This window comes from Lactobacillus sp. M0403 (genome assembly GCF_016101265.1).
Taxonomy (GTDB): domain Bacteria; phylum Bacillota; class Bacilli; order Lactobacillales; family Lactobacillaceae; genus Lactobacillus; species Lactobacillus apis.
This window is the reverse complement of the sequence record NZ_JACFQV010000008.1, coordinates 1-57,671: the sequence shown is the minus strand read 5'-3', so window position 1 is coordinate 57,671 and position 57,671 is coordinate 1. Positions and strand designations below refer to the sequence as shown.

The following is a 57,671-nucleotide window of genomic DNA, read 5'->3' as shown; positions in this document are numbered from 1 at the left end:
TGTATACTAACTTGCCGTCTTTAAAAATATCTTTTAGCAGTGGCTCAGCAGTATAGTCAGTTACGACTTTATTAATGTAGTTATATTGCGGGTGGAACATGTAAAGTGAATCAAATTTTCTTGGATCAACTCCAGCACGTGCAACCCAATCACCCTCATTTTTCTTAGCAGTATTAGCAGAAATACGCCAAACTTGCTTTTTACCAGGCGTAGAAACCTTAATCGCATTTGAAGATATTTTGAGCGTATCACGCATTTGGTGACTGTCGTCTTCAATTGATACTAGCTTGTAAACAGCACCGAGTGCAGGCTGATCATAAGCGGTAATGTACTTAGTACCGATTCCCCAAACGTCAATTTTGGCACCTTGCATTTTCAAACTAGTAATAGTTGTCTCGTCTAAATCGTTTGAAGCATAAATTTTTGCGTCCGTGTAGCCCGCATCATCTAGTTCATGACGAACCTGTTTTGAAATGTAGGCCATATCTCCAGAGTCAATTCGAACACCCTGGAAATTAATTTTGTCGCCCATTTCATTTGCTACTCGAATGGCATTAGGAACACCACTTCTGACTGTGTCATAGGTATCAACTAAGAAAACACAATCATGATGCGTTTCGGCGTAAGCCTTAAATGCTTCATATTCACTGCCAAAAGCTTCAACAAGTGAATGTGCATGCGTCCCAGAAACAGGAATACCAAACAGTTTCCCTGCACGGACATTACTAGTGGAGTCAAAACCGCCAATATATGCAGCTCTAGTTCCCCAAATTGCAGCGTCTGTTTCTTGTGCACGCCGCGTACCAAATTCCATTACGCCATCGCCTTGAACAGCCAATTTCACTCTTGCTGCCTTGGTGGCCAATAATGTTTGATAGTTGATAATATTTAAAATTGCTGTTTCAACCAATTGACATTGAGCAAGCGGTCCCTCTACTTGAAGAAGCGGCTCATTGGCAAAAACAATTTCACCTTCACTCATTGAACGCACTGTCAATTTCATTTTCAGATTGCGCAGGTAGTCAATAAAGTCATCATCATATCCTACTTCATTTTTTAGATACTCGAGATCACTTTCTTTGAATTTCAGATTATTTAAATATAGTATTACGTGTTCTAAGCCCGCAAAAACTGAATAGCCATTGCCAAATGGTTCTTCACGATAATATACTTCAAAAACAGCATTACGCTCGGAAATACCCTTTTTAAAGTAGGTATACATCATATTGATTTCGTACAAATCAGTATGCAGGGTTAAAGAATCATCTTGGTCTAGTTCTTGGTAAAACATTGTGTCCTCTTAACTTGATTACAATAAATTTTTTTGTTCTTAATTATAACCACTTATCCCAGTTTAAACAATTTAATGGACTGCTAGCAGTGTTTGATAAACTTTTTCAATACTTGCTAATTGTTGTGCCAGAGAAAAGTTAGCCGCAACATATTTCTTTTCACGCTCAGCCATTTGTCTAAGCTCAGCCGGTGGCATAGCGACAGCACTTTTCAAAGCGTTGGTAATTGAATCAACACTTCCGACTTCGGCAACAAAGCCGTGTTGTCCATCCGGAATCATCTTTTTAATATCGCCGACTGCTGTTGAAAGAAGTGGTAGCAAGTTGTCACTAGCCTCTAGCAAAACAAGCGGGAAACTCTCCGAATACGATGTTAAAACAGCCAGATCCATACGGCGATAAAGATGCTTCAATTGCTTATGTGTCATAAAGCCTTGAAAGTTTACCTGTGAGCCCAAATCCAATTTTTGTGTTAAGGTCCTCAAATTATCTAGCTGTGTACCATCACCAGCAAGATATAGATGAACATTTTGATTATCCAGCTTTTTTAAAGCCTTTAGCAGCAATTCTTGACCCTTAACTTTTTCAGCTCGCGCAACATTAACAATATTAAAATGAGGGTGTTCATACTTAGCTGGGATGTCGCTATCTTGATGGAAAAAAGTTCCGTTATAAATGACATGAACTTTCTTTCCATCAACATGAGCTTGTTCTGTGAGTAAATTAGCAAATTTCTGTGTTACCGCAAATACGCAATCTGCCGCCTTGATTGCCTTAACATTAGTTTTGGTAAAAGCTTTACCTGCTAATCCTCTTCCCTCAAAATCTAAATATGGATCAGAGTGAACCGTTACGCACCATTTAGCAGTAATTCGGCGTTTAATTAGCGCCATAAAAAGATTGGCACGCGCACCATGAGTGTGCACAATTTGATAATTGCCTTCGTTGATAAAAGTAGCTAAGCGCCTGAGCGCGGTCAAATCGTAGCGACTACTTGAGCCTAGTACATGACAATTTAACTTTGCCTCCCTTGCAGCTCGAGCTACCGGCCCTTCTGCTAAACATAATAAAGTAAAATCTTTACCTTGCAGCTTAGCTTCAGTTAATAAGTTAATAATGTGCGTTAACCCGCCACCAGATTCGAGGCCAGCATTAACATGCAAAACTTTCATGCTTATCTTCGGTCCTTTTTAGACTTATAAACTTCTACCATAAATTTAGGAATCTTTCCCATTCTTTTATAGCGTGATGGCTCTTTTAGCAAACGGTAAAACCATTCCAAGTGTGCTTTTTGCCAGACTTGAGGTGCCCGTTTAACCATTCCAGAAAAGACATCAAAACTGCCACCTACGCCCATCATCAAAGCAGGTAATAGGTTTTTACGCAAAATATCAAGCAGTTGTTCTTGTCGAGGTGATCCTAGGGCTGCAAAAACCAAATCTGGTTCAGCACGCTCAATTTGGTATGCAACTACTTCTAAATCATCTTTAAAGTAGCCGTCTTCTGCACCAACCAGCTGGATATCAGAATATTCACGCGCAATTTTAGTTTGAATTGCGTGTATTACCTTAGGTTTAGCCCCAATTAAGTAAACCCTTAGGCTACGTTCGTTAGCCAATTTCATTAGCCAAGAAAATAAATCATAGCCTGTTACTCGTTCTTTTAATGGTGTTCCCAGTATTTTAGCGGCTTTAACCACGCCAATTCCATCAGGAGTGACATAATCCGCATCATAATTCAAAATCTTCATAAATTCGGGATTTTCGTTCGCTGACATGACAATTTCTGGATTTGCAGTTACTACAAAGGTAGATTGGTGAGTATTAATCCGACCGATAAGTTCATTCTGAAATTGCTTGAAACTCTTATTATCAAAGTCAACGCCTAAAACGCTTACTTTACTCATGTTAGTTTCCTCCTGCGATTAATTTACCTTATTTTAGCAGACAATTTGGTATTTCGGACTATGTTTTACCTTTTCTATAAATATGATAATATTTAGTTGTCGAAGTAAGAGGAGTAACACTACAAATGAAAAAAGTTATCACTTATGGCACTTTTGATTTATTGCACTATGGTCATGTTCGCTTACTAAAGCGCGCTCGTGAGCTAGGTGACTACCTGATCGTCGGTCTTTCGACCGATGAATTCAATGAGCTGCAAAAACATAAAGAATCATACAACAATTACGCCGAACGAAAGTTTATTTTAGAAGCTATTCGTTACGTTGACGAAGTTATTCCAGAACAAGACTGGGACCAAAAAACCACCGACATACAAAAGTATGATATTGACACTTTTGTAATGGGTAATGACTGGGAAGGTAAATTTGATTTTCTCAAATCATATTGTGACGTCGTTTATTTGCCTCGTACACCTGGAATCTCTTCTACTAAAATCAAACAAGATTTAAAATAAAAAACTCTGAACTAAGCTAATGATATGCCCCCAAATTTGGGCGGCATATCATAATTAAAGCAGTTCAGAGTTTTTTTATTTAGAAAAAGTAAATTCGAAACGATCAGCTACATAGCTGGCCCTGGTATATTCAAAAGGTAATCCCGTGGAGAGCTCAGTTACTTGCAGACGTGTAATCAGCGCCTCGCCTTTTTTGGCATCAAGTAAACGGGCAGAATTTTCATTAGCAATCGCAGCAGAAATATGTTCTGTTACTCGACCTATTTTATAACCATTTTTTTCTAACGTTTGGTAGAGGTGCGATGAAATATCTGCCTTGGACATTTTCGCAATCAGGCTCTGTGGTATAGTTACAACCTCATAACAAATAGGCACATCATCGGCATAGCGAATACGCTCCATTCGCAAGACCTCTTGGTTAGGAGCCAAGTCGAGACGTTCAGTTTCTGACAATGAAGGCTTACCGATTCGATACGAAATTAGCTTACTTGACGGTGTTTGTCCGTTAGCATGAGTTATATCAGTAAATGACATGATACCAGACATTTTTTCTTGAACTTTTTGGTTAGCCACATAAGTGCCACTACCAATGCGCTGTTCAAGGATTCCTTCATCCTCAAGTGTCTTGATTGCTTGACGTAAAGTCATCCGCGAAACACCAAATTTTTGCGCCAATTGTCGTTCGGCTGGAATTCTACTGCCGACTTTGTATACGTGATTCTCAATTTCACGTTTTATTTGATTATGAATTTTGATGTACATTGGTTCTTCCAATTATCACACCTCCATGTATGACCATATTATATTCCAAATTGGTCTATTTTAGCCAAGCTAAATCAAATTAATTTTTTGGCGCTATTTTTTCTTGTTGGTCCACTTCATACCCAAAAGTTGCACACTAGCCCCTTGACTGCATTCAACAGCAATCGAGTCATCACTACTGGCAATCACACTGGCATGCATCTTGGCTGCATCTTTCACTGCCAAATCCGCCCCGTTAGAATTAAAAATCAGGTCATGACCTTCTAAAAACGCTTGATCACCAAGCGCTAAAAAGTATTGGTACTCAGCCCCGCCATTAAAAGTTACTCTGCGTGCCGAACACTTTGCCTTATCTTGAAAGTCAGCATGATTAACTACAATAGAATTAATCATTGTTATTTCTGTATCATTAACTGCGATCATTCGGTTAAGTTGGCTGTTTTGAATAATCACGTGCGGAGTTTTATCGAGATAGATTCCACCATTAAAATCCGAACCAATGATGTTAGCCCAGGTTTTATCAGTAATATACATAGAAGTATCATCATCGGATACGACTTTACTGTTCAACATATTCAGCCAAACTTCACCCTGAAGCAGCATTGAATTTGTAACGGAATTATTTAAATCAATTTCCGCATTTGTTTTTGTAAAAGTATCAATACTACCTTGAATACGAGAGTTGTTAATAATAGCCGTACCGTGACCCTCAAGTGCCAAAGTACCAAATTCTTCCGAAACATGTTCAATTGAAGAATCATTCATTTCTAAGCGAAAATCGGCGTTTGCAAAAATAGATAGTGAACCATTTAAAATCATGGTCGAATACAGTTCTAAGGTCACTTTACCGTTAGCAGCAATAGCTGCTGTATCGTTACCGTAACCCTTAATTATGCAATTGCGTAATGTTAAATAAGTGTTTGCTTCAGCGGGCACAAATAAGCTGTTTGAATCTGTATTAGTATTGATGCATAAATTCTCTAAGTTAACAAACTGACTATCAGCCGCAATGTTAACATAGCCAAGAATTGTCGTATCTTCTGGCAAACTACCAGTACCCTTAACTGTAATGTCTGAAAACAGGGTATCCTGTGGTAATTCATAAAAGCCCGGTTCTAGAAGTAATACATCATCTGCACGTAAATCTTTTAAAGCTTCGTGCCAGCCGATTTCACTACCTCCAGCCCCAACTTTAACTAGTCTCGACATAAAATTCCTTTCTTAGTTAAAAAGCAAACTAGCTATCATCCTACTCTTTTTCAGTGCCAAGTCATTGTTCTCGCATGAAAATTGTATTTTAAACAGTCAATAAAAGAAAGTAAAAAGGCAACTATCAAGAGCTGCCTTTAGTTTGTAATCTTAATTGGGTTAGCTGGATTCGAACCAGCGCATACTAGTACCAAAAACTAGTGCCTTACCACTTGGCTATAACCCACTGATAATGGAGGAGGGTGGATTCGAACCGCCGAACTCAGAGAGAGCGGTTTTACAGACCGCCGCGTTTAGCCACTTCGCTACTCCTCCGTTACGCACGTTAACTATCTTATCTAAAAACATGCGTAATTGCAAGCAAAAATTATGCTATTTTACTTCTTATATTCTTCAACGTATTTTGCAATTCGTTTTAGGCCTTCCTCAATCTCTGCCATGGCAACTGCATATGAGAAACGGATATAGCCTTCACCACCTTTTGCAAAGCATGAACCACTTGTAACAGCGACATGAGCTTTATCAACCAAGTCATAAATAAATTTGTTATCGTCTTGCTCTAGTCCTTCTGGAATTTTAGCAAAGATGTAGAAGGCACCTTCAGGTTTTGCACATTCAAAGCCAATTTCAGTTAAACCTTTATATAAAACGTCGCGCCGCTTTTGGAATTCTTCTTTCATTGGTTTGGAATCATCCATCCCATTTTTAAAAGCTTCTTCAGCCGCATCCTGCATTGGTGTAGGTTCAGTCGTTACGATTGTCTGGTGCACCTTAGCGATTTGTTCCAAAACGTCCTTTGGCGCACAAACAATTCCAATCCGGTATCCGGTCATTGCCCATGCCTTTGAGACACCATTCATCACAATAACTTGATCATGCAATGATTTCTCCATTGAAGCGTGTGGACCGTCGTAGCAAAGTTCACTATAAATTTCATCACACAAGGCAAAAATTGGCTTGTCACGAATCACATCAGCTAATGCATCAAGCTCATCTTGTGTATAAGTTACCCCTGTTGGATTAGTAGGATAGTTCATTACTAGCATCCGAACACGGTCACCATATTGATCAAGCACAGCCTGTAATTTTTCTGGTGTTAACTTGAAGCCATCATCAGAAGTATCAACTTTAACAATTTCTACTCCTTGATTAATGATATTGGCATCAGACATATAAAGTGGGAAAACAGGAGTAGGCACAACCATCACGTCGCCTTGGTTAAGACACGCTAAAACTGTGTCAAAAATTGATTCAGAAACACCAGTAGTAACCAAAACTTCAGTTTCTGGATCATACTTTTGACCATATTTTTCAGCCAAAAAGTTAGCTGCAGCTTTTCGCAAACCAATTGTTCCATTTGATGGGGCATAGTGCGAGTGATTATCAGTAACACTCTTGATAGCAGCTTGCTTGATGTGCTCTGGTGTGTCGAAATCAGGCTCACCCAAAGTGAACTTGATAACATCAGGAATCTTACTTGCGTAATCGGAAAACTTCAAAATTGGATTTGAAGGAAGATCTGCTAGACCTTTTTTAGTGTAATTAATTAAGTTAACCATATGTTTCACCCTAACTTCTGTTTTCTTGCTTTTTTTAAATTATACAGTTAACGAAATTATTTTTCTACCATATTTATTTAATTTGTTATTAATTTTTATAATAAAAAAGCAGTTCATAATTAAATGGACTGCCTTTATTTGGGTTGGGTGTTCGTAAGAACAATTGGGTTAGCTGGATTCGAACCAGCGCATACTAGTACCAAAAACTAGTGCCTTACCACTTGGCTATAACCCATTCCTTTGAGCTTTTACTTGTTCGCTCAACATTTAATAGTATAGAAAAATGTTGTTCGTAAGTCAAGAGGGAAAATTATTTTTTCATATCCGTAATTACCTTATTAACTCAGCTAAAACTACAGGTTTAATTCATAAGCATTTCTAGCACCGTTTTCAGTTTGATCAATATAAATAACCCCACGTTCTTCAAAGCCGGTAGCTTTAATTAGACCTTGCATTCTCTTATTAACAGCATGTGTATCGATTCTAAAATTATGTATTCCAAGCATCATTCCACGAGAAATTAAGTTGGACATAAAAATTTTTCCTAGATGCTGGCCACGGAACTTAGTCGAAATCGCAATGCGGTGAATTGTCGCATATTGATCAACATCATTGTTCCATTCACCTTCAATTTGCTCGTACGTCGGTTCAGGGGTCGTCATTAAAACAGCAATTCCTGCAATAGCGTGATCAACCATTAAACAATATGCACGTTCTTTTTCAATATCATCAGATAATATTGCTTCATTAGGCTTTCCTTCTTGCCACTGAGGAGTACCATCGTTTTTCATTAATTGCTTTGCTTCGTCAATTATCTTCATTATTTCTGGTAAATCGCTTTTTTGCGCTAATTTAATATAAGTTGGCATTTTCTAACCCTCACTTTATTCAAGATAATTAATTTTAGCATTTTTTTATTATTTGCTAACAAAAAAGATAGTCAAATTTCGACTATCTTCTTTACAAATTCATTATGGCTTAAAGCCAGTATTATACGTATTATTTTTTACAATATAAGTTGGAATACTGATAAAGTGCATTGAGCAAATATCATTATTATGGGAAAGGCTAAAACCATAATAGTTATAATCACCATCATGTAGAGAGCCCTGAGTATTAAATAGGTCGCCTGCATGTTCCCATTCTTGATAGTTGCTGCGATCATTTCGACCCTCTTCACCACTACCTGTATAGCCAAAAATCATTTGTTTCAAACCAAAATAAACGCTTTTCTTTAATTCTGTCATTGACATTATTCTATTAGGATTATAAAAACCTGCCATGTCTTCGACATAATTATCATCAAGATTTAGTCCATTGGACTTACATGCTTTAACTATCCCAGTAACGTAATGGCTATCCTTGATTGTTTTATTATTTTCAGTATATTGGATTGCTATGTCACGCGCTAGTTTTCGTGCACCAACGCTGTCTTGCCACAATTCAAGACCTAGTTGGCTTCTAGCCTGATTAATTAAGCGGAGTGAAAAAGTGGTTAAAGTATCAATTTGTTCTGGTGTTGGTTTAGCCAAGTCTACCATATTATGGTTATCTTCTTCATTTTCAGCTGCACTAATGCGACTAAAGCTATTAGTCCTCATCCCTTTAATTGAGGCATTGATAAAAGCCTGACTAGGATTGCCCTGATAAGCTTGTAACAGCTCTAGCTTGGTATATCCCGCTGGCATTTGTAGCTGTGCTTGAACATATTTTTCAGGACTCGGTTGTTTTATTACAGTTGCATCTTTGGCTAAAATCCAGTGAGAATTATTGCCAATCTTGTATGCTACACGCTTTTGCTTGCCAATTTTCTTTTTCGAACTATATGGATAACGATACTTTGGACTTGCATAAAAATTAGAGTGCTTGCCTTTAATCGTGTATAAGCGCACTTTTTTATTGCTTCTAGTTTTAACATAGCCTTTAACAGTAGCTGCTGCCACCTGATCTGACTCAGTCAATTCAAGTACTGGAACAGTTACTAAAAAAATAAGGTTAATCGCGACAAGGGCAAGTTTACTTTTCTTCATTTATCTTCCTCAAGAGTATTCTTTACCTAACGGCTCTTTATGGTTTATGTTTAATTCTAAAACTAATTATACGTTATTACCACTTTATTTCCTTCATCAACTTTTTACGTTTTTTACAATTACCAATTAAAAAGCTTACCTTTTACTACACATGGAATTCATATCGATCAGAAATAACATATTGCTGACCAGCATGAACTACCTGATGATTCTCATCTTCAACACAGACTTGCAAAAGTAGTAAGGGAAAACCAATCGATTTTTTTAAAAGCTTTGCTTCACTCAAGCTTGCTAAAGCTACGCTAATAATCATGTCACGTGAATTCAATTTATTGATTTGATATTTTTCACGCAATATTTGATACAAAGATTTATGTAAATCTTCGTCCTTTAACTTTTTAAAACGAGGTAAGGGAAAATAATTACATTCAAGCATAATCGGTTCTTCATTGACCAAATGGACTCGCTCAATAAACAATGCTCTACGGCTTTCAAGGACATCCTTTAATTCACTTGGTGTTTCTACTTCCTTGACCTTGACTACTTCAACACTAGCTTTAAAGCCCTCTTTTTCGGCTATTTCTGAAAAACTCTCTACGGCCGAAGAGCTAACAATGCGTTTAACTTTCTGCGGCTGCCGGACAAAAGTTCCAACCCCTTGAATCTTTTCGACCAACCCATCATCAGCTAAGCCTTTAATTGCTTTTCTTAAAGTAACACGACTAACATCAAACTGCTCACTTAAATCAAACTCATTTGGCAATTTACTATTAACTGGATATTCCCCACTAATGATTTTCTGTCTTATCTTCTCCATCACTTGAGAGTATAAAGAACCCGTTTCCTTCACTTAAAGTCACCACTACCTATATTAATATTCCACCTTGCCCATGTATCTTCTTACGTCTAATGAATGATCATGGACAGCAGCCAATTTAGCTCTATATTCACATAGAACAGTATAAAACAAAATCGGACTAAAGTACTCTGAAACTTTATCGTCAATTAAATCCAAACCAAGTTCTTTAGCATCAACAACTTCTACTTTTTGCGCATACTTTGCTAAAAAGCGTTCCGCACGCTCATCTAATACACGCGTTCTACCTAAACTTTTTAATAAAATATAAGGAAGATTCTTATCAGTAACTTCGAAAGGGCCATGGAAATATTCACCAGAATGAATTGAAGAAGAGTTTAACCATTGCATTTCCATTAATGAGCAGATAGAGAATCCATATGCATGTCCGAAGGATGGTCCACTTCCCAAAACATAAAACATTGTCTCATTTTGATAAACTTGTGCAAACTTCTTTGTTCTCGGTTGTACCTGTCTGATTGCTCTTGAAATCACAGTATCAATCTTCTTAAAACCATCGTCAAAATCTGCAGCATATTGATAGTCTTCAAAGTTTTGTAGCAGTTTTACTGTTGCATCTAGTGTAATTGCCATCGGGTTGTTGACGACTTCTTCCTCATTACCCCATTCATAAATAATTTTAGCATTCGAATATTTCAGTAAATTGGCATTTTCATTAAAAGTCAAACCAATTGTAAATGCACCTTTTGCTTGAGCAATTTTGGCTGCTTCTACCGTTTCTGGTGTATCACCACTATGTGAGCAAATAAATACAATCGAATCTTCGCCCACCTTTGCAGGTGGAACATTTACGAATTCACTTGCATTATACCAACCAGTAGTTATTGTTTTGGCTTCTGCTTCTAAAAAGTACTTTGAAACATAAAAATCAACAAGCGAGCCACCACATGCAGTAAAGTAAATACTGGTTATTTTCCCTTGATGATGATTTGCTGCCAGTTTGACAGCTTCGTTTACCTTATTATTTTCCATCTTAAAATGTCCTCTCATTTTATTAACTGTAGGATAAGTATTAAACCCTTAGAAAAGAAAAAAGGATTCTATTTTTAAAATAGGATCCTTTTTGATAATTATTGTTTTAATTAGTAAGTAAGTTTCCACATGTAGCGACGCTTAGTTAATGGGTGCTTTCTTGCCTTAGCTAATTCTTCAGCAAAGACACGCATTACACCTGTATGAATCATTGGGTTAAAGTAATCAATAACATTTTCACTAGCAATTTCGTTTAAGCCATAATCTTTAGCGTCAATATTTGTGATTTTTGCATCAAATCTTTGTAAGAAGGTTAATGCTCTAGCATCTAGATGACGTGTCTTACCATCATTCATAAATAACAAGTATGGCGCATCTTTCTCTGTCAGTTCAAATGGACCGTGGAAGTACTCACCAGAGTGAACAGTTGGAGCCGCAATCCATTGCATTTCCATAAAGAGGAATGAAGCAGTTGAATATGCAACACCAAGTGAAGCACCACTACTCAACACATAAATTGTCTTCTCATCTTTGTATTTTTCACCAAATTCTTTAGCAGCTGGACCAACTGATTTAACTGCATTTTGAATCAAGTCTGGCATGCCATCAAAGGCAGCTAAGGCTTCATCGTAAAATTCATAGCCTTCAAATTCTTTAACAATTTCAATTGCCAAAGCCAAGCAATATGTCATCTTTTCAGTCTTAGCAGCATAGTTTTCTTGGAAACCGTGAACAACTTTGTATTCAGTTTCTTTAATGATTGGTGAATCTTCAGCCATTGACAAAGTTACAACATGTGCACCAAGTTCTCTAGCTTTCTTAGTTGCAGCAACTGATTCTGGTGTGCTACCACCTAAAGAAGCTGTGATAACGATAGTGTGATCACCTACTCCTTTTGGTGTGTCGTAATTAAATTCATTAGCTGTTTGAATTGATGACAATAACTTAGTACTCTCATGAGCAATGAAGTAATAGCCAGGATACAAATCTGCCATTGAGGCACCACAGCCAACGAACATTACACGATCAATTCCTGGTTGCTTTGACTTAATGTCTTCGACAATTGCTTTAACTTTTCCAAAATCCATAATAATTTTTCTCCTAAAATATATTCTCTAAAATTACTAATTACCAATAAATTAATTAAATATCCCTAATACGCTAAGCAGGATACCGCCTACAATACAAATGACCATAATCCAAGCGGTATTTACCTTCTTTTTGATTAGGTAAAACATGCCGAATGTAAAGGCTAATGGAAGCATTTGTGGGAAGATTGAATCCAATGTAGTCTGTAAAACAAAACTCTTGCCAAACTTAATTGGGGTTGTAATTCCAATCATTGTCGCAATCATCGCCCCAATAACCATTAATCCAATCACATTCATTAATGACATGATTCGGTTGATTGTACCGTTGCTGATCAATTTCTGGATATTCTTCTTACCTTGTAGGTAACCCCACTTACCACCCCAGTAAGTAACTATTGCTGAAGGGATAATGGAGATAATCATTGCCAAGATTGGACCAAACAGGTTTCCCTGCTGCGCCATGTTAATCCCCAAACCAAAAGCAATAATTTTAATCGTTCCTTGGAAGAAAGAATCGCCAATTCCTGACAATGGTCCCATCAATGAAGTCTTAACACTGTTAATTGATTCAGGATCAAAAGTATCTGGGTTAGCCGCATACTCTTCTTCCATCGCCGACGATAATCCCAAAACAAATGAGGTTAACTGTGGCGTACAGTTGAAGAAGGCCATGTGACGGTGGTATGCATCCTTTTTCTTCTGCAATTTTTCTGGGGTGTCAGGATTTTCACCATAAATCTCATCAATTGTTGGTGCCATACCATACATAAAACCCATGTTCATTTGACTTTCATAGTTCCACGAAGTCTGAATTGCCCATGCTCTCCAAAAGAATTGCGAGAACTTATGACGTAATCGTTTATCTGTGTGTTTTTGTTCAGCCATTTTTGTCTCCTATAATTCTTCTAAGTCATCTAAACTGTCACTGGATGATGGTTGAGTGTTATTATTGTCATTTCCAGACATAAACTTGTTTAGAATGACAACTAAAATAACTGCAAAAATTGCAACACTAATTACTGACATTTTGCCGTATGCGGCAATAAAGAAACCAAGAAATAGGTAAACTGCATTTTTCTTATCAATCATCGTTGACATTAATAGTGCAAATCCATATGCTGGCAAAATCTTACTTGCTAGGGTCAAACCATTTGTTAACCAAGCTGGAATCAATTTGACGAAGCTCGAAACTGCATTTGTTCCTAAGAAAATTGCCAAGAAGATTGGCACAAAGTAGAGCAGAGCATAAATAATTGGACCATATACAATGTGATAGCTACGAGCTTTCTTGAACTTCCCAGCATCGATTGCTTTATTTGCTAACTGGTTAAAGGAAGAGAACAGCATTCTAACGACAATACCAATCATTTGACCTAATACGGCAACTGGTAAAGCAACCGTCAACGCTGCTTGAGCACTCGTGTTGGACAGAATCGCGAAAGCAGAAGCAACAACTGAGCCTAACACCATATCTGGTGGTGTAGCTGCACCTACAGCAACGATTCCCATTGAAACCAATTGCAAGGTTGCACCAACCATTAATCCCTTTGCTGGATCACCTAAGGCTAGTCCTACTAAAGTACTAACAATCAGTGGCTGCTCAAAGTTTTCACGTCCTAATAATCTGGAGTCGAACATGGCAAAAACACCAATCAGTCCGACAATTAACGCTTTCCAAAACATTTTTTATACCTTTCTTTCTAAATAAGATTATTTAGAAGTTCCTTATTAGACGAAGGGACCTGTTGCATTGAAATCTTGATACCTTGGTCGCACATTTTCTTAGTTAATTCAACTTCCTCAGGCAACAAGTAAATTGCATTGCTAAATCTTTTAGCTCCATCTTTTGAAGGAATCAAACCATAGTTAATTTCTTCAACTGGACCATAAGCAACAATAAATTTACTCAGTTCTGTTACATTTTCAAAAAGCAACATAATGTTATCGTCGAGCGCTTTAATTCGATCAATTTTTTCAATTGCTGCGTCAACACTAAACACGTTCAACTTAATATCTTCAGGCTTAGCCAATTTCAACGACATTTTCTTAAAATCATCGTTTGCGGTTGCAGTATCAATGACAATTACTCGCTCAATATTGGCAAACTTTGTCCAAGAAAATACAACTTGACCGTGTAGTAATCTGTGATCAACTCTTATTACTTTAATCATAATAAATCTCCTTCATCATCTTTTTCAGTCATTAACTTATTAACAGACAAAACTCCTTTCTTTCCTTCATCAATCGCTTCTGAAACCTTTTCATCTGAAATTCCAGAATTGACTGTCGTAACTAATGTAATAATCAGAGGTAAATTCATTCCAGTTAGAATTGTTAAGTTCGGATGATCCTTCAGTAATTGTGTGGCCTCATTATTAACTGATCCCCCTAAAACATCCGTTACGACAATCACATCATCGTTCTTGCTTGAAGCAAGTGAATTTTTAAGATCATTGATAAAACTGTCATCACTGGTCCCATTTTCATAAGCTTCATATGCTTCAAGGTTTTCTTGTTGACCGGCAATCATTTCAACTGTGTCTTTCATACCTTTTGCCAATTTTCCATGGCTAACTAAAATTATTTTCACTTTCTTTCACCCCTAATCATGGACAATGTCATACAGCTCCCCATAAATATAAGATGTATTAACACGTACACATGTATAATATTATATCGCCCAATTTCTGTAAAGGCTTTATTTGAAAATAATTAAATTATTTTTGTATTATTTTCAGTTTAAAGCGTTATCATTTGTTTTATATGATAATTTTAATTTTGAGTTATTATCTTTGTGCACATAGTTTTAGTAAGATTTAGTGTCAACCAGTATTTTGAACAAGTTAATTATTTGTATTCTTCTTTCCACATATATCTGCGTGTCTCATAACTCTCATGAGTTGTATATGATAATTCACGCATATATACGTTATTAAGAACTGACGAGAAAATGGAGTGATTAAAATACGGTGATACTTCTGGCTTAAGGTCATCTAAACCTATTTCTTTACCGTCTAAAACATATAGCTTTTTCCCACCAAATCTTTGCTCAAACCTCAGAGCTCTTTCATCTTCAGGTCTGGTTTTTCCAGTAGCCAATAATTGAAAAATTGATCTATTTTTGTCGGTAACTTCAAACGGACCGTTAAAGTACTCATAGCTGTGTACAGTTGGTGAATCTAATTGCAGCATCTCTTCTAAATTACAAATTGAGAAAACATAAGCCGCACCAAGTGCTGGTCCACTCGCAATTACATATATTGTTTTCTGATTTTTATTTAATTCGGCCCATTCTTTAGCCAGTGGCGTGGTATATACAACGGCCTTACGGTAAATTGGATCAAGCAAGTCAAATGAACTCATTGCCAAATCATAATTTTCATAGCCTTCTACCTCGTTAAGCACGTTCATTGCTATGCAAAGACCAATACTGCCGTTTACTCGGTCTAGTCTACTTTCATCAAGCGCCAAGCTCTCATACTTAATTTTAAAGTCTGTTACTTCTACAAGCTCTGATTCATCAACATACAGAGCAATTGTTGTCGCGCCGGAATCTCGTGCAACTTTCGCGGCTTCAATTGTTTCAATTGTTCCTCTCATAGAGCAAAGTACTACCAGAGTATTTTTATCAATATTCTTTGGAGCAGCATAAATGAATTCTCCGCTCGTGCACATTGTTGAATACAATTGACTGGATTCTTGTTGCATAAAATAGTGTGCACCATAAAAACCGCCAAATGAGCCACCTGCTCCAATCCAGACTACTTGTTTCACCCCACCTTGCTTTTCTAGTCTGTCAACTGCTCGCTTGACTATTTGCGAAACTTCTTCTTGTACTTTCATGTATTTTCTCCTTTAAAAATGATACATGTATCTAACTAACTTCATAATAAAGCGCTTTATTTAAAAAGTAAAGTTAATATTTTGATACAGGTATTAAAAATTAAGGAGTAAAGTTGGAAAGATGTTTATTTTAAAGGGTTTTTGCTATAATTAGAGAAAGCAAAATTTAAGGACAGGTATTTATGTTAAAAAAAGCAGAGCATTTACCACTTTATGTTAGTTTGGCAAATATTATCAAAGAGCGTATTAATAACCAGCAATATCAAGTTGGCAGTAGCATCCCTTCAGAAGCAGAACTACGTGAAGAATTTGCAGTTAGCCGTACTACAGTCCGTAAAGCGTTAAAATTACTTACAGATCAAAACATTTTGATTAAATTACCTGGAAAAGGTACATACGTTTCTGACAACCGAAACGAAATCAAAACAAAAAAGCATCAGTTTTCTAGTCTAACTGATAGTGTTGAACGTGCTGGTAAAAACATGGCAACGCGTCTAATTAGTATAGAAGACACTTATGGCACCGATGAACAACGATCCTTTTTCCATTTAGATGCTACAGAACAATTGATTGCAATCAATCGTCTTCGATATATTGATGACGTGCCTTTTTGCCTTGAGTGGATTTGGTTGCCACCCAAATTTGACCAATTAAAAAGCGCTGACCTTAATCGCCCTTTATATCAGTTGTTAAAGGAACAATTTGCAACAATACCTAGTACAGGTAGAAAGACTTTTAAAATAGCATTTGCAACTAAAGAAGAATCAGTTCTACTAAATGTTGACCAGAATTCACCTTTAATGCTAATCAAAGACTTTGTTTATGACGAAAAGGGCCAACCTTTACACATCACCTCACAAATACTTCGTAGTGATAAGCTGACCTATGCAATTGACCATTAATTTCAAATACAAAAAAAGAGCTAGTAATTAAACTAGCTCTTCTTTTTTGTTAAATTGTTATTTATATTTTTAGCGGAATTATTAGTACCAGCCATTTGCTTGCCAGAATGCCTTAGCGGCTGCCCATGAACCATAACGTTGCGCAACATAATTATTGGCAACACGTTCTTGGTTAGCAGCGGAGTAATCTCCATTAAGGTAGGAAGCTGATAGTTGATATTTGCCAATATATTGGCCATTTTGTGCACTGTATGAGCCGCCGGATTCCCGACTTGCAATCCATGCCTTAGCTTCAGATTCTGAGCCAGCTGGACTTACATAATTTTGCGCATTTGCGCTGTAGTTTACACTTGTATCTTCCGCATTAGCTGAATTATCATCTGCAACTACTGCTTCTTGACTTGAAGCATTTTCTGGGTAGTAGCCTTTGTTAACGTACTTAGCTCTTACCCATTGATTCTTACCTAGGTCGTACCATTTATGACCATCTTTGTCATAAGCAGTTTTAATAACTTTCCAGGAAGAATTACTTGGCAAAATTTGTCCAGTAGCTTCAGGATGATTGTAGCTGTTCCAAACGCGGATAGAATTGCCATCTACATAATTTACAGTTACAACTTCTGCATCATTTTCTACTGTTGCAGCTTGAACCGTGTCTGTATTGGTGCTGTTCATTAATGCTACACCAGAAATTGACATTGCTGCTACTGCTGCTGTTTTAGCCAAGATAGATTTTACCTTCAAAAAAATCTCTCCTTATAAAAAACCCAATCTTTTTTCTATCTCAAATTGAAAGCACAAAAGTGACTTTCGCTTTGATGTTCTATATCCTACAACCTAAAAATTGCAGAACCATAACAGAAGTATCACTCGCTTTTTAAGAAATAATTACCTAAATAAAAATACTTGTCACATTTGTAATAGAATTTTTTAAAATTAGTAAACGTGTGAAAACCACTTATAGTGCTAGATTTACTTATATTTGCTATTTACAAGAACTAACGTTTGTATTTAGCAATTAGGCTTTTTTTAGGTCGCTTTTGAAACAAGATTGAAAAATAACAATCGCTATTTTATCGGTGCTATCTCTGGTTTTTTCGCCATTCTTAATTAAATTTAGCACTAAAAGTGCTATAGTTAAGATAAGTTTTTTGCAGAAAGGACAATAATCATGAGCAAATATACTGTTACATTGAGTGACGAAGATATCCAAATGATTAAAGATTGCCATTCAAAAAATCCTTCTATTATGAAGGCTCTCGATGAGGCAAAAAAGATTACGGATTAATCAAATAAAGAAAAATCCTAACTTATTAAGAAGTTAGGATTTTTTATTTGCTAGTTTTTAAACAGTGCCATAATTTCATCAGGTGATTTAGCATTCTTGAGCTGAGTAATAAATTCCTGATGGGTTAAAAGCTTAGCTGTGTTTGATAAGTACTGTAAATGGGCATTACTATCTACCTGTGGAATTAGGAAAGAGATAACTGTATCAATTTTTTGACCATCTAGTGATTGCCACTCAACTGGATTTTTGAGTTTGAGAACAATCATCGAGGACTTGGTAATTGCAGAAGACTGGGCATGAGGTATTGCAAAACCGTCAGTCATTCCTGTTGAACCCTCCTTTTCACGATTAAGATAACTGTCATATACTTTTTCACTATCATTTGCTAAACCATTTTTTTCAGCAAAGTCAGCTAAATAGTGTAAAGCGTCATTACGACTTGCAACGTCTACATTAACTTGAATGTTTTTTAGTTCAAGAATTTCACTAGGATCAAATGATTCATCAGCACTTACTTCACCATTATTTGAGACACTAGCTGTGACATTCTCAGTTGCAAGTTGCTCTTTTTTGGCAAACCTACCAGCAATTAGTGCTAAAAGAGCTCCAGAAACAACTGAACCAATTAATATCCATAGAACCCATAGAAATGGTTTATTAACTAAAGGTAAAACAATAAAACCACCATGAGGTGCAGGAACCGTGATACGTGTAATATAAGTTAGAACCGAAGCGATTGCTGAACCAATCATGAATGCAGGTATATTCCAAAGCGGATGTTTAGCTGCAAATGGAATAGCACCTTCTGTAATGTGAGTTGAACCTAATAAAAAGTTAACATAACCCGCAGCTCTTTCACTATTTGAATATGCTTTAGGGTTAAATAGAACTGCAAAACCTGTTGCCAAAGGTGGTGCAATACAAGCAGCTGAAACACCAGCCATGAAATAATAATTTCCTTGTGCTAAAAGGACTGTTCCAGTAACATATGCTGCCTTGTTAATCGGGCCACCGAAGTCAGATGCACACATTACACCGATAATAATCCCCAATAATGCAGGATTAGTATTTTCAAATCCTCTAAGCCAGTTCATTAAACCAACGTTAATTACCTTAATTGGGGTATTCAACATAAACATAATTGAACCAGTGATTAAAACGCCTAGGACAGGAAGTAAAAAGATTGACTTTAAGCCTCTAAATTTATTGTCAGGCAATGGCTTGAATAATTTTTGTAATAGCGTAACAACGATTGCAGCCAAGTAACCTGCTACAATTGCTCCTAAAAATCCGCCACCTCCATTAAAGGTCACAAATCCAGCTGCTAGTCCCACTACGAAACCAGTTCTTTGTGTAAAGGCTTCAGCTATGTAAGCTCCCAAAACTGGTGCCATCAGGTTCATCGTGGTACCACCGACCGTATTTAGCATTGCAGCAATTTGATTATACTCACTACTTTTAGGGTTAGCAGAGTCAATTCCCCAGAAAAAGGAAATAGCTGTTAAGACACCGCCTGCTACCACGAACGGTAACATGTGAGAAACACCATTCATTAATGAAGTATAAATCTTATTGCCGAAATTCTGCGTTTGTGTCGCACTAGCTTCGTTTTCTCCTTTGGCCGTCTGCCCTTCTTTATAAATAGGCGCTGTTAGAGCCTTCTTCACTAATGCATCTGGATCTTTTACACCTCGTGCAACTGGGACCATAACTAGCCTTTTTCCAGCAAAACGATCTGTTCCAACATCTATATCAGAAGCAATTATGACTGCCTTAGCATCCTTGATTTCTTCTGGTGATAATTTGTTTTCAATACCGGTCTGACCGTGCGTTTCAATTTTAATTGTATATCCCAGCTTTTGAGCAGCTTTTTCTAAAGCTTCCTCAGCCATAAAAGTATGGGCAACACCGGTTGCACAACCAGTTGCTCCCACCAAGTCATATTTAGTCATCATTCAGTCTTCCCTTCTCTAATTGTAATTTGTGGCAATAACTCATCTAGTTCAAAATTGGTTAACCCCAATCTGCTAGCTGTATCACTACCTGCAGCAACTGCTGTTTTAAGAGCTTCTTTAGCTGATTTGCCCTTGGATAATAATCCAATAAATGTTCCAAGCATCGTATCACCTGCACAAGCTGAATTCACTAACTTGATTTTAGGTGCATTAGCATAAAGTACAGTGTTTTCATTAACTAACGCAGCCCCTTGTGCTCCTAGTGAAACCAGGACATTCTGACACCCCAGTCTAATTAATCTTTGTGCAAGCTCGATTATCTTTTCTTGTGTCATCTCACCGTGATAATTAAAAAAAGTGGCAAGTTCATCATCATTTGGTTTAAGCAAAAATGGATGAAACCTTAATGTATCCAAAACTGCCAGGTAGCTACAATCAATTACTAATTTGACTGCATTTTTTTCTGCAATTTGAGCAATCTTAACTAAAAAGTTAGGTTCAATTCCCCTAGAAAAACTTCCAGAAATTACAATCATGTCGTTTTTATGAACGTTAGAATCCAAGTAGTTCAAAAACTTTTCTTGGACAGCTTGACTAATTATGGGACCTGGATTAACCTCTTTATATTCAGTATTTTGATCAATTACATTAGTAAAAACATTAACCCTAGTTGGTTCATCAACTTTATAGAAGTTGGCCTTAATCCCACTATCTTCTAATCCCGATGTAACATAATCTAATGTGAAACCACCACCTATTCCTGTTGCAATACTGTCAATATTTAGTTTCTTTAAAATAAATGAAACGTTGACACCTTTACCATTAGGTTGCAATTCAAATCGCTCAGTTCGATTAACAACCTTAGGCTCTAATTTTTTGGTTACAATTACTAAATCAATTGCCGGATTTAAAGTTATTGTGTATATCAAAGTATTCTCTCCTTTACCACCTTTTGGATTATTATATAGGCTATAGAGTGTAACGATTTTCAATAATGATAGCGTTTACTTGAATAAGCAGAAAAACATTTACAAAAGGGGTAAAAGAATGTCATCAAGAGAATTAAGTTCTGCTGAACTACATTTGTGGAATATTGTAGAAAACAATCCTGATAAGATTGCGAAAATGTCGATTGTTAAGTTAAGCCAATTTGCTCATGTCTCTACAGCTACAATTGTCAGAACAATGCAAAAAATGGGATACAGTGGTTATACGTCCTATCGTGAATCATTAAAGCTCAAGAGTAACTCCTCCTCTTCTTTTAGTGTTCTCAATGACGCAGACGATAAAATCCGTAGTGTGATTACTAAAAACGAAATTGAAATGAACAACACACTCCATAATTTGAGCTATAGTATGCTTGAAGACAGTATTTCAATGACTAAACAAGCTAAATTAGTCTATATTTTTGCTCGCGGCTTATCAGAATCAATCGCAAATGAGATGATGGTAAAGCTTCAGCTTACCGGTAAGTACTGTGAGTTCCATTCGGATCCCAATATCATCAAAACAATTGCTAAAAAAATTAAACCTGACTCGTTAGTGATTTTTATTACCCTCAACGGTGAAACTGAAGAATTGGTTGCTGCAGCTAAAATTTTAAACAAAAACGATATTCCAATTTTAACTTTCTCGACGAATTCAAATGGCAGTATTAGTCACTATTCAACGCTTTCATTTATCGGCTACCAGTCAAAAACAAATTATTTCCCTGAATATGAGGTCAGATCACGCTTGCCACTACAGATCATGACGCGTATCTTTAGTGATGCATATTCTGTTCGAACTAATTTTTATAAAAGTAAGTAGCAATCACAACTATGCTTAAATATACCTAACTCATTTAACTTAATGGTCAGTTGTATCTTGTCAGAAAAACTAAGAATTCAAGCAAAAAGGCATTTTCCAAATATTAGTTTGGAGAATGCCTTTTATGTATTAGAATTTTAAGTCATAAAAAAGATAACCGTCTACAGACTAGTGACCGACTTTACCTTAATTTTGCCATAATGTATTATAAACACAGGATCTATCAAATTATAAAATACCATCTTAAAGAATTTAAAAATGAAAACTAAAAGAAAAAAGTATATAGCTATTCTTCTTGGCATTGCATTATTAGGAATTAGCTTTAATAGTAAACAAAGCCCAGCTCCTCTCACGCAAACAGCAAATGCTGCTACCACAATGGTGCAGCTCAAGCGCAACGCATATGTATATACTAAGCGCGGTGTACGAAAACACGGTAAAAGTTTGAAAAAAGGGCAAGTCTTCACTACGCACGGCACAATAAATATAAAAGGTAAAAAATACTACTGTTTGTCGAAGACACGGTATATTAAATCAGCTAATGCAGCTGCTACTTCAAACCAAGGAAAAGCAAACAACGGGTTTCAAATAACACTGACTAAGCCTGCTATGATTTTCAATAGCAAATTTGTATCGACAGGTAAACTTATTTCTGCCGGCACACAAAAAGTTGCATATGGCACTACTAAAATTAAAGGATATTTATTCTACAAACTTGGGAATAATCAGTATATTTTAGCTTCTACTGCTAAGAGTAGTGGCACTGCAACTAATACTGAAAAAGATAAGACCAGTGATTCCACTGACAAAATTGACACAGGGCTATCAGAGCGAAGAGATAAGCCGACACCAAAAGAAGTTAGAAGTTTACTTGCAAATAGCAATGATAAACAAGGATATGCAGTATATTTTAGTGACAGTCAACTAGCCCAAGTTAAGAATTACTTGTGGGAGAAAATACAAGCGTATCGTGTAGAAAAAGGCTATCCCGCATATAAGTCTAATTTGGAATTAGATTCCTTTATCAAAAAAGTTTCATCAACAACAGATAACATGTTTAGCTATGCGGACGATATTAATAGTGCGGATATTAAAAAGTATCTGCCAACTTTGACATCCAAAGGAATGAATGCAATCCGTGCTGTTGATAACTATAAGTATTACGGAAACTACTTAGGGGCTCCAGCCGTTTTTAATATAAAAGATCGAAATCCTGAGCATGTAGCAACTGAAATCTTTGAAAGTCTAAAAAATGATGATTACTACGCCAGAACCATTTTAGGCAAAGACGATAAATTATCATACGGTTCTTTAGGATTAAACTATTACTGGGATGGAAATTCCTCTTGTGTTGGATTAGTGTTTATTGAAGTAACAGGTAGCAGCCAAGAATGGATAGATTACTATAACCAAAATTAATATGTAAAAAAGCAAAAGGCATTACTTAAAAATAGTGCCTTTTTATGTGTAAAAAAATCTGTTCTTTAAACAACAGCTGAGGGAGCTAGATCTACAGCTGCAGATCTATTGAAACTAATTTAACAAGTACGAATTAATAATTAGCAGATAGTATCGATAAGATACAAACAAAAAACTATTGCTATATTTTTCAATACAGCAATAGTATAAAAAGTATATTCAGTTAATTAATTTCAAACATTAGAGCTATTATTCAACACTTAACTTTTCACGCCAAGATTTTGCACCTTTGAGAGCTGCGTTAAGATTTTCAATGTTTTCTTTACCTTTTGTCGATAGCCACTTTCGACCTGCTTCTTCACTTTCGCCAGCAAATGGTTCAATAGATGGTTTCCAAGTAGCACGTCCACATAAAACACCATTAAAGTCAGCGCCAGCTTCCTCAGCCATTTTAATTTCGGCAATAAATTCTTCACTGGTTACTCCAGCAGACAGGAAGATATATGGCAAGTCTGTTGCTTCAGACTGCTCTTTTAATAAGTCCTTTGCCTCTTGCTGAGTGTAAACAACATTGTTAGAGCCATTGAAGCCTTCAACATACTTAATATTAAAAGGTATTTCTACCTTCAATACAGTTACATCATATTGAGGTTTTGAAAATTCTTTCATTGTCTCAATAACTTTGTTAGCCTTAACTTTTGCAAATTCTTCACTTTTGGCATCTGCAATATTTGCATCGTAGGTTAATACTTCTAAAAAGAATGGCAATTCATTTGCTCTTGCCTCTGCACCAACACGCTCAACAAAGGCTTGTTTTTTATCATTAATTTCCTGACCTTCATCTGGATCATAATAAACTAAAAACTTAATTGCGTCTCCGCCTTCATTTTTGATACGCAAACCAGATTGATTAGCAATAAGGTCAGGCATTCTACCAGGCTCTGTTGTGTCATATCCTGTTTTTTCATATGAAAGCAGTAAACCACAATTCTTATCTCTTACTTTCGTTGCTGGTAAACCGTATTCTGGATCTGTCAAAATCGACGAAGCATATGGCGTTAATTCACTTGAAACTGCCTTTTTAAAATCAACAATTGTTGTTTCATCAGCTGGCTTGTTAGCAGCATCTGCCAACATTTGTTTAAGTGAACCACGTTGGTCAATTGCTAAAGCGCTAATTACCCCATCAGTTGTTGACAAATTTTCCATATGTTTGGCAACTGCCGCAGAAATTGTTCTCATTATATGTCTCCTTTTAGTATTTTCTTTAATCGCACACTGTTATTATATACCGATACAATGCCGTTTTAAAGAAGCGCTAACATATTTGTAAAGGTTTCCAACTATGTGGAGTTTTTTGAAAATATTTTCTGTTAAATGTCTGATTTACTGAAAATATTTCTTTTTAGTTCGAAAATTATTTCTCTTTTTCAACTTGTATTTTTGTCTTAAAGTTAACCTTTGGACTCCAAGCTGATACACCCTTTTCAGTTACAACACGTACCTGAAATTCGTGTAGGGTGTCGGGTTTCAAACTATTCAAAGTGAACTGTGGCTTTTTGATGTTAGTGTATAAAAGGTGATCAATTTTTAGTTGATAACTCTCACTACGAAGAACTGGTTCCCACAAAGCACTAATAGCAGTGTCAGTTGTTTGGGTCTCATCTTGCTTAAGTTCCACTGGAATAGCCACAGTATCATTTACTGCTGGAATCTTATTAACGGCAACAGGAGTGTCATCAACCCCAGTAATATTTACTGTTAAATCAGTTTGAACAATATCAGTCTGACTAATTTTCATTCTTAAAAAGGATTGTTCAAGCTTTGGATTGAATTCTTTCAAATATGGATTAGTTAAATAGTGTTGGTCAAAATAAAAACAATTAGCTTGCTTTTCAAATTCTTCTATACTATTTACCTCAGTTAGCTGAACCTCATCATTTCCAACCTTCACTTCAATAGCTACAGGAGCTTTCTTAGTTCTAATATCTAGTTCAGTTACTTTTTCAGGATCAAATCCTTCGTACTCACCCTGAGTTCTTTCAAGCTTGATTGTCAAATTATTATCGGCCAATTGACTTGTTATTCTTGTTTGGGCATACTCACCCTTTTGATATTTAGCCGAAATGCCGTCATCTTCATAAAGCGTGAAATTGGTGTCACCAGCAGGATAAAACACTATTTGTCGTTGTTTCTTTAGTTCCAGATAGTCACGCGGTGTATTCGTTGCAGGTGCCATCGGAATAATTGCCCCAGCTTTAACAAAGACAGGCAATTTCCACAAAGGCGCATCAAAGTTATTGATAACTTGTCCGCCTTGATATTCTTGACCTGTATAATAGTCAATCCAAATTTGCTCAGTATTAGGTAAGTAGATTTCATTACGTACGTCATTACCATCTTTATCACTTGCCGTATCTTGATAAATTGGTGCTACTAAGAAATTAGGTCCCCAGAGATATTGATACCTAACTAAATTAGTGTAGTATTCCGGAACTTCTGGATATTCCAAAAACATTGCACGAATCATTGGCTTACTCTCAAAGGAAGCTTGAGCCGCAATACTATAGCTATAAGGAAGCATCATTGATTTTTGTTTCAAGTACGCCCGATTAAGCTTAGTTGTGATACCGCCAAAAACAAAAGGATTCTTAGGATTTTTACCCCAACCATCCATGTTAAGTTCAATTGGTGTATATGTTTTCCATTGATAGTCTCTAGTGTTAATAATTGGATGTTCGCCGCCAAAGATGCCATCCATATCAGAGGCAACGTTTGGCTGACCAGAAAGCCCTTCGCCGATATATGTCGGAATTTGGAAGCGAATATATTCCCATTCTCCACCAACTTCATCCCCAGTCCAAACAGCACCTGTGTTCTGGGTACCCACCCAGCCATCAAGCGTGAGAATAAATGGACGGAGCTGATCTCCTTTTATTTTTTCAACCATCTTAGCTGTGCTTTGAGTAGCGTTTAAACCAAATGAATAACCATTGCCAACCCAAGCTTCATCAGTTTTCAATGCAGTTACACCAGCAACAAGTTCTTTTTCAAAGTCACGATCATCTGGTTTCGGATGTTCAGGATCAACTGGAGATAAGTTTTGTTGCGTCCATAATCCTACTTGAACTCCTTTAGCGTTGGCAAACTTAATAAATTCTGCCAGATTGGCCAAGTTTCCTTCTAATGTATCTGTTTGCCCGTAACCAGCCCCATAACCATCATTTGGTAAAAACCAGCCTAGCGGCATATCATGTTCAAGATATTGTTCTAGCATTGCTCGTGCACTGAATTGATAAGTTACCCCGCCATGCTCCCCATTCAAAGTCTCTCTAATTGACTGCGGCTTTAGTTCTGCTGGCAAGTCCTTGGGCAAATACTCACGATAGTATTTGCCATCTGGATATTTAATTGCACCTTTTTCATCTGGCTTCACTTCAATCCAATAGTCACGGTTATATGCGTTCAAGTGAGCTTCATAAAAGCCAAAGATTGGCATTAAAATCGGCTGACCAGTTAATTGATGATACTCATGAAGTAATTCATATGCAGTGTCCGCAAGGAAGTAAACTGCATCAAAACGCTCTTCTTCATGATTGATAGTTATTTTCTGACTATCAATATTAGAAAAATCATAGTGGCCTGGCTTATAGGTGTTACGAATGACGCCATAACCTGCATTGGACCAATAAAATGGACTTGGAGAAGCTACACCTTGATCAACCCAGTTACCAGTATTGACGATTTCAATCTTTTCACCCGTTAGATTAAATCGTCCATTTTGTGTACCACCACCAAAATAGCTTGCACTATGATTAACCAAAGTCTGTGTTGTTTTTACATTAGTCAGTTCAAGTGGCTCCGCTTCTTCTAGGATAGTTTGACTATTTTTGTTTACAGACATTACTGCCGGCGCTTGCTTGAAGTAAATCTCAATTATTCCAGTTGAAATTTGCCAGCCGTTTGCAGTTTCTTTTAAACTAGCTTCAGTCATGCCTGCGGAACCGTAAACATCTTTAACAAAGATTTGTGCGTGTAACCCTTCTTCAGACTGTTCCGGCTCTTGAAATTTTTTCAATGGATCAACATAGTAGCGGAACGTAGTTGCATCAATCAAATATAGGCGTCCGACTAAGCCACCTACATATTTAATTTCAAAATAATCACGCTGTTTTTCAACACTTGCAATTGCTTGTAGTTGTAATGTTTTAACTTCTTTTACCTGCTCGGTTTCTTTCTGCTGATTAATTGCTCTTTCCTCCTATAAACTGATAGTTTTTAAGGTTTTCATTTAACAAGTCAATTGCGCGTAATTATCACGCTAATTAACAAATATTTGATTTTTATTAAAAAATATTAATAAAAGTTATTATAAGCTATTTTAAATGTCAGATAAATAGATAGTTGTGAATTAAAGGTCCAACCACTTATTTAGATTGCAAGGCATAAATTTTTTCCGGCTAGCTTCTTTTCACCGATAGCATAGTTTAAAAATGATTAATATTTTTTTAACTAATGTTCTATTTCATCAATAACTGCTATGATAAGTTTAAATAATTTAGCAGTTTTTATTATTAGGAATGAAATTATGAGCTTTATTTATACACTACGATACATGCTGGACCCACGGTCAAATACTCCAGCTAAAGATCAGAAACTAATTGATTTTGTAAAAAAAGGGCAAATTGACGACGTTGCGTTTTTCATTAACGGTGAGGAAATGAACCACAGTCATTTGACTAGAAATGAGACCGAGCGCTGGCTTGATGCAATTAAACCATTGCAGAAAGAGCTAGCGGAGATTGGCGTTACTACAAGTCTGAATCCTTGGACAACAATTATGCATTCAGATCGCGGCTATCATGTTAATCCTGAAATTGGTTTTAACACTTTTGTTGATCTTGACGGTAATAAGGCTAAAGACATGGCTTGCCCAGCCGATCCAAAATGGCGGCAGTACTTAGCCGAAACATATGCACAATATGCCAGTATTCATCCTCGCCGCCTCTGGCTAGAAGATGATTTTCGTCACTATAACCACTCACCACTAAAATTAATGTGCTTTTGTGATTATCACATGCAACTTTATAATCAGAAGTTACCACATGAAGAAACGCGCTCAGAATTTGTTGCCAAACTTTTGCAGCCAGGGGAACCGACACTTGAGCGAAAAGTTTATTTAGATCAAGCACGAATTGAAATGATTGAAACCGAGCATCTAATTGAACAGGCAGTTCATCAAGTTAGTCCAGAAACTGATTTGGCACAAATGACCTCCTATCCTGACTGGCATGCCCTAGAAGGACGCGACTGGAATAAGTTGTTCTCAGCCCAAGCAGGAGCAGGACATCCAAAAATTGCACGTCCCCATTTACCTGCATACAATGAAGTGGCTCCATTGCAGTACGGGCGTGCCTTTGAAGAGTACACACGAATAACTGCCGCTTTTCTAGGTGAAAATGCAGAGCTATATCCTGAGCTAGAAAGCTATATGTACTCACCGCTAGTTAAATCACTGTCATTTACTAAGTTCCAAATCATTTCCACTGCTTTAATAGGCAGTCAAGGAATTTTGCTAAACCTTTTCGATATGATGGGAAATGGTATTAATAATAGTTGGCAATATGCAGAAATGCTTGCGGAAATCAAACCATTCGTTAACCAATTAGTAGAAAACCGTCTGCCAATTGACCATTTAAGCGGCATCAAAATCTTAGTAGATCAAGATTCGAGCTATCACATACATACAACGACAGGTAAAGACATCCAAGAGCTCTTACCTCACGAAAAAAATTGGGCAAGTCTCTTGGGATCATTTAGTTTCGCCACAACAATTTTTCCACTTGCAGCAAATAGCCGTTTGACTGGTGAAACTCTTGCAATTGCGGGGCAACTGCTCCGCAATTTGACGAATACGCAAATCTCGGACTTAATTGCAAACAATCATGTTCTTCTCGATGGTGAGAGTATCCAAGTATTGCTTGATCGTGGCTTAGGTAGTTTATTACATATCAAAAAAGCTGAATGGCACCCTCATAGGTCAAATTACCAAGTGTTTGAACAAGCAGATGGTCATACTGTTGAAGGTGTCGATAACCCACGAATCACTATGCTGCAACAAACTGGTAGTTACCTAAAGTTGGAATATCAGCCGAATAGTAATGTCAGCATTTGGTCTTATGCATATAACTCACTTGATGAAAAGCTTGGTAATGTAATGGCAATAGTTGATGACCACATTCTTATCTTGCCGATAGATCAAGATTCTGCTCATGGTTGGGAAGCACAATTCACAACGTATAAACAGGGTCTATTACAGCAAATGATAAATAGCATTTGTCCAGCCGACTATTTAGTGGAAATGCCAAACGTTAAATTACTTGTACAAGAAGATCGTACAGCCGCATGGCTATCTAACTTTACCTTAGATGGTTACCAACAAATTAATTGGCATCTAGCCGCACCTCTTCCAAGTGACACAGTTACCATCATCAGAAAACATGGTAATAAGTTGGAAAGAAAGCAAGTTCAAATTCACATTGAACATGACATTGCTACAATTGACGAACCACTTAGTTCCTTAGAAACAATTCAGTTATGTTTTTAATTCAACTAAAAAGCCTAGTTCTTTAATAAGAACTAGGCTTTTAACTTAGCAAATTTTATTTTTTCATGTTGGCTAACATTTCAGTAACATCAACAATTCCTGCTTTACCCGCTGTAATCAAATCGGATTCTGTCCCGTTCATTTGACTATTAAGCCATTCGATTACAAGTGGTAAATTCATTCCTGAAACCAAATGGATATTTTGGCCACTCATGATCATTCTACTTACTACATTAGCTGGAGTACCACCCATCAAATCTGCAAAAACTGTAATGTCTTCAGCATTCATTCCTGAAATTTGCTCTTCAAACTTTTGTTTAAAATCATCTGGACCTTCTGACGGTAATAAACAAACTGTATGCAAGTGCTCTTGTTCACCCATAATCAGTTCGGCACTGGTTTTCACACCTTCTGCCATGGTTCCATGACTAATTAAAATTAACTCTTTTTCTGCCATACTTTATCTCTCTATTTAATAATCAAATCATTTAAGATGTCTTAGTAACTGTCACTATATTCTATTATATCTTTGTAACAATTCCAAGACCACCTAGAATGACACAAAGTATTAGAACAATAAAGATTGCTTTAGTTGAAGTCATGCCCTTCTTACCAAGCATCCAGTATACAAAGCCCACAACCGCAGCTGGTAATAACTTAGGAATAATCATATCCAAATTATTTTGAATATTCATTGTTACCTTACCAATTTGTGGTACCCAAGCAAATTTAATGTTAACCATCGTTGCAACTAATGCGCCAACCATGAAGACACCTAGAACAGTTGCTGAATCGGTTAAGGCATTAAGCTGATCTCTCATGTCAGTAACAAGTGAGACACCCTTACCATAGGCAAAGCGAAGTTGCTTCCAACGGAAGACACAGATTAACAAACATGCAGCAACCCAAATGATTACTCCAATTGGATTTCCTTGCGTAGCCATTGAAGCTGCCAAGGCACCAAAGATAGTTGGAATTAATGATGCAAAAATCGAGTCACCGATGGCTGCAAATGAGCCCATTAAACCAACTTTAATACCAGTTACAGTATCCTTACCTTCAATTCCTTCATTCTCTTCAACGGCAAGATCCAAGCCTGTGATAATCGTATTAAAGAAATTAGAAGTGTTGAAGAACTGCATATGCGTCTTCATCATTTCACGTAATTCAGGTGTATCATCACCATAAATTTTACGTAATTGTGGCAAAATCGTGTAAAGATAGCCACTGTTCTGCATTTTTTCATAATTCCAACCTAGTTGAAAGCCAAAGAGTGATCTCCGGTTAATCTGATTGAAATCTTGATCCGTCAATTTATATTTAGGTTTAGAGTTCGTCATCAGTAATCTCTCCTTCATCGTCAGAATCAGAATTTGCATTGCTACTCTGGTTTTCAGTAGTTTGGGTAGCGCCCTTTGTAAGTGGGATGCTCTTATAGTGCAAAATTGCGAGAGCTAGTCCTAGCATTGCAATTGCAAGCATTGGTAAGCCATTGAAAATTGAAGTAAAACCTTTATTAACTTGAGATAGGCCAGTTCCAAGAGCTTGAATACTGCTAAAGAGAACTGAGAACAATGTGGTAACCGTGAAACCCAAAATCAAGTATGCGGCATGCTTTTTAACTGGTAGATAACGCAATAAAACTGCAAAACCAACAGCTGGTAAAGTAGCACCAGCAACTGCTAATCCATTACCTAGCCATAATAAATCACCATTTAGTGCATTAGCGATGGTTTGTACAAGGCCACGTCCAAAGGCTAAAGCAATAAAGACTGGGACTGCACGAGATAAGGACCAAGGAATTGCACCATATAAAACATTTCGTTCAACTGCTTTATAGTTGATCTTATCTTGATCAATTAAGTGATCAATTCTGTGAGAGAAATAGGTATTTGCAAATCTAGCTAAAATATCCAATTCAATCATAATTGCAGCAACCGGAACAGCAATTGAAGAAATAGCCGTTTGTGGACTCATTCCTCTAACAGTAGTAGAAAAGGCTGTTGCTAAGACTGTACCAGTCGTTGCATCAATCTTTGATGCTCCACCAAAAGTACCGATTCCTAAAACGGTTAATTGCATTGAAGCACCAATGAATAATCCTGTTGGCAAATCGCCCATGATAATACCAGCAATTAAGCCAGCACCAACTGGTGTATTCAATGCTGAATAAACTTGTAGTTCGTCTAAAATTTCTAATCCTGCATACAAAGTAAGCAGTAATATTTGCCACCAAGCCATTTTCTTCCTCCTACTTCATTTTTTCATCAATTAATTTCATCAAGTCACGAGCATCAACACTAGGATTGAGCTGTGCAATCAACTTAACGCCCTTATTGGCAATTTCTCTGAAAGTCTGAGCTTCATCGGCATTAATGTTAACCTGTTTAGTTAACTCAGTAGTATCATCTTGTTTTGACATATTACCAACATTGATTGTATCGAGATCAACTCCTAAATTAAGAAGATCAAGAAACTTATCTGGCTTTTTGGCAACAAGAAACAATCTCTGATTGCCATAACGATTCTTCTTTAAGTGATCAGCAGCTACTTCAGTTGGTAAAACACTTAATCTTGTAGTCATTGGTGTTGCCATCCTTAGACCGCTTTTTTGAATGTCGTCCTGTGCCGCTTTTTCATCAAGTACAATAATTCGCTCTACTTGCAAATTTGGTGTCCAAAGATTAGCAACTTGACCATGAACTAAGCGTTCATCGACTCTTGCCCCCACAATATTCATATTTCTTCCTCCATATCTTTATAAGGAAATCTAAATATTAATTAAAACGCTTTCACAATTTCATATTAAGGTACCAACCACTTTTTGTCAATATGCTCCTGATAAAAAGTTTACTTATAAAAATATTTTATATAGTAATGATTCTCTAAAACTAGAATTCATGAATTGTTACACCCTTGACAACACGGTTAACCGTACCTGTTGGTGATGGTGTATCAGGTTTATTATTAACTTTAATTGAAGTTAATAAGGCGATTGTTTGACCAAACATTACATCTGGTAGTGCCAAGTAAGCATCAGGTAACAGCTCTTCATCACTAAAGGTAAATGCCTTTCCTGAAAAGTTTTGACCGTCTTTTTCTTGTCCAACTGCCATTACTAATGGAACAATTTGGTCGTCTTTAATTTCATTTAAAATGTCTAAGTCATATTGTCTTGTGTACGTGCTGTTGGATACAAAGTCAAAAACAATGGTTTTCTTATCTAAAAATGACTTTGGACCATGACGTAAGCCCATCGAAGTATCAAATAATGCTGCTACTTCGCCAGCAGTTAACTCTAGAATCTTGAGTCGTGTCTCTTCTGCTAATCCACCTAAACATCCACTTCCAATATAGGCAATACGGTTAAAGTCAGTGTTAACCAAAGTTTGAATTTCATCTTCTCTTTCGATAACACTTTGACCCATATGTGCAATTTGACCTATTATTTTTTCCTTACGATCATCTGCTAACGTATCGAAAACTAGTAGTGCCATTAAGCTCATGCAAGAAAATGATCCGGTCATCGCAAATCCTTGATCAAGAGATTTCTCTGGCATCAATAGTACTAATCCATTAGCATCATCTTTTAAATCTTGAGCTAACTGTCCCTCAGGTGCACAAGTTATTGCAATTTGGGCCAAATTTTTGACTAGTTTTTTAGCTAATTCAACAGTTGCGACTGATTCAGGTGAATTACCACTACGAGCAAATGATACCAAGATAGTTGGAGTTTGCTCTTCTAAATAGTCTTCTGGTGTAGAAACTATTTTGGTTGTATCAATTGCCTCAAAATTGTACTTAGTACGATCGCCATTCTTTTGTAAATAAGGCATTATCATGTTTCCTACGTATGCACTAGTTCCTGCACCTGTGAAAATCACTCTTACTTTGTCCCATTGATTTTGAACTTGATTTAAAAAGTCAGTTATTTTTGCTTTATTATTCTGATATATTGACCAGGTTTCTTGCCATAATTCTGGTTGTTGTTCAATTTCACGTGTTGTAATCTTTGCACCCATTTTTGTTAATTCTTCATCAGTTTTAGTAAACATTTTTTAACCTTCCTTAGTAGTTATAAATATTAAAATAAATCGTTATATTGTCTTGACCGATAAACAAATTTATCGCCTCGCGCTAACGAAATTGTGAATTCAATTGGCACATTTTTATCATTAATTGTTTTTCGGAAAATTTTCAAACTAGGCGAACCGACTTTTTCTGCCAAGTTTTCACTTTCTTCTTGGTTAAGACAAACTGCTTGGACATCTTCAAAAGCCATCACACTTATCTGATCATACTTTTCCTTCATCACATCATATAGAGGTTTGTCATTTAAGTCTGACAGTTCAAGTCCAGGAAATAATTTTTCTGGTAAATAAGATGTGCTAAAAATTCGTGGCTGATTATTAGCTAATCGTAAGCGGACTAATTTATATGCCTTTTCAGTCGAAGCCATATTTAGCTGTGTGGCAATATGTTCGTCAGGAACGATTAGCGACAAACTTTGATTTTGCGTTGAGGCCTTCTGCCCAATTTTTTTAAGTTCTTCAGTAAACGAGTACATCCCACCGATGTTGGGTTGACTTAAAAAGTTACTTGAAACGAAAGTCCCTTTGCCATGGAGACGGTAAATTAGCCCGCGTTCTTCCAAATCCTGTAAAGCAAGCCTAATCGTATTTCGACTAACGCTATACTTTACTAATAATTGGCGTTCGCTAGGCAATTTTTCATTAGGCTTCATTTGTCTAATTTGGTTTTCTAAATCTCGAATGACCTGCCGGTAAAGTGGTTTTTGCATTAACACACTCCCTTTCTCTTTAACTGGTTGATACCACTTAAAGCTTAGCAAAGAAAGCGGTTTATTTCAATCTGCTTTCAATTACTTTTTTACAAATAATTGTGTCAACTAAACTAATAGTCTACTGATTCTTACAATGTAGTCACCGGCTTTATACAATTCAATTGAAATTTCAAAAAATATAATTTAAACCTTTATATAATGTCTCTCACTATTTATATTTTTTGTAACTTTGAAAACTACTTATTTAGTCAAAAAAGCCATTAGGTAAGTACCCCTAATGGTTTTTAAAGTTACTATTTAATTAATTTATTGCCTTTCCAATCATAGTATTTCTGACTAAGGCGATTTTTAGGATTATCGAATACAACAATTCGATATAATGCATAAATTGTGCCGACCATTGCAATCAAACTAGTAATCCAGTTTTTAAAAATTAACTGTAAAAAATTGATACCAATTACGACTACAGCCCAAAAGAAGATTTTATTTTGCCTTGCTCTTTCCTTTGAGGAACTTTTCATTTTTTTCAATCCAATCACCTTCGTCTTAAACTAAAATTTTTTAGGCTTGTTGCTCTTTTGCTTCATATTCTGCATTACGCTTCTTCATTTCTCTTGCATACCAGATAAACAGTAAGAGGTAAACAGCTAAAGCAATTAATGCGTAAACAATGAACATTCCTTGTTGTTTCCATGCATTACCAACCAAGTATGCCAAAAACTTTTCAACAGGACCTTCCATTGTAGTATCTGAAACTAATGTATGAGCTGGAATTGCGGCACCAACTGAGTGAGCCATATTAGTTACAAATGGTCCTACTAAAGTACCCGCCCATAAAAAGACTGGTAATTCAACCGTACCAATGATAATCATTCTAATTATTTTACCGCGAGTAACAACTAGTAACGCTGGTGTAACACCCATTGCAATAATACCGCCTAAAGGCATTAATCTGTTACCTGGTAAAATCATTGCTTCAAGCATCATAATTGGAGCCAAAACATTTGCTGCTGCCCAAATTTCAGAACGTCCTGCCAAGAATGGCCAATCTAAACCAATATTAAATGTACGACCTGAAAATTTCTTAGTTGCAAAATCAGCAATACCTTGTGATAGTGGTTCAACAGATGCGATAAACCATGAACCAATCACAGAAAACAGTTCAATACACGATCCTCCAATGAAAGAAAGAGTAAACATATCTTTCCAACCTTGTTCAGTAGCGAAATTATTACCAGCTAATAAAGAAACAAAAACTCCCAGATAAACACCAATTGCAAATCTGCTTCCCCAAAAACCAATTTTTTCATTTAACTTTGTTGAATCAAAATCAAATTTATCAAGCCACGGTAAGCATTTATCGAAGAACTTATTAAAGACCATAATAATTGGATTCATCATATAATTCATGTGGGTCGTGGTCATAGGATTGCCTTCAGGCGCATCCATTAAATCATTGAATGTCGGCTTCATTAAATCCGAGTTAATAATTTTCATCGTACCAATAAATATAACCAACAAAGTCGAAAGCCAAAGTGGTGCTCCAACATAAACACAAAACAGTCCTACAAATGCTAAATGCCATACGTCAAAAATATCAACATCTAAAGTATTAGTTTTGTTTAAAAGCAATAACACAACATTTAAAATAATCAGTACTAAAAGATAAAACAAGGTATATGGAGATCCCCAAGTAATAGTTGCTAAAGGTGCCCAACCCATATCTTGCATATCCATATGGATACCAGTGTGTTTAACAAACTGCAGCATAGGTTTTTGGAATGCCGTAGTTAGCATATTCATTACATTACCAATTGCTGTAATCGCAATGGCTAATTTTAAACCACCTTCTAAAGCTTTAGTAAATTTGACACGGAACAACACAGCAATCAATGTCAAAACAATTAACATGATTGTCGCTGCACCCATATCAATTAAGGGTTTAAAAAGCGAATTAGCAAAATTAATTATTACGTTCATTCTTATTTCCCCTTGAAATTTTAGTTAGCAATAATTTCTTTAACAACTTTTTCGACATTATCATAAACTGGCTTAGCCATAGCTGGCATTCGATACAAGATAGCTCCAGCATCAATAAGTGGAACTTTAGGTGTAAATGCGAGATCGGTTTTAGCAATTGTCAAATAGCCATCATAATGAGATAACAATTCTTCATTAACATCTTTCACCATATAGGCATCAACTTTTACGTTATAGCCACGCTTTCTCATCTCTTCTTCTACTGCATCTTTTATTTGATGAGATGAATTTACTCCTGCGCCACATGCTGCAAGAAATTTTACTTCTTTACTCATAAATATCCTCCCCTAATGATTATTAAAACTATTGTTTAAAAACTGGAAGATCTTATCTTGATCAGTATAGTTAAACAACTCGGTTAATTTTGAAACTGGTGTTAGCCTGAGAAAGTCCATAATCTGTGCCAAAATGTTTGCTTGCCCTTCTGGATTATCATTCAAAATCATAAATAAAAATTTAACTGATAAATTTTTATCAGGCTCAATCATATTTTTAAATATAACTTCGTTTTTCAATGCTACTGGAACTATCAAGCAAGTATTGACAAACTCTCCCTCAGTATGTGGAACTGCTATATTAGGCAATTCCTTTGAAATTGGCGAAGTATCTATTCCTGTAGGATATTTTTCTTCCCTTTTAGTAATTTCATTGAAAAAACTTTCTTTAACTAAATCTCGTGCAAATAAGCTCTTTGAAACCTCCTTAAAAATTGCAGTTGAATCTGTTGCATCGCTGACAAACACAGCTTCCGCAGAAAATAGACTATTCTCTTTCACAAGCCAATCCCCCTTAAAAAATCGACAAGTTTTCGTTTTTGTTTGATTGTGTTAGTTTTTGTTCACTTGTCTACTGATATTATATTTAATAGCACTCAAAAATGCAAACGCTTTTTTATGTCATTAAAAAAGACAAGTTGGAATTTTACCCAACTTGTCTTTTCATTAACTTTGTCTTGTTTAATCTAATTTAACGTCGTTGTCTGTTTTTCCAGTCTCTATAGCTTGATGGAAATTATCATAGCTAACTGCAATCATGTCAGTTAAAGCTGGACTGGTATATGAACCAATATGTGGGGTTAGTAGAACTTTTGGATATAAATTAACTAGCGCTTTAGTTGTTTCATCTTTAATTTTGCCCTTAAAGTTGTGCCCCAAAACTTCTGCTTCATTTGGTAAAACATCGCTTGCAAACCCTGCAATATGCCCGGATTTAATTGCAGAAATGATTGCGGCATAATCAGCCAATTCACTACGTGCAGTGTTAACAAGGACAGCAGTTTCTTTCATTTTAGCCAAAAATTCCTTATCAATTAAACTATCATTTTGCCCAGGAAAATAAGGAACGTGAACCGAAACGATATCAGACTTCTCTAATAGCTCATCCTGACTAACGAAAGTAACATATTGCTTTGCAAAATCACTAGGATAAGGATCATAGCCCAATACTTTAGCCCCCATGCCACTATATAGTTGAGCTTCAGTGGCACCAATTCGACCAGTGCCAACAATTCCAACAGTACTGGAATGAACTTCACCTGAAAAAGTTGCAGTTGGAACACTAAAATTACCTTGTTCAGTCATGCTTGTTGCCAAAGCCGTATGCCGAAAAAGCATCATTCCTAATGTCATTGCTAGCTCAGCTACTGCATATGGTGAATATGCAGGAACTCGTGCAACTTCCATCCCATATTTAGCGGCTGCCTTTAAATCAATATGATTATAGCCAACTGTTCGAGTGAAAACATACTTGATACCCCACTCATTTAGCTTTGCCAAATTAATATCGTCCGCCTCACAATTTGCTCTGAGCAAAACCGCATCAGCACCTTTGGCAGTTTCAATATTTTTATGTGTTAATAATTCTGATTCAAGTTGTAAATCATAATCATATTTATTTAATTTTTTAAAATACTCTACTTCGTTTTCTCGCACACCATATGCTACAACTTTAAACATTAAAATTCTCCCTAACTCAAAACCCAAAAATTGTTATTGAATATAATAATAGCACATATTTTATACAGCAAACTATAACGGATTAAGGTAATTCAATTCATCATGGCATTTTTATCATAAAAAAACTATGATTTTTAGATCATAGTTCTTATGTGTGCGATTAAATTTAATTATTTACTTTTTACTGTTCAATTATTACTAGTCGTGGTAATAACCTTCTGCCCACTTTTTATTCTCTTCATCAAAAAAGTGAATATTATCTTTTTGTTCAGAATTCGGCTCAGCAATACCATTGATTTTTTCGATTAACTTTTTATTTTCTTCACTTGGCTCATAGTTGGCATTTAAGAATGAATCTACGATGTCAAAAATAAAATCGCGTCCAAGCACAATACCACCAAAGCCTAATACATTTGCATTCAATTCGCGGCGAGCATATACAGCCTGGGCAACGTCACCAACCATTGCTGCACGAACACCTTCGTTTTTATCTGCAGCAGTTGAAATACCAATACCCGTACCACAAAGTACAATACCTAAATCTGCTCTTCCATCAGCAACGTCTTCAGCTACACGCTTTCCATAAATTGGATAATGTGTTCTTGTGTTATCGTGAGTACCTTCATCAATAACTTGATAACCTTCATCTTTTAAATGATCAGAAATTGCCATTTTCATAGAAGTTACAATATGATCATTTCCCAAAGCAATTACAGTATGCTTATCAATCTTAGGATCAACAAATTCTGGCTGTGGTCTATCATTTTCTAACATTTGCAGTCTCCTTAAATCATTTCTTCAAGCATGTCCAAACGAACTTGATGACGTCCGCCTGCATATTCTGTATCTAAATAATGCTGTACAATCGAATAAGCCAGCTTTTCACCTACAATTCCACTACCAAGTGCAATTGCCTTTGCGCCATTATGCATAGCGGTCATATGAGCTGTTCTCTCCTCGTTTACATTTGCTGTAACCATACCTTTAACTTTATTCGATGCCATGGCAGAGCCAACACCATATTCGTCAAACATAATAGCCTTCTTAATGCCATTGTCTAGCACTTCGTGCGTAACTTTTAAACTAGACTCAATAAAGTCTTCAGCAGGTTCTGGCGTGACGTCTACAACATCGTAGTCGTGCTTTTCCAGATACCCTTTTATCTTTTCTTTTAAGATAAAACCATTTTCGTCACTACCAATGACAACTTTCATAGTTGTATCTCCTCTCAATAAACTACTTATAAATAGTCGTAAATTGACTGTACTGTTTTTCCAACTCAGGCTCAATTTCATGGTTAGTGATTAAACCATCTACGTTACGTAGATCATAAAATTGATGAAAATCACTATGATCTAGCTTAGTGTAATCTGCAACAACAAATTTTAGTTGAGAATGATCTAGTCCTATACCTTCAGTTTGACCTTCTTCTAAGTTAGCTGTTGTCATGGCAGAATCCTTAATACCATTAACCCCAACAAAACCAATCGAAAATGACATGGTTTTTAATTCATTGTTAGCTAATGCTCCTAAAAACGCACCACTAATTCTTCTGTAGGCACCACCAACCATGATTAAATCATAGTCATTCATATTATTCTTGGCAGCCTCAAAAACCGGTAACGAATTAGTGATAATTCTTAATTTCTTTACCTTAAGATTTGCTACCATCAATTCCAAAGTGGTCCCTGGACCAACAAAAATAGAATCGTTTTCATGAATCAGATTACAAGCGCGCTTTGCAACCTCATCCTTTTCTTTATTATGAATCTCACGTTTTTGTTTATAACTCTTTTCAATCAAACTTTGATCAGACAGCAATTGTGCTCCGCCATGAACACGTAATATCTTATTTGCTTTATGAAGTTCATTAAGATCTCTTCTGATTGTCATGTCAGAGACTTGCATGGTTTGAGCTAATTCATCTACTGTTACAAACTTTTGAGTATTGACCATTTGCAAAATAGTCTTTATTCTTTCACTTTTTAACATTGGTTACCTACTTTTAGAATTAGATTAAGCAACTAACTTAGTCAAACATTATTATAATTGTTCCTTTTTGTTTGTCAATGTTTGAAATTGTTCAAAGATAGTTGGTTACTTTTTCTTTTATTGTACTAACCTTTTATAAATTAAAACAGTTTTTTTAGGTATATAAAAAGCACACTTTGCAATTAAGAAGGTGTGCTTAAAATTTCATCGACTAATTAAAACTCCGTGAAATTGGCCAATTATGCTTTGCTTCAGCGGCCGAATTCACATAAAAATCCTCTGGCGTTAGTTGCGTTATTTCGCAAAATTCTTTAATCAAAACTGGACGGCTTAATTGTGACCAAAGACGTAAATTAGCTTGATCATCCGTTTTAGCCCAATAGCCAAGTTTGTTCAATTCTGGATGTTTTTTAACATCTATTTTTAAACCATTTTTCAAGGCGAACCTGTATATAGAGCTCCAAACTAGCTGCTTACCTTTATAACTCTTTGACAGTTGAGTAGAAGACTGATTTGATTTCATTGATGAACTCATCATATAACCTCCTAGCCTATATAGTTATAGTTATTTATACTTTTAGTATAGCACCTTTTAAGCAGGTATTACTGCTAGCCTAACGATGTAGGAATTTTTTCCCTTGGTATTTCTGAAATGCTGGATAGTGATCTTGCAGAAGACATAGTTAATAAGATGAAAATAAACGAAAACAGAGTCTATAGAAATGGTATTAAAATTAACTCTCACAGCATTGAAAATAATGTTCTTTTTTGTAGTCCTGATAAAAACTTGTGTCTACATCTTGAAAACAGGTTAACCATCAGAATCAACGATAGAATTTAGTTTATAAGAAAAAAAGAGTCCAGAAAGTTGTCTAACTTTCTGGACTCATTTCAATTTATAGTCAGTATATGTACTTAGTTATTATATTTCTTATCACTAATAATCTTACCGTTACCAATTGACTTGATCTTTTGTGAGTCACTCTCATCCCCATCTTGGTGGAAGACGGCACCTGAATATAGCATTACTTGCTTATGCTCATAATCATCATGTTCAAAAGTATAAGTTATTTTGTAAACCACATTACTGCAATTTCCTGGAGCAGGTGATACCGAAACGACATTACATTCCATATCGTATTCAATAATATCATCATCATCGTTAAAGTTACCAACTTGACCATGAAGTTCTTGATATCCCTTGTTTTCTGCTCCACCGACAAAATCATCCTCATCTGGTGAATTAAATGCATTTTGTAGCATACTTTCCGCATCGTCTTGGCTGATTAAGCCAGGCCATTCGGGCTTAATTACATTACTGCTACTGTCATCATCATCGTCAAAGCCAAGTTCATCGTAGTCAATCACCTTTGACTTGATTTCGTGACCACCAACTTTGATAACCACATAGATTTTCATGTCATCGGTAGCAGGATAGTCCTTAAAGTCCTTTGTTCCATCTTTACCAACAGTGCCAGCTTTTTTATCATTGATATAAATGTCAGCACCTGCAACACTTTTAATCATGAAGTTAACTGTCTTAATGTTCATGTTAATGGCATCATTAGAAAAAATATTGGCTGTCTTTTCAGCTGCTAAGTTATGTCCTGAAGCAACTGACTTAACAGTTATATGATACTTACCTGGGAAAAGTGGATCCGTCTTTTTATAATACTCTTCCCCACTACCATTAACGCCGCCAACCTTTTTACCATTAACATAAATAGTCGAATTAGCGTGGTTTGTTTTAATCTGTGGCGAAAAAGTTTCAAACTTTAATGTGTACTTAGGGAAAAACAACAAATAGCGTCCCGACTGTACGAGCGAAACATTATCATAGTTATCACTATATTTAAGTGCCTCACCCATCTGGTCAGCGGCTCTACTGTGGCTAAAATAATAATTCTGAGTTGGTTTTAAGGCAGCATTGGTCACATGGACTGCTGGATTATCTGCAGTCACATATTGCGCCATATTTTCATGTGGATTTTTCAAATATGCTGTAATTTGATCAACCTGATTTTGACGTTGGTAATGGTTAGAACCCCAAGCATAAAAGGCAATAAATGCTAAAACTAAGATGCCAAGACATGAAAAGATAATCTTATTCTTCTTTTTCATCGGTTGATGATTGACTGTTGTCGCAAGTTCATTTTTAGTCAAACTTGTGCTCTTTTGGGTACCTTCCTTAGCACGATATTCCTGTCTGCTCTTTTTTTTGGCAGCTATCCTAGCACCACAGTTAGGACAAAATTCATCATTAGGCTTAATTAACTTACCACAGTTGGGACAAAATTCAGATTCACTCATTTTTCTCACACCATCCATAAACTACATTGCGCCATTGATTCCGGACATGAATTCGTTAATAATCACGCGCAGAACCGAATTATAAATAATCGAATTAACAATTATGGTGCAAACAAAAATGATACCAAAAGCAATTAACATTCCATAAACTTTATCTCGTACTGCACCCTCGTGTGCTAATAAAGTTACTTCTTGCCCAATAAAGAAGATCACTATCATTAAAAGAATTAGGAACAAAGAGAACCTAATACTATTAAGACCTAAGAGCATTAATAAAAAGAAGATTGCAGTAAGAATCAAGTTTAAATTACTTGCATGGGTGCTGGTATTTACAAAAGCAAAAAGGTTAGGATGACCATTATAGACAAATTTATATGCAGCAAAATGCGCTAAGATTATGATCGCTTCAAAAACTAAAATAATAATAAATACTCTGAAGACGATATTAAAAGAAAGGTCATAGTTTCCCCAACCCCGAGTACTAACCCCAAAGCTGCTAGCAAGGCCAATTGCACCAGTAATAAGTGCCTTAGCCAAAAAGTATAATCCTAAAATAAAAAGAAGATCTTCAACTAAAATAGTTACCCAGCCATACCAACTTTCAGTTGATAAATTATTTTGCGCCGGTTTTTGCCAAGATTCAACTAACCATTGCCAGTAATGTTGGAAACGACCAGTAGAGGGTGTTTGTGTCTGCACTTCCTCTGCCGGTGCGGTTTCAACTTTAGCAGGCTCAGTGTTGGTTTGCTTAGTTTCTTGACCCAGATCAACATTACGCAAATCTGCACCACATTTCGTACAAAAGTTGACGTTCTTTTCCATTAGAGCGCCACACTTAGGACATTTTTTCATTACTAACTCCTTCTATATTCAGTAACAACATATACTTATTCGCCACTTTAATAACTGCATGTTTTTAGTTAACTATCTTATACTCCAAAATCCTCCCACAGTTTTTTAAAGTAAAAAGATACATATAAGCACAGCAATAAAAGTGTCATACTAATCAATTGTAAAATTATCTAAAAATGCTGTCAATTTAGTTGCAAAATTAATTTTACTTGAACAGATTATAGTAAAATATGTATTATTGATAATTAAAGAGGTTTGAGAAATGAAAATTGTAAACTTAGATAGCTATGCGTTAAATCCTGGTGATCTTGACTGGTCGCCTCTCAAAGAATTGGGTGACTGCACCTTTTATGATCGAACTCCAGTAAATGACGATAATGAAATTTTAAAGCGAATTGGTGATGCCGAAATCGTTTTGACCAATAAAACTCCTCTTGACGAGCATGTGATTTCTACTGCTCCTAATCTCAAGTATATTGGTGTAACTGCAACAGGCTACAATGTAATTGACACTGAAGCTGCAACAAAAGCTAACATCCCTGTAACCAATATTCCTACATACGGAACTGATGCAGTTGCTCAATTTACTTTTGCCCTACTACTTGAAATTACCAGCCACGTGGGACTACACAATCAACTTGTGCATGATGGTCGTTGGAGTAGCAACCCTGACTTCACATTTTGGGCTAAACCATTAATGGAATTGCAGGGTAAGACCCTTGGCTTAATTGGATTTGGTAGTATTGCCAAAAAAGTAGCCGAAATTGGTCATGCTTTTTCTATGAATATCATCTTTTATAATCACCGTCCTAAAACAGATTTACCTAATTATGTAAAACAAGTCAGCCTGGAAGAGCTATACCAACAATCTGACATTATTAGCCTACACGTTCCGCAAACTCCAGAAACCACAGAAATGATAAATCAAGAAGCAATTAGTCAAATGAAAGACGGCGTTATCTTGATTAATACAGCACGTGGCGGATTAATCAGTGAAAAAAATGTTGCAGATGCGTTAAATGTTGGCAAGATTGCTGCTGCCGGAGTTGATGTCGTCCAAAAAGAACCAATTTCAGCTGACAGTCCACTTCTTTCTGCTAAAAACTGCTACATTACCCCTCATATTGCATGGGCACCTCGCGAGACTCGCAATCGTCTTTTAGGAATCGTCGTTGATAATCTTCAGGCCTTTTTAAATGGCGAAAAACTAAATGTAGTAAACTAGACGCCATAACAAAAACCAGTATTCTAATCAGAATACTGGTTTTTTATTGATAAAAAATTAATTCCGTGCTTGACCTTGACGTTACGTCAACCAATATACTTGATTTTGCAAGTGAGGAGATTTTAACCATGTCATATTCTATCAATGAACTAGCAAAACTAGCTGGCATTTCAACACGAACTTTACGGTACTACGATAAACAGGGACTTTTAAAAGCGCGCAGAGACACTGTAAATAATTATCGCTACTATGAAGAAGCCGAAGTTGATCAACTTCAAAAAATACTATTCTTAAAGCTATTTGACCTGCCACTAGAGCAAATTAAAAAAGTTATGCAAACTTCACCAGAAACTCAATATCAAGTTTTACGAAGTCAGCGTAGCAAATTAGTTGCAGAGCAGCAGTATCTAGATGATTTGATTAAGAATTTGGACAAGACACTTGCAACAATGAAAGGAGAAACACAAATGACAGACACTGAAAAATTTGCCACACTAAAAAAAGAGGTAATTAAGAATAACGAAAAGCAATACGGTACAGAAATTAGAGAAAAGTATGGAGACGCCCAAATAGATCGCAGCAATCAAAAGTTCAATTCTCTATCAGAAAATGAATTTTCACATTTTAAAGAATTATCTGCTGAAATTTTAACTGAACTAAAAAATTTGGCTAATACTACTGATATCAAGCAACCTGCTGCTAAACATCTGTTTGATTTACACAAAGAGTATTTACTAACATTATGGCCAAAAAACCAATATTCTGCAGAGGCACATAAAAATCTCGCCAAGATGTATATATGTGACGAACGTTTTAGTAAATATTATGAAGAAGGCACTGGCAATCCTGAAGCTGCGAAAACGTTGAAAGCAATCATTGATTACTATGCATAATTCATCAAGTTAAGAACAAGAAAAAACAAGGGTAATGAAGGCTTCAAGCTTACATTACCCTTATTTTCTATTATCAGTCAGGATTCTAAATTCTTAAAACCGTTTCTGCTCCATAACCACAATGGATTTTGCAGGTCTGTTGGGACAAATTCAGTTCCCTGCAGTTCTTTCGCCCAGGCATCAATAACATAAGTTTGTACTTTTGAGCTTTCCATTTGTTCTTTAGTAATCAAACCTAATTTGTAACTAGCTCTGATTATATGACGATCAGCAGCGATGTATATATCGTTAGTGTTTTTCAAAGGAATTGCAGTGTAATTGCTAAGAACATACAGCCAATAATTACATAGCTTGGCTCCAGACAGATAAGGAAATTTTTTCTTAGCTTCTTTTTGCATAAAGTATCTGATTTTATTCACATCATCAGATAAATTTCTGGCAAAATTGATAATATTACCATCAGATAAATCAGTGAATGTCTGACACAATTTAAGCCAGATATTGGTTTGCTTATTCCTTTGCAGTGCAAGTCTATACTTGGTTAAGGCTTCCTGCACTTCTTCATAATCAGCATTTATGACCTTATTAGGTGAAAAGACAAAATTCGTTTCAGAATCTTCATATGTTTTTAGGGCACTTTCCCACAGAGTATAAGAATTTCTTTGAGAATTTAAAGCCATTGGCAAAATGAAATAAAGTGCATTTTCATTCGAACTAGAATCAAGGCCTGGATTAGTATCCTCTGGCAGACTAGTATCACCAAGTTCACCATTCTGATACTTTTGATAAATTAGTCTTGCTTTTTCAAGAATTACATCAGACATATATTGTTAACCTCATTTCTTTACAATCAGTTAATATTTGCTAACTTTTTAAAGCTCTTAGATACTTATCCAAATATTCTTCTTCATCCCTAGGATGATACTGCGTAATAAAACGTGGATGCTCTAGTGGAGTGATTTTCTTGAATAACTTCAATTCTTTATTGATTTTATTCAACTCCTGAAAATTTTCACCACTACCAATGCAATAACATACCGACGTATCAATTCCAAACTCAACCTGCACTTTAAGTGCTGAAATTATAAAGGTAAGTAATTTATTTTCAACCTGCTTATTTTCATAATAGTTGCAATTTACACTGTTGCCTTTTGAATTAATCTTACTTATTCCTAAGGGGCAAACAAAGTTTAAGTAAAAATCGCTATAAAATTTTGTTCTCCCACCATATTTATCTATGACTCTATTTAGAAATGTAGAAGACGCATTACTTACATGAAAATTTTCTATTGAAATTCCTGTTTCTTTTTGGAGATTTTGAGCATCTTCAAAGGGAACTCCAGTTATGGCCGAACCTCTTCTTGCTGGTGAACTGCCTAATATTAGGCGGCGCTTGTTATTGTCATTAAAATATTTTCCGTAGAACAGTTTTACCAATTGGAAAACTTGCTTTTTATTTCTACCTCTATAAGGATTTATTATTTTATATGATTTAGGTATCTCAAGCGTTACTTTACCTAGTTCTTTATCAAAGTCGATAACTTTTTCCGAAAAAGCTTTCTCTTGTTCCATAAATGCCTTTTTCCATTAAGATATAAGCTCATACAATTAAATTATAGCATATGTGCATAGGTATAATTTACGTATTTTATTTTTACTACCAATATCTAACAAGGCACTGCACAGTACTTTAAATAGTCCTTTTAGTTATTAGAATTCCAAGTCTATTTCAAAAAACACTTCTAGTTTTCAAAATTAGTGTCGTTACTTTCTTCTGCACGACGTAAACTTTCTTGTCGAACAGCTTCGCGCCGTAAGTATTTTTCACTATTAAGAACTGTAGCAGCACCAGTAAGATAATCTATATCTAGCAGCGGAGAATCATTATCTAAAATTACTTGGGTTACTTTACCCTTCATTTTTAGTCCACTTATAGGTAACTTAATCTTAGTTTGTCTATTTGCCGGCGTAACGCCCACAAAGCTTAGTAGCACCTTACGGGCAACTAATTCATCTTGATAATATAAAGGAATTACAGCATAGTCGAGTTTACTTTGGGGGTGCTCGTTAATCCACTTGCGTAAAAAGTTTTCATAATAGAGCATTGCCTTTGAATTAGTATCATCCATACCAGTAGTAGATCCTTGATTCAAGTAAGCCGTCTCTGTAATTAAGTTACGCTTTTCATCATTTAAACCTGAAAATTGGTAACCAACTAAATGCCCTCTGTTAAAAGCCCAAGCAGTATATGGTTTGCCATTCTTAGTAGTTTCAATTTTATAATTATGCCAACCACTTGGATTAACAGTTAGCCTTGGTGCACGGGGTTCAGTAGGCAATTCTGAGCGTTTTACTTGAATATGACTACCTTGGGCACGACCTAAATTATCTAAGTCCAACAAACTTAGTTTTCTTTCCTCCTGATATGACCACGGCTTTATAAATGCCGCTTGCGTTTTATTGGGTGACAGCTTTATCTCTTTTGGCTTACTTGTCTTAGTTACCTGCTCAGACTCAGCAGCTGTAGCCGTTAAAGTTACATCATTTGTAGTTTGATATCCTGCTATTAGTCCAATCGCAACTAAAAATGTTGTTAGAAGTTTTCTATATTTCATTAGTTTAGACTTCTCCTTTTAAAATCAGCACCTTTATTATTAGTGCATTCTAGTGTCATTTTAATAGTATATTCTTATAACTGTATAAAAAATTATGACTAGCTAGTCAAGATACCAAGCGGTTAGTATGGTTGCTTTATAAACTTAGTGCAGTAAAAACAATTTCTGCTTTAACAATACATACATGGTTAACCTATCTCATCACTTAGCAATCACAATATATCATAAACTAATCATACTGCAATACTATATAAGGTACTATAAACTCATTATTTCAAGCTACAAATCGCAAACGTGTCAGTGATTAATCTTTATAGTTTTTCTCAAAAATTTATTTATTCTATTTAAGACAAGAAAAAACCTCTCAAAGAGATTTGAATACACTCTTTAAAAGGTTTTAACTCATATTAATTTATCTTATACTATTTCTACCTGCAACATTGCTTTATCAAGAGATATCTTGCTCTTAAAGTAATTGCAGGCTGTATCAACTTGCATTATATACTTTTGCCCTTATAGCAGCTTTGTTATTCATGTTACAAAAAGACGGTACTTAGTTTCTGAAACTTATCAACCAAAAACTAAGTATCACCATGCAGCAAACCTTTATTTTTCAAACATTAACTTTTTTCACTTTGATTTATTATGATTCACCATAAAATGTTCGCATAAAGGCAGCTCAACGTATAACATCTTTACTTTACAATATCCCGCCTTTCTTGAATCACAGCTTTAAGCTTTGCTGAATGCTTCTTCATTAAGTAACTTAGAAATTATCACCCATGATAATATCTTCATTCAATTTCATTATAATCAGCACTGCATTTTGCAATGCATATTTATAACAGAACTCACAATATAATTGACTTGCAGGAGGTGATTATATTGGTGTTCAAAATAAAATCTAGCCACAAAGAAACAGAAAACAAGACAATTAGGTTTCCTTTAAGCCTTACTCAAGAAATTGAGCAGGCAATCAAAGGTGAAGATGTAACTTTTTCAAGTTTTGTCATTCAAGCGTGTGAATACGCCTTAGATAATATGGAAAAAAACTCACAAGAAAAATAATAAAGCTAATTCACACACACTATATTTTATACTATGTATTACATTTTGCAATACATATTGCAATATATTATAGACACAAAAGACTATGTAAATTAATCTCTATTCTTTTTAAAAAAAATGGTACATGTTTTATAAAACGTGTACCATTTTTGTCCACAAATTCAAAATAAAAAGTCTCGACTACTAACATAAAGCGCAAGTAATCAAGACTTATCAAATTTAATTATATAATAATATGCTGATTGCCAGAATCGAACTGGCGACCTTTTCTTTACGAGGGAAACGCTCTACCAACTGAGCTAAATCAGCGCTTTTTACAACGTATAAATTATACCAGAACAAGAAAAGCCGTGCAATTGAAAACACGACTTTTCTTATTTAGAGTAGACTACATAAGCTACTGGCAACTTTTCCACAAAAATCAAATTTTAGTTTAATTTCCAGTCTAAGCACAATTCTTGCTTGTGTAAAAGTTCAGGTAACTCATCACGGTCAATTGCCTTTGTATTTAACTTTTCACCCGTAATTTGTTTAGTAAATGAATCAATTCGTTTATTTGTATCACGCAAATCATAATAAGTTGTGACAACCTGATCGTAATCTTTCAAATTATCCACAGTAAAATCACGTGGATAATCATTTTCAAAAGTAGTAAATTCTAGTGGCAAACGTGGTTTTAATTGTGGATCTTGGTCAGGTATACCTACTTGCATCCCTAAAGCTGGAAAAGTCAGTTTAGGCAAGTCCAATACATCTAACATCGCCAACGGATGATCATTAATTGTTCCAAGTGGCACGTAACCTAAGCCCATGCTTTCCACAGCATTAGCCACATTTTGCCAAGCAAGCAGCGTATCATCCAAACCCTGGAAGAAAATATCAGTAGTATGAAGGCGACCATCATCCTTACCTAACTGCTGCCGAATCTGTTGATTCCGGTATAAATCAACTACAAAAATAAAGAGATCTCCTTGTGCACCAACATATTTTTGCCCGCACAATTCTCTAATTTTTGCTCGTTTAGTTTCATCAGTAATATGTAAAAGCGTTGCATTTTGCATAAATAAACTTGTCGCAGTATGTTGAAAAACTGTGTATAAAGTCGTTAACTGCTCCTCAGTTAATTGTTGATCTTTAAATTTACGAATCGATCGATGATTGACTTGTTGATCAATTGTTGCATTATGAATCATTTGACTACTTCTTTCCATACTATTTTGACTAACTTTTTACTTTCCCATATAAAACATTATAGCAGAAATATTTCAGCAACCTCTCTTGCACTATGCTAGAATTTAACTGTCTATAAAAATATTAATGGAGGAAATTATGCGTGTATTAGTTATTGGCGGGGCCGGCTACATTGGTTCAATTGCCGTCAAGCATTTAGTTGAACAAGGCTATGAAGTTGTTGTCCTTGACGCACTCTACACAGGCCATCGAAAAGCTGTTAATCCCAAGGCAAAGTTTTATCAAGGTGATATCGAAGATAAATTCTTAGTCAGTCAAATTTTACGTGAAGAAAAAATTGACGCAGTGATGCACTTTGCTGCCTACTCACTTGTACCTGAATCTGTTAAAAAGCCACTTAAATACTACGATAATAATGTTTCCGGTATGATTGCCCTTTTAGAAGCTATGAAAGATGCACAAGTTAAGTATCTTGTCTTTTCATCAAGTGCTGCAACTTATGGCATCCCCAAGAAGTTACCAATTACAGAAGATTCGCCCCTAAATCCAATTAATCCTTATGGTGATACTAAGGCAATGATGGAAAAAATCATGCACTGGGCAGATAAATCTGAGGGTATTAAGTCTGTTGCTCTTCGCTACTTTAACGTCGCAGGAGCTTCAACAGACGGTAATTACGGTGAAGATCACGGACCTGAGACACACTTAATTCCTAATATTCTACGTAGTGCTATTACTGGAGACGGAGAATTTACTATTTTTGGTGATGATTACGATACTAAGGATGGTACTAACGTGCGCGATTACGTTGAAATAAACGACTTAATCGACGCTCATATCTTAGCGCTTCAATATTTAATGAAAACTGGTCATTCAGATGTTTTCAATTTGGGAACCGCGCATGGCTATTCAAATCTTGAAATTTTACAAGCAGCTCGTAGTGTTACCGGAATAGATATTCCTTATACAATCGGACCACGACGAGCCGGAGATCCCGACAGTTTAATCGCTAATTCTGACAAGGCAAGATCCGTCTTAAACTGGCAACCGCAACATGAAAGTGCAGAAGAGGCCATTGAAAGTGCTTGGCAGTGGCACCAAAAACATCCCAATGGCTACGATGACAAGTAATAAAACGGCTTATAGTATATAGCTACTATAAGCTGTTTTTGTTTATTAAGGTATACAACTCCATATCTCGAAACTCACCATGATATTTTACTTCATCTGGTAATAATGCTATATGGGCAAAATTAAGTCTTTCCGCTATTGCGCAACTAGCCCTGTTTTCATGGTCAGCCAATAGGCTAAGTCGATGCAATCCTAATTGATTAAAGGATACTTCAACCAGCTTTTTAACTGCTTGAGTCATAATTCCTTTCTTCTGATACGCTTGCCCCAACCAATAGCCTATTTCCGCACTTTGATTTTTCAATTTAATATTATGGAGGTCAAGCATTCCAGCCGCATCGCCGTTAACTAGAACTACTAAAGCAAGTTTCTTATACTCTGCGGTTTCCCTACGCATTTGCTTAATAAAATCTATTTCATCTTCAACTACGTTAATTTTATCAGCCCATGGTAAAAAGCGTGCCAGTTCTACTCGATCGTGAACAATAATTTCATATAGCGCTTGTGCATGCCTTATTTCAGGTAAAACTAACTCTATTTCTTGGCCAGCAAACAAAAACTTAGCAATTGTAAACATTTCCATAACACTCCTTTTACCTATCTATTTTATTCCATGATACTATTGTTTTCATCTTTTTTTAATACTAATAATTCAAGGTAGTTAAACTAGTGCTATAATCGATTATTGTAGTATAAAAATACATATCTAGAATTTGGAGTGATTAGATGGATGACGAAAACGAAAATAATAGTTCTGGTTATGAACGAACCTTAACCAATGCCCATATTCAGTTAATTGCACTAGGCGGTACAATTGGCACGGGTTTATTTTTGGGTGTCGGCAACAGTATTAGAATGGCCGGTCCAAGCGTCATTTTAATTTACATGATTGTCGGTATTTTTTTATTTTTATTGATGCGGGCCCTGGGTGAATTAATTGTCTCCGACCTATCCAAGCATACCTACATTGATTTTATTCAGAAATATTTAGGTAAAAATATTGGTTTTATTTCCGGTTACCTGTATTGGATTAGTTGGGTCACGCTAGGAATGGCTGAAATGACAGCTTTAGGAATCTATTTTCAATATTGGTTCCCACATTTGGCAACCTGGATTCCAGGTCTGGTTACAATTGCTATCCTGCTTTTTATTAACTTACTTTCTGCTCGCCTATTTGGAAATCTAGAGTTTAGTTTTGCAATCATCAAAATTATTACTGTGATTGCTTTTGTCATTTTGGTAACTTATTTGGCCGTTACTGGTGGAAAAACCAGTTTTGGACCAGTAACTTTCGCAAATTTAACTAATAATGGTGGCTTCTTTGCCAAAGGCGGTTCCGGCTTTTTCGCTGGATTTCAAATGGTAATTTTTAGTTTTGTCGGTGTTGAATTAGTTGGCCTGACGGCAGCCGAAGCACAAAATCCTAAAGTCACAATTAAGAAAGCAATTAATGAAGTTCCACTACGAATTATTTTGTTTTATGTTTTAGCAATTGTTGCAATTCTAATTGTTATTCCTTGGAATAAGGTTTCAACTAGTTCCAGTCCTTTTGTACAGACTCTTGCAGCAACTGGCATTCGTAACGCTGGCTCAATCATTAATTTTGTTGTGATTTCTGCGGCCGTTTCATCAACCAATAGTATTTTGTATAGTGCGGGACGATTACTTTTTTCTGTTACCTTCAATGGAAAAGGCAAGTGGAACAAAACCTTTGGTCATTTAAGAAGACAATTACCTCAAAACGGTTTAATTTTATCCGCCTGTCTAATGGCTCTTGCACCCTTTGTCATTATCTTAATTGGCAACCAGGCTTTTAATTTCATTTCTTCTACTTCTACCAGCATGTTTATTATAATCTGGTGCTTAATGTTACTGACGCATATTGCATACCGTAAACAGACCCCAGAGGCCAAATTAAGTGATTTCAAAATGCCAGGATTTCCCTATTTGGATTATTTAACCTTACTGTTTTTTATCATGATGATTATTTTGTTACTCATCTTGCCAAATAATCGAGTAGCAATGGTTGCAGCTATTTTGATTTTTATTCTCTTATCCGCTTTAACCAAAATATGGCAAAAAGAAAAAGCATGCTGAAGCAGCAGTAACTGCATTACGTGATAAAGTTCGTGATTATTTACGTATTGAGGGTAAAATCAACTCATTTACTAAAAACCAATAGAAAAAGTTCCTAAGTAGATATCTACTTAGGAACTTTTTTAATTACGTGTAAATCTTCGCTTTAAATTTTGCCATAGACTCAATGCCTGTCGCATATGATCAGCCGGAACATAGTTACGGATTGCCCGTAATGTCTTTTTATTATTTTTAGTAGTAAAAATAAATGTTCCACTAGTGCGAGTTCTAATTTCAAATCGCGGAATATACTTTCCTTTGAAATGAACATCAGCCACTACATAAGTAACTTCATTCCAAGGTATTTGGACATAGTCAGAAAGATTGCGATCATTATAAAATTCGATTGCCTTATTTCCAACCATGATGTTGCCATATGAAGCAACTGCCCGAAACCACGTAGCGTCAGTCGTCAAATCTACTTTGGTATTCTGTGATTCAACCATTTTTTAAATTATGTGTAAAACGTGTAGTAGAACACCAACAACAAAGATAGCGATAATAATAACGATTGGTGAAACTTTCTTCTTCAATAGCCACATACATAAGAAAGTTAACAGCAAACCTGCCAAACCAGGAATCAAGGTATCCAAGTTGTTTTGTAAAGTGGTTACCTTGAATTTAGTAAGCGATAATCCGTTACTTTGATCGATCAAAGCCTGTTGAATTCCCTTTGCCCCAGCAGGAATCGAGTTCCAATCAATGTACGCACCCTTTTGAAGCGGTGTTTTTGAAACTATTGGCGTGAATTGAATGTTTACCCAACGTTCAATTAGCGAACCAAGGACAAACATACCCATCATTGAAGCACCACGGGTAACCTTTTGTAAAAGACCACCAGAAACATCATTAGTAATTGCAGAACCTGCTTTATAGCCAAATTCTTGTGTATACCACATAAAGGCAATTCTGATAACATTCCAAAGTACAAAGAACAAAATAGGTCCTAAAAGGTTACCTTGGATAGCCATTGATGCTCCCAAAGCGCCAAGGATTGGACGAACTGTATACCAAAATACTGGGTCACCGACACCAGCCAAAGGTCCCATCATTCCGACCTTAACACCTTGAATAGCTTCGTCCTGAACTTCAGCACCGTTTGCCTTATCTTCTTCCAAAGCAAGCGTAACACCTAAAATTGGTGAAACTAGGTAAGGGTGAACGTTGAAGAAAACTAAGTGACGTTCAAGTGCTGCAGACATATCATCCTTGTTTGGATATAGCTTTCTTAATGCAGGAATTAATGAATATGCAAAACCACCGTTCTGCATTCTTTCATAGTTCCATGATGCTTGTAAAAATTGTGAGTGCCACATCACGTTGAAGCGGTCGGCTTTACTTAATTTGATTTTTTGATCAGCCATAATAAAATCCTCCTCTTAAATATCACTTTAATAGTCGTCAATGATATCGCCGAGTGGATCGCCGGTACCTTCATTATCTGAACTCTTGTTGCCATTACCACCCTTAGATTCAAGAGCTAAGTACATTACGGCAAGAGCCAAACCAATTGCACCTAATGCAATTAAAGTTAGGTCCTTGATAGCAGCTAAAGCAAAACCAATTGCAAAGAATGGCCAAACTTCACGGCTAGCCATCATGTTAATAACCATTGCATAACCAACAGCTACGACCATAGCACCACCGAGTGACATACCATCACTTAACCAAGCTGGCATTAAACCTAACCAATATCTAACAGTAGATGCTGGAATAGCTAGCAGTAAAGCAGCTGGAATAGCAATTCTTAATCCTTGCAAGCAAACAGCAACCCATTGCCACATATTAATTTTGCGCCAATTTCCCTTTTTAGCATCAGCGTCCATGATATGCGCAATACCAGTTGAAATAGTACGTACAATCATAGTTAAAAATAGTCCGGCAACAGCTAAAGGCATAGCAATACCTGTAGCCATACCAATTCCTTTGGTGCCCTGACCACTTTGAACCAAGATAATAGCTGAAGCTACTGAGGCTAATGCAGCATCAGGTGCAACTGCGGCACCAATATTAGCCCAACCAAGGGCAATCATTTGTAAATATCCGCCCAAGATAATTCCTAAATCTAGATGTCCAGTAACTAATCCAATTAGTGTACAAGCAACTAGTGGTTGATGAAATTCCCATTGATCCAAGATACCTTCCATACCTGCAAGAAAGGCAACTAGAACAACTAAGATCATTTGTATAGCGTTCATTTTTTTGCTCCTACTCTTTTATTTCTTTTGTTCATCCAACAAGCTTTGCGCCTTATTCAAAATTGCGTCCATATTACCGCCTTTATCAGTTGGTACTTTCCGTACGTCGAACTCAACTCCCATTTTTTCAAGTTCGCGGAAAGTATCAACGTCGTCTTGATTCATTGACAAGACGTTATTAGCGTTAACATCACCAACTTTATAAGACATTGAACCCACGTTGATAGTCTTAAGGTCAATACCAGCTTTAATAACTGTTAGAACATCCTCAGGATTTTCAAACAGCAATAATGCATGAGTATTACCAAAGCGAGGATCATTTGCAATTTCAATCATTTTCTTGATTGGAACAGTATGAGCCTTAACACCAGCAGGTGCAGCTTCACGAATCATGCTCTTACGCATCTCATCTTTTGCAACACTGTCTGAAACAACAATAACGCGATCAGGATGCATTGCTGGTATCCACCCGGTAGCAACTTGACCGTGCAATAAACGTGAATCAATTCTAGCTAGAACGTACTTGATGTGTCCATCACCAACTACTGTTCCTTCTGGAATAGATTTTGCAGGTTTAGCTACACCTGCACCACCTTGAACTGAAGCTTCAGTTTTTGGCATTAAATCTGTTGGTTTAGTTTTAATACCATCCTTAGCAGGTTCAATAATAGCAGTGGCAATTTCTTTTGCAGTATGATCAGGATTGGTCATTCTCTGCGTTAAAGCTTCAACAACCATTGGTAAATTCATACCAGACACGACTGCCCAGTTTTCATGATCTTCTAGTAAACCGTTTGCTTGATTAAACGGTGTCCCACCCCAAAGATCAACTATTAACAATACTTCATTCGAATCATCAAATGAGGCAATTGCATCTTCCATCTTGCTCTTAATATCTTCCGGCCCTTCATCAGGCGACAAAATAACATGAGCAAAATTGTCTTGTTCTCCGAATAGCATTTGCGCAGACTGCGCAATTCCATCGGCAAAACCGCCATGGCTGGCTAACACAATTCCTACCATGAGCTTTTCCTCCTTTTAGATAAAACGTATCCATTCACATTATACACCTAAAAAAGAGCTATAAACCGCAGGCTCATCACATTCTAATCTTATAATATTATTTATTTAATAAAAATATAGTACAACAAAAAAGAGGATCAATAAAGATCCTCTTTTCTTGTACTTTGCTCCGGCTGTCAGACTCGAACTGACGACATCTTGATTA

At 36.1% G+C, this 57,671-nt stretch carries 57 protein-coding genes and 4 tRNA genes (1 of these 61 running past the window's edge); 10 read left to right on the top strand and 51 right to left on the bottom strand.

Annotated elements, in window-relative coordinates; translation table 11 throughout:
- The 3 genes from H3T48_RS08550 to H3T48_RS08540 all read right to left on the bottom strand — a co-directional run.
- Positions 1–1,291, bottom strand: the 5' portion of a protein-coding gene (locus tag H3T48_RS08550) for a nicotinate phosphoribosyltransferase (RefSeq protein WP_074426371.1). It extends 188 nt beyond the left edge of the window; only the first 1,291 of its 1,479 coding nucleotides appear in the window; the start codon lies at positions 1,289–1,291; its stop codon lies off the left edge, out of view.
- A gap of 72 nt (positions 1,292–1,363) precedes the next feature.
- On the bottom strand, positions 1,364–2,464 hold the full coding sequence (locus H3T48_RS08545) for a glycosyltransferase (protein WP_198189162.1): 1,101 nt from the start codon (positions 2,462–2,464) through the stop codon (positions 1,364–1,366).
- A gap of 2 nt (positions 2,465–2,466) precedes the next feature.
- Positions 2,467–3,198: a WecB/TagA/CpsF family glycosyltransferase gene (locus tag H3T48_RS08540; protein WP_187158693.1), complete on the bottom strand. Its 732-nt coding sequence runs from the start codon at positions 3,196–3,198 to the stop codon at positions 2,467–2,469.
- Between the two features lie 125 nt (positions 3,199–3,323).
- Between H3T48_RS08540 and tagD the strand changes: the two genes are divergently transcribed.
- Positions 3,324–3,710, top strand: a complete 387-nt coding sequence (gene tagD, locus H3T48_RS08535; protein ID WP_074426368.1) for a glycerol-3-phosphate cytidylyltransferase — start codon at positions 3,324–3,326, stop codon at positions 3,708–3,710.
- 75 nt (positions 3,711–3,785) lie between these two features.
- Here tagD and H3T48_RS08530 read toward each other — a convergent pair whose 3' ends face one another.
- The 16 genes from H3T48_RS08530 to H3T48_RS08455 all read right to left on the bottom strand — a co-directional run bounded on the left by H3T48_RS08530 (position 3,786) and on the right by H3T48_RS08455 (position 16,053).
- The gene (locus H3T48_RS08530; protein WP_046306117.1) at positions 3,786–4,484 is read right to left on the bottom strand and encodes a GntR family transcriptional regulator; all 699 of its coding nucleotides are present in this window, start codon (positions 4,482–4,484) and stop codon (positions 3,786–3,788) included.
- Between the two features lie 81 nt (positions 4,485–4,565).
- A complete protein-coding gene (locus H3T48_RS08525; RefSeq protein ID WP_198189161.1) occupies positions 4,566–5,681 on the bottom strand; it encodes a hypothetical protein in 1,116 nt (371 codons plus the stop codon).
- A 154-nt stretch (positions 5,682–5,835) separates the two neighbouring features.
- A tRNA-Gln gene (locus tag H3T48_RS08520) sits at positions 5,836–5,907 on the bottom strand.
- A 7-nt stretch (positions 5,908–5,914) separates the two neighbouring features.
- A tRNA-Tyr gene (locus H3T48_RS08515) sits at positions 5,915–5,996 on the bottom strand.
- A 62-nt stretch (positions 5,997–6,058) separates the two neighbouring features.
- Complete coding sequence (locus H3T48_RS08510) at positions 6,059–7,240, bottom strand: aminotransferase class I/II-fold pyridoxal phosphate-dependent enzyme (RefSeq protein WP_122034386.1); 1,182 nt, start codon at positions 7,238–7,240, stop codon at positions 6,059–6,061.
- Positions 7,241–7,403: 163 nt separating this feature from the next.
- A tRNA-Gln gene (locus tag H3T48_RS08505) sits at positions 7,404–7,475 on the bottom strand.
- A gap of 118 nt (positions 7,476–7,593) precedes the next feature.
- Positions 7,594–8,109, bottom strand: a complete 516-nt coding sequence (locus H3T48_RS08500) for a GNAT family N-acetyltransferase (protein WP_122034384.1) — start codon at positions 8,107–8,109, stop codon at positions 7,594–7,596.
- Positions 8,110–8,211: 102 nt separating this feature from the next.
- A complete protein-coding gene (locus H3T48_RS08495; protein WP_198189160.1) occupies positions 8,212–9,270 on the bottom strand; it encodes an SEC10/PgrA surface exclusion domain-containing protein in 1,059 nt (352 codons plus the stop codon).
- Between the two features lie 145 nt (positions 9,271–9,415).
- The gene (locus tag H3T48_RS08490; RefSeq protein WP_278954628.1) at positions 9,416–10,090 is read right to left on the bottom strand and encodes a GntR family transcriptional regulator; all 675 of its coding nucleotides are present in this window, start codon (positions 10,088–10,090) and stop codon (positions 9,416–9,418) included.
- Positions 10,091–10,141: 51 nt separating this feature from the next.
- Complete coding sequence (locus H3T48_RS08485) at positions 10,142–11,119, bottom strand: SIS domain-containing protein (protein ID WP_198189159.1); 978 nt, start codon at positions 11,117–11,119, stop codon at positions 10,142–10,144.
- Between the two features lie 110 nt (positions 11,120–11,229).
- A complete protein-coding gene (locus tag H3T48_RS08480; protein ID WP_198189158.1) occupies positions 11,230–12,207 on the bottom strand; it encodes an SIS domain-containing protein in 978 nt (325 codons plus the stop codon).
- Positions 12,208–12,258: 51 nt separating this feature from the next.
- Complete coding sequence (locus H3T48_RS08475) at positions 12,259–13,095, bottom strand: PTS system mannose/fructose/sorbose family transporter subunit IID (protein WP_074426359.1); 837 nt, start codon at positions 13,093–13,095, stop codon at positions 12,259–12,261.
- Between the two features lie 9 nt (positions 13,096–13,104).
- Positions 13,105–13,893, bottom strand: a complete 789-nt coding sequence (locus H3T48_RS08470) for a PTS sugar transporter subunit IIC (RefSeq protein ID WP_074426358.1) — start codon at positions 13,891–13,893, stop codon at positions 13,105–13,107.
- Between the two features lie 17 nt (positions 13,894–13,910).
- Positions 13,911–14,381: a PTS sugar transporter subunit IIB gene (locus H3T48_RS08465; protein ID WP_198189157.1), complete on the bottom strand. Its 471-nt coding sequence runs from the start codon at positions 14,379–14,381 to the stop codon at positions 13,911–13,913.
- Positions 14,378–14,800 (bottom strand): hypothetical protein, encoded by a 423-nt coding sequence (locus H3T48_RS08460; protein WP_198189156.1) that lies wholly within the window; start codon positions 14,798–14,800, stop codon positions 14,378–14,380. Before H3T48_RS08460 ends, H3T48_RS08465 begins: the two co-directional genes overlap by 4 nt.
- Positions 14,801–15,057: 257 nt before the next feature.
- Positions 15,058–16,053, bottom strand: coding sequence for a sugar isomerase (locus H3T48_RS08455; protein WP_046306095.1), 996 nt, complete (start codon positions 16,051–16,053; stop codon positions 15,058–15,060).
- A 182-nt stretch (positions 16,054–16,235) separates the two neighbouring features.
- Here H3T48_RS08455 and H3T48_RS08450 point away from each other — a divergent pair, with 182 nt between their 5' ends.
- A complete protein-coding gene (locus tag H3T48_RS08450) occupies positions 16,236–16,955 on the top strand; it encodes a GntR family transcriptional regulator (RefSeq protein ID WP_198189155.1) in 720 nt (239 codons plus the stop codon).
- Between the two features lie 81 nt (positions 16,956–17,036).
- Here H3T48_RS08450 and H3T48_RS08445 read toward each other — a convergent pair whose 3' ends face one another.
- The 3 genes from H3T48_RS08445 to pfkB all read right to left on the bottom strand — a co-directional run bounded on the left by H3T48_RS08445 (position 17,037) and on the right by pfkB (position 21,127).
- A complete protein-coding gene (locus H3T48_RS08445; RefSeq protein WP_198189154.1) occupies positions 17,037–17,699 on the bottom strand; it encodes a hypothetical protein in 663 nt (220 codons plus the stop codon).
- Positions 17,700–18,293: 594 nt separating this feature from the next.
- Positions 18,294–20,195, bottom strand: a complete 1,902-nt coding sequence (locus tag H3T48_RS08440) for a fructose-specific PTS transporter subunit EIIC (protein ID WP_198189177.1) — start codon at positions 20,193–20,195, stop codon at positions 18,294–18,296.
- On the bottom strand, positions 20,195–21,127 hold the full coding sequence (pfkB, locus tag H3T48_RS08435) for a 1-phosphofructokinase (protein ID WP_198189153.1): 933 nt from the start codon (positions 21,125–21,127) through the stop codon (positions 20,195–20,197). The genes H3T48_RS08440 and pfkB overlap by 1 nt, the downstream gene beginning before the upstream one ends.
- A 118-nt stretch (positions 21,128–21,245) precedes the next feature.
- On the opposite strand from pfkB, the gene H3T48_RS08430 reads away from it, so the two are divergent.
- Together H3T48_RS08430 and H3T48_RS08425 are read left to right on the top strand one after the other, a co-directional pair.
- Positions 21,246–22,007 carry a MurR/RpiR family transcriptional regulator gene (locus H3T48_RS08430; RefSeq protein WP_198189152.1) on the top strand — a complete coding sequence of 254 codons (762 nt, stop codon included), beginning with the start codon at positions 21,246–21,248 and terminating at the stop codon, positions 22,005–22,007.
- A 258-nt stretch (positions 22,008–22,265) separates the two neighbouring features.
- Positions 22,266–23,426, top strand: coding sequence for an SLAP domain-containing protein (locus tag H3T48_RS08425; protein ID WP_198189151.1), 1,161 nt, complete (start codon positions 22,266–22,268; stop codon positions 23,424–23,426).
- 249 nt (positions 23,427–23,675) lie between these two features.
- Here H3T48_RS08425 and H3T48_RS08420 read toward each other — a convergent pair whose 3' ends face one another.
- Both H3T48_RS08420 and H3T48_RS08415 read right to left on the bottom strand, forming a co-directional pair.
- Positions 23,676–24,668, bottom strand: coding sequence for a tagatose 1,6-diphosphate aldolase (locus tag H3T48_RS08420; RefSeq protein ID WP_122034372.1), 993 nt, complete (start codon positions 24,666–24,668; stop codon positions 23,676–23,678).
- A gap of 175 nt (positions 24,669–24,843) precedes the next feature.
- Positions 24,844–27,543 (bottom strand): TIM-barrel domain-containing protein, encoded by a 2,700-nt coding sequence (locus H3T48_RS08415; RefSeq protein WP_198189150.1) that lies wholly within the window; start codon positions 27,541–27,543, stop codon positions 24,844–24,846.
- A 471-nt stretch (positions 27,544–28,014) separates the two neighbouring features.
- Here H3T48_RS08415 and H3T48_RS08410 point away from each other — a divergent pair, with 471 nt between their 5' ends.
- Positions 28,015–30,033, top strand: a complete 2,019-nt coding sequence (locus tag H3T48_RS08410) for a hypothetical protein (protein ID WP_198189149.1) — start codon at positions 28,015–28,017, stop codon at positions 30,031–30,033.
- A 55-nt stretch (positions 30,034–30,088) separates the two neighbouring features.
- Here H3T48_RS08410 and H3T48_RS08405 read toward each other — a convergent pair whose 3' ends face one another.
- The 17 genes from H3T48_RS08405 to H3T48_RS08325 form a co-directional block, all read right to left on the bottom strand.
- Positions 30,089–30,490 (bottom strand): PTS sugar transporter subunit IIA, encoded by a 402-nt coding sequence (locus H3T48_RS08405; protein WP_109715148.1) that lies wholly within the window; start codon positions 30,488–30,490, stop codon positions 30,089–30,091.
- A gap of 64 nt (positions 30,491–30,554) precedes the next feature.
- The gene (locus tag H3T48_RS08400; protein ID WP_074426349.1) at positions 30,555–31,373 is read right to left on the bottom strand and encodes a PTS system mannose/fructose/sorbose family transporter subunit IID; all 819 of its coding nucleotides are present in this window, start codon (positions 31,371–31,373) and stop codon (positions 30,555–30,557) included.
- Positions 31,360–32,274 carry a PTS sugar transporter subunit IIC gene (locus H3T48_RS08395; RefSeq protein WP_198189148.1) on the bottom strand — a complete coding sequence of 305 codons (915 nt, stop codon included), beginning with the start codon at positions 32,272–32,274 and terminating at the stop codon, positions 31,360–31,362. The genes H3T48_RS08400 and H3T48_RS08395 overlap by 14 nt, the downstream gene beginning before the upstream one ends.
- Positions 32,275–32,284: 10 nt before the next feature.
- The gene (locus H3T48_RS08390; RefSeq protein WP_198189147.1) at positions 32,285–32,773 is read right to left on the bottom strand and encodes a PTS sugar transporter subunit IIB; all 489 of its coding nucleotides are present in this window, start codon (positions 32,771–32,773) and stop codon (positions 32,285–32,287) included.
- A gap of 151 nt (positions 32,774–32,924) precedes the next feature.
- Positions 32,925–34,088 (bottom strand): SIS domain-containing protein, encoded by a 1,164-nt coding sequence (locus tag H3T48_RS08385; RefSeq protein WP_198189146.1) that lies wholly within the window; start codon positions 34,086–34,088, stop codon positions 32,925–32,927.
- 29 nt (positions 34,089–34,117) lie between these two features.
- Positions 34,118–34,834, bottom strand: a complete 717-nt coding sequence (locus H3T48_RS08380; RefSeq protein ID WP_074426396.1) for a GntR family transcriptional regulator — start codon at positions 34,832–34,834, stop codon at positions 34,118–34,120.
- Between the two features lie 296 nt (positions 34,835–35,130).
- Positions 35,131–35,358, bottom strand: coding sequence for a hypothetical protein (locus H3T48_RS08375; RefSeq protein WP_232349923.1), 228 nt, complete (start codon positions 35,356–35,358; stop codon positions 35,131–35,133).
- Positions 35,359–35,398: 40 nt separating this feature from the next.
- Entirely contained in the window at positions 35,399–36,817 is a 1,419-nt protein-coding gene (locus tag H3T48_RS08370; protein ID WP_198189145.1) for a PTS transporter subunit IIC, read from the bottom strand.
- A 20-nt stretch (positions 36,818–36,837) separates the two neighbouring features.
- On the bottom strand, positions 36,838–37,152 hold the full coding sequence (locus H3T48_RS08365; RefSeq protein WP_187158713.1) for a PTS fructose transporter subunit IIB: 315 nt from the start codon (positions 37,150–37,152) through the stop codon (positions 36,838–36,840).
- Between the two features lie 12 nt (positions 37,153–37,164).
- Positions 37,165–37,653: a PTS sugar transporter subunit IIA gene (locus H3T48_RS08360; RefSeq protein WP_187158714.1), complete on the bottom strand. Its 489-nt coding sequence runs from the start codon at positions 37,651–37,653 to the stop codon at positions 37,165–37,167.
- A 180-nt stretch (positions 37,654–37,833) separates the two neighbouring features.
- Positions 37,834–38,832: an NAD(P)-dependent oxidoreductase gene (locus H3T48_RS08355; RefSeq protein WP_198189144.1), complete on the bottom strand. Its 999-nt coding sequence runs from the start codon at positions 38,830–38,832 to the stop codon at positions 37,834–37,836.
- 198 nt (positions 38,833–39,030) lie between these two features.
- Complete coding sequence (gene lacB, locus H3T48_RS08350) at positions 39,031–39,606, bottom strand: galactose-6-phosphate isomerase subunit LacB (protein ID WP_122034360.1); 576 nt, start codon at positions 39,604–39,606, stop codon at positions 39,031–39,033.
- Between the two features lie 11 nt (positions 39,607–39,617).
- Positions 39,618–40,046, bottom strand: coding sequence for a galactose-6-phosphate isomerase subunit LacA (gene lacA / locus H3T48_RS08345; RefSeq protein ID WP_198189143.1), 429 nt, complete (start codon positions 40,044–40,046; stop codon positions 39,618–39,620).
- Between the two features lie 22 nt (positions 40,047–40,068).
- Positions 40,069–40,824, bottom strand: a complete 756-nt coding sequence (locus H3T48_RS08340) for a DeoR/GlpR family DNA-binding transcription regulator (protein WP_198189142.1) — start codon at positions 40,822–40,824, stop codon at positions 40,069–40,071.
- Positions 40,825–41,035: 211 nt separating this feature from the next.
- On the bottom strand, positions 41,036–41,362 hold the full coding sequence (locus tag H3T48_RS08335) for a hypothetical protein (RefSeq protein WP_187158717.1): 327 nt from the start codon (positions 41,360–41,362) through the stop codon (positions 41,036–41,038).
- A 377-nt stretch (positions 41,363–41,739) separates the two neighbouring features.
- Positions 41,740–43,134: a zinc ribbon domain-containing protein gene (locus tag H3T48_RS08330; protein ID WP_198189141.1), complete on the bottom strand. Its 1,395-nt coding sequence runs from the start codon at positions 43,132–43,134 to the stop codon at positions 41,740–41,742.
- A 21-nt stretch (positions 43,135–43,155) separates the two neighbouring features.
- Positions 43,156–43,986, bottom strand: coding sequence for a DUF6574 domain-containing protein (locus H3T48_RS08325; protein ID WP_198189140.1), 831 nt, complete (start codon positions 43,984–43,986; stop codon positions 43,156–43,158).
- 262 nt (positions 43,987–44,248) lie between these two features.
- Here H3T48_RS08325 and H3T48_RS08320 point away from each other — a divergent pair, with 262 nt between their 5' ends.
- Together H3T48_RS08320 and H3T48_RS08315 are read left to right on the top strand one after the other, a co-directional pair.
- The gene (locus H3T48_RS08320) at positions 44,249–45,211 is read left to right on the top strand and encodes a D-2-hydroxyacid dehydrogenase (protein WP_198189139.1); all 963 of its coding nucleotides are present in this window, start codon (positions 44,249–44,251) and stop codon (positions 45,209–45,211) included.
- A 128-nt stretch (positions 45,212–45,339) separates the two neighbouring features.
- Complete coding sequence (locus H3T48_RS08315) at positions 45,340–46,104, top strand: MerR family transcriptional regulator (protein WP_198189138.1); 765 nt, start codon at positions 45,340–45,342, stop codon at positions 46,102–46,104.
- Positions 46,105–46,181: 77 nt separating this feature from the next.
- On the opposite strand, the gene H3T48_RS08310 is transcribed toward H3T48_RS08315, so the two are convergent.
- The 3 genes from H3T48_RS08310 to H3T48_RS08300 all read right to left on the bottom strand — a co-directional run bounded on the left by H3T48_RS08310 (position 46,182) and on the right by H3T48_RS08300 (position 48,719).
- The gene (locus H3T48_RS08310; RefSeq protein ID WP_198189137.1) at positions 46,182–46,928 is read right to left on the bottom strand and encodes a hypothetical protein; all 747 of its coding nucleotides are present in this window, start codon (positions 46,926–46,928) and stop codon (positions 46,182–46,184) included.
- 40 nt (positions 46,929–46,968) lie between these two features.
- Positions 46,969–47,676: a uracil-DNA glycosylase family protein gene (locus H3T48_RS08305; RefSeq protein ID WP_198189136.1), complete on the bottom strand. Its 708-nt coding sequence runs from the start codon at positions 47,674–47,676 to the stop codon at positions 46,969–46,971.
- Positions 47,677–47,846: 170 nt separating this feature from the next.
- Entirely contained in the window at positions 47,847–48,719 is an 873-nt protein-coding gene (locus tag H3T48_RS08300; protein WP_198189135.1) for a DNA/RNA non-specific endonuclease, read from the bottom strand.
- 885 nt (positions 48,720–49,604) lie between these two features.
- On the opposite strand from H3T48_RS08300, the gene H3T48_RS08295 reads away from it, so the two are divergent.
- Entirely contained in the window at positions 49,605–49,787 is a 183-nt protein-coding gene (locus H3T48_RS08295) for a YlcI/YnfO family protein (RefSeq protein WP_198189134.1), read from the top strand.
- A gap of 236 nt (positions 49,788–50,023) precedes the next feature.
- Here the strand turns inward: H3T48_RS08295 and H3T48_RS08290 are convergent.
- Positions 50,024–50,096: transfer RNA gene (locus tag H3T48_RS08290), tRNA-Thr, on the bottom strand.
- Between the two features lie 119 nt (positions 50,097–50,215).
- The gene (locus tag H3T48_RS08285) at positions 50,216–50,980 is read right to left on the bottom strand and encodes an NADPH-dependent oxidoreductase (RefSeq protein ID WP_198189176.1); all 765 of its coding nucleotides are present in this window, start codon (positions 50,978–50,980) and stop codon (positions 50,216–50,218) included.
- A gap of 136 nt (positions 50,981–51,116) precedes the next feature.
- On the opposite strand from H3T48_RS08285, the gene galE reads away from it, so the two are divergent.
- Positions 51,117–52,109, top strand: a complete 993-nt coding sequence (gene galE / locus H3T48_RS08280) for a UDP-glucose 4-epimerase GalE (RefSeq protein ID WP_198189133.1) — start codon at positions 51,117–51,119, stop codon at positions 52,107–52,109.
- 25 nt (positions 52,110–52,134) lie between these two features.
- Here galE and H3T48_RS08275 read toward each other — a convergent pair whose 3' ends face one another.
- Positions 52,135–52,686 (bottom strand): GNAT family N-acetyltransferase, encoded by a 552-nt coding sequence (locus tag H3T48_RS08275; RefSeq protein ID WP_187158728.1) that lies wholly within the window; start codon positions 52,684–52,686, stop codon positions 52,135–52,137.
- Between the two features lie 149 nt (positions 52,687–52,835).
- On the opposite strand from H3T48_RS08275, the gene H3T48_RS08270 reads away from it, so the two are divergent.
- Positions 52,836–54,206 (top strand): amino acid permease, encoded by a 1,371-nt coding sequence (locus H3T48_RS08270; RefSeq protein ID WP_198189132.1) that lies wholly within the window; start codon positions 52,836–52,838, stop codon positions 54,204–54,206.
- 122 nt (positions 54,207–54,328) lie between these two features.
- Here H3T48_RS08270 and H3T48_RS08265 read toward each other — a convergent pair whose 3' ends face one another.
- From H3T48_RS08265 to H3T48_RS08250, 4 genes are read right to left on the bottom strand one after another with little or no spacing between them, the layout of a single operon-like run.
- A complete protein-coding gene (locus H3T48_RS08265; RefSeq protein WP_109715127.1) occupies positions 54,329–54,691 on the bottom strand; it encodes a DUF956 family protein in 363 nt (120 codons plus the stop codon).
- A gap of 3 nt (positions 54,692–54,694) precedes the next feature.
- Positions 54,695–55,609 carry a PTS system mannose/fructose/sorbose family transporter subunit IID gene (locus tag H3T48_RS08260; protein WP_187158730.1) on the bottom strand — a complete coding sequence of 305 codons (915 nt, stop codon included), beginning with the start codon at positions 55,607–55,609 and terminating at the stop codon, positions 54,695–54,697.
- 27 nt (positions 55,610–55,636) lie between these two features.
- A complete protein-coding gene (locus H3T48_RS08255; protein ID WP_046306072.1) occupies positions 55,637–56,443 on the bottom strand; it encodes a PTS mannose/fructose/sorbose transporter subunit IIC in 807 nt (268 codons plus the stop codon).
- Between the two features lie 18 nt (positions 56,444–56,461).
- A complete protein-coding gene (locus tag H3T48_RS08250; RefSeq protein ID WP_109715125.1) occupies positions 56,462–57,466 on the bottom strand; it encodes a mannose/fructose/sorbose PTS transporter subunit IIA in 1,005 nt (334 codons plus the stop codon).
- Positions 57,467–57,671 lie beyond the last annotated feature (205 nt).

Excerpts from the sequence above, each read along its gene's own strand:
- H3T48_RS08335 (WP_187158717.1), bottom strand. The coding sequence starts at position 41,362 with ATGATGAGTTCATCAATGAAATCAAATCAGTCTTCTACTCAACTGTCA.
- H3T48_RS08340 (WP_198189142.1), bottom strand. The coding sequence starts at position 40,824 with ATGTTAAAAAGTGAAAGAATAAAGACTATTTTGCAAATGGTCAATACT.
- H3T48_RS08425 (WP_198189151.1), top strand. The coding sequence starts at position 22,266 with ATGAAAACTAAAAGAAAAAAGTATATAGCTATTCTTCTTGGCATTGCA.
- H3T48_RS08355 (WP_198189144.1), bottom strand. The coding sequence starts at position 38,832 with ATGTTTAAAGTTGTAGCATATGGTGTGCGAGAAAACGAAGTAGAGTAT.
- H3T48_RS08410 (WP_198189149.1), top strand. The coding sequence starts at position 28,015 with ATGAGCTTTATTTATACACTACGATACATGCTGGACCCACGGTCAAAT.
- H3T48_RS08470 (WP_074426358.1), bottom strand. The coding sequence starts at position 13,893 with ATGTTTTGGAAAGCGTTAATTGTCGGACTGATTGGTGTTTTTGCCATG.
- H3T48_RS08480 (WP_198189158.1), bottom strand. The coding sequence starts at position 12,207 with ATGGATTTTGGAAAAGTTAAAGCAATTGTCGAAGACATTAAGTCAAAG.
- H3T48_RS08440 (WP_198189177.1), bottom strand. The coding sequence starts at position 20,195 with ATGACTAAATATGACTTGGTGGGAGCAACTGGTTGTGCAACCGGTGTT.
- H3T48_RS08465 (WP_198189157.1), bottom strand. The coding sequence starts at position 14,381 with ATGATTAAAGTAATAAGAGTTGATCACAGATTACTACACGGTCAAGTT.
- H3T48_RS08395 (WP_198189148.1), bottom strand. The coding sequence starts at position 32,274 with ATGGCTTGGTGGCAAATATTACTGCTTACTTTGTATGCAGGATTAGAA.
- H3T48_RS08305 (WP_198189136.1), bottom strand. The coding sequence starts at position 47,676 with ATGGAACAAGAGAAAGCTTTTTCGGAAAAAGTTATCGACTTTGATAAA.
- H3T48_RS08420 (WP_122034372.1), bottom strand. The coding sequence starts at position 24,668 with ATGAGAACAATTTCTGCGGCAGTTGCCAAACATATGGAAAATTTGTCA.
- H3T48_RS08325 (WP_198189140.1), bottom strand. The coding sequence starts at position 43,986 with ATGAAAAAATGTCCTAAGTGTGGCGCTCTAATGGAAAAGAACGTCAAC.
- H3T48_RS08310 (WP_198189137.1), bottom strand. The coding sequence starts at position 46,928 with ATGTCTGATGTAATTCTTGAAAAAGCAAGACTAATTTATCAAAAGTAT.
- H3T48_RS08260 (WP_187158730.1), bottom strand. The coding sequence starts at position 55,609 with ATGGCTGATCAAAAAATCAAATTAAGTAAAGCCGACCGCTTCAACGTG.
- H3T48_RS08405 (WP_109715148.1), bottom strand. The coding sequence starts at position 30,490 with ATGGCAGAAAAAGAGTTAATTTTAATTAGTCATGGAACCATGGCAGAA.
- H3T48_RS08300 (WP_198189135.1), bottom strand. The coding sequence starts at position 48,719 with ATGAAATATAGAAAACTTCTAACAACATTTTTAGTTGCGATTGGACTA.
- H3T48_RS08540 (WP_187158693.1), bottom strand. The coding sequence starts at position 3,198 with ATGAGTAAAGTAAGCGTTTTAGGCGTTGACTTTGATAATAAGAGTTTC.
- H3T48_RS08485 (WP_198189159.1), bottom strand. The coding sequence starts at position 11,119 with ATGGAAAATAATAAGGTAAACGAAGCTGTCAAACTGGCAGCAAATCAT.
- lacB (WP_122034360.1), bottom strand. The coding sequence starts at position 39,606 with ATGTTAGAAAATGATAGACCACAGCCAGAATTTGTTGATCCTAAGATT.
- H3T48_RS08545 (WP_198189162.1), bottom strand. The coding sequence starts at position 2,464 with ATGAAAGTTTTGCATGTTAATGCTGGCCTCGAATCTGGTGGCGGGTTA.
- tagD (WP_074426368.1), top strand. The coding sequence starts at position 3,324 with ATGAAAAAAGTTATCACTTATGGCACTTTTGATTTATTGCACTATGGT.
- H3T48_RS08265 (WP_109715127.1), bottom strand. The coding sequence starts at position 54,691 with ATGGTTGAATCACAGAATACCAAAGTAGATTTGACGACTGACGCTACG.
- lacA (WP_198189143.1), bottom strand. The coding sequence starts at position 40,046 with ATGAAAGTTGTCATTGGTAGTGACGAAAATGGTTTTATCTTAAAAGAA.
- H3T48_RS08475 (WP_074426359.1), bottom strand. The coding sequence starts at position 13,095 with ATGGCTGAACAAAAACACACAGATAAACGATTACGTCATAAGTTCTCG.
- H3T48_RS08370 (WP_198189145.1), bottom strand. The coding sequence starts at position 36,817 with ATGAACGTAATAATTAATTTTGCTAATTCGCTTTTTAAACCCTTAATT.
- H3T48_RS08365 (WP_187158713.1), bottom strand. The coding sequence starts at position 37,152 with ATGAGTAAAGAAGTAAAATTTCTTGCAGCATGTGGCGCAGGAGTAAAT.
- H3T48_RS08385 (WP_198189146.1), bottom strand. The coding sequence starts at position 34,088 with ATGTTTACTAAAACTGATGAAGAATTAACAAAAATGGGTGCAAAGATT.
- H3T48_RS08375 (WP_232349923.1), bottom strand. The coding sequence starts at position 35,358 with ATGAAAAGTTCCTCAAAGGAAAGAGCAAGGCAAAATAAAATCTTCTTT.
- H3T48_RS08400 (WP_074426349.1), bottom strand. The coding sequence starts at position 31,373 with ATGACGAACTCTAAACCTAAATATAAATTGACGGATCAAGATTTCAAT.
- H3T48_RS08320 (WP_198189139.1), top strand. The coding sequence starts at position 44,249 with ATGAAAATTGTAAACTTAGATAGCTATGCGTTAAATCCTGGTGATCTT.
- H3T48_RS08510 (WP_122034386.1), bottom strand. The coding sequence starts at position 7,240 with ATGGTTAACTTAATTAATTACACTAAAAAAGGTCTAGCAGATCTTCCT.
- H3T48_RS08285 (WP_198189176.1), bottom strand. The coding sequence starts at position 50,980 with ATGATTCATAATGCAACAATTGATCAACAAGTCAATCATCGATCGATT.
- H3T48_RS08315 (WP_198189138.1), top strand. The coding sequence starts at position 45,340 with ATGTCATATTCTATCAATGAACTAGCAAAACTAGCTGGCATTTCAACA.
- H3T48_RS08495 (WP_198189160.1), bottom strand. The coding sequence starts at position 9,270 with ATGAAGAAAAGTAAACTTGCCCTTGTCGCGATTAACCTTATTTTTTTA.
- H3T48_RS08455 (WP_046306095.1), bottom strand. The coding sequence starts at position 16,053 with ATGAAAGTACAAGAAGAAGTTTCGCAAATAGTCAAGCGAGCAGTTGAC.
- H3T48_RS08430 (WP_198189152.1), top strand. The coding sequence starts at position 21,246 with ATGTCATCAAGAGAATTAAGTTCTGCTGAACTACATTTGTGGAATATT.
- H3T48_RS08500 (WP_122034384.1), bottom strand. The coding sequence starts at position 8,109 with ATGCCAACTTATATTAAATTAGCGCAAAAAAGCGATTTACCAGAAATA.
- H3T48_RS08380 (WP_074426396.1), bottom strand. The coding sequence starts at position 34,834 with ATGCAAAAACCACTTTACCGGCAGGTCATTCGAGATTTAGAAAACCAA.
- H3T48_RS08250 (WP_109715125.1), bottom strand. The coding sequence starts at position 57,466 with ATGGTAGGAATTGTGTTAGCCAGCCATGGCGGTTTTGCCGATGGAATT.
- H3T48_RS08255 (WP_046306072.1), bottom strand. The coding sequence starts at position 56,443 with ATGAACGCTATACAAATGATCTTAGTTGTTCTAGTTGCCTTTCTTGCA.
- H3T48_RS08390 (WP_198189147.1), bottom strand. The coding sequence starts at position 32,773 with ATGAATATTGTGGGGGCAAGAGTCGATGAACGCTTAGTTCATGGTCAA.
- H3T48_RS08330 (WP_198189141.1), bottom strand. The coding sequence starts at position 43,134 with ATGAGTGAATCTGAATTTTGTCCCAACTGTGGTAAGTTAATTAAGCCT.
- H3T48_RS08525 (WP_198189161.1), bottom strand. The coding sequence starts at position 5,681 with ATGTCGAGACTAGTTAAAGTTGGGGCTGGAGGTAGTGAAATCGGCTGG.
- H3T48_RS08450 (WP_198189155.1), top strand. The coding sequence starts at position 16,236 with ATGTTAAAAAAAGCAGAGCATTTACCACTTTATGTTAGTTTGGCAAAT.
- H3T48_RS08270 (WP_198189132.1), top strand. The coding sequence starts at position 52,836 with ATGGATGACGAAAACGAAAATAATAGTTCTGGTTATGAACGAACCTTA.
- H3T48_RS08275 (WP_187158728.1), bottom strand. The coding sequence starts at position 52,686 with ATGTTTACAATTGCTAAGTTTTTGTTTGCTGGCCAAGAAATAGAGTTA.
- galE (WP_198189133.1), top strand. The coding sequence starts at position 51,117 with ATGCGTGTATTAGTTATTGGCGGGGCCGGCTACATTGGTTCAATTGCC.